Annotated in this window: 52 protein-coding genes (1 of these 52 only partly in view); 29 read left to right on the forward strand and 23 right to left on the reverse strand. The window is 63.6% G+C overall.

Annotated features, from left to right (window positions below; translation table 11 throughout):
- The 3 genes in view from ctaD to EV665_RS15455 are tightly spaced (at most 36 nt apart) and all read left to right on the forward strand, a layout consistent with a single transcriptional unit that may run on beyond the window.
- Positions 1 to 69, forward strand: partial view of a cytochrome c oxidase subunit I gene (gene ctaD / locus EV665_RS15445; RefSeq protein ID WP_133034745.1) — the 3' portion only. 2439 nt of this gene lie to the left of the window's left edge; 69 of the gene's 2508 nt are visible here — the last part of the coding sequence; its start codon lies beyond the left edge, outside the window; it ends in the stop codon at positions 67 to 69.
- Positions 66 to 383, forward strand: coding sequence for a hypothetical protein (locus EV665_RS15450; RefSeq protein WP_133034746.1), 318 nt, complete (start codon positions 66 to 68; stop codon positions 381 to 383). The genes ctaD and EV665_RS15450 overlap by 4 nt, the downstream gene beginning before the upstream one ends.
- 36 nt (positions 384 to 419) lie before the next feature.
- Complete coding sequence (locus tag EV665_RS15455; protein WP_133034747.1) at positions 420 to 779, forward strand: DUF6894 family protein; 360 nt, start codon at positions 420 to 422, stop codon at positions 777 to 779.
- Positions 780 to 884: 105 nt separating this feature from the next.
- Here EV665_RS15455 and EV665_RS15460 read toward each other — a convergent pair whose 3' ends face one another.
- From EV665_RS15460 to EV665_RS15475, 4 genes are all read right to left on the reverse strand, one after another.
- Positions 885 to 1958 carry a helix-turn-helix domain-containing protein gene (locus EV665_RS15460; RefSeq protein ID WP_162853070.1) on the reverse strand — a complete coding sequence of 358 codons (1074 nt, stop codon included), beginning with the start codon at positions 1956 to 1958 and terminating at the stop codon, positions 885 to 887.
- A 218-nt stretch (positions 1959 to 2176) separates the two neighbouring features.
- Positions 2177 to 3793, reverse strand: coding sequence for a GMC family oxidoreductase (locus tag EV665_RS15465; RefSeq protein ID WP_133034749.1), 1617 nt, complete (start codon positions 3791 to 3793; stop codon positions 2177 to 2179).
- Positions 3794 to 3810: 17 nt separating this feature from the next.
- A complete protein-coding gene (locus EV665_RS15470; protein ID WP_133034750.1) occupies positions 3811 to 4203 on the reverse strand; it encodes a hypothetical protein in 393 nt (130 codons plus the stop codon).
- A gap of 179 nt (positions 4204 to 4382) precedes the next feature.
- The gene (locus EV665_RS15475) at positions 4383 to 4853 is read right to left on the reverse strand and encodes a MarR family winged helix-turn-helix transcriptional regulator (RefSeq protein WP_064333417.1); all 471 of its coding nucleotides are present in this window, start codon (positions 4851 to 4853) and stop codon (positions 4383 to 4385) included.
- A gap of 167 nt (positions 4854 to 5020) precedes the next feature.
- Between EV665_RS15475 and EV665_RS15480 the strand changes: the two genes are divergently transcribed.
- Entirely contained in the window at positions 5021 to 5803 is a 783-nt protein-coding gene (locus EV665_RS15480) for an alpha/beta fold hydrolase (RefSeq protein ID WP_133034796.1), read from the forward strand.
- Positions 5804 to 5889: 86 nt separating this feature from the next.
- Here EV665_RS15480 and EV665_RS15485 read toward each other — a convergent pair whose 3' ends face one another.
- On the reverse strand, positions 5890 to 6366 hold the full coding sequence (locus EV665_RS15485) for an Lrp/AsnC family transcriptional regulator (RefSeq protein WP_133034751.1): 477 nt from the start codon (positions 6364 to 6366) through the stop codon (positions 5890 to 5892).
- Between the two features lie 154 nt (positions 6367 to 6520).
- Between EV665_RS15485 and EV665_RS15490 the strand changes: the two genes are divergently transcribed.
- Positions 6521 to 7540 carry a 1-aminocyclopropane-1-carboxylate deaminase gene (locus EV665_RS15490; protein ID WP_064333414.1) on the forward strand — a complete coding sequence of 340 codons (1020 nt, stop codon included), beginning with the start codon at positions 6521 to 6523 and terminating at the stop codon, positions 7538 to 7540.
- Between the two features lie 152 nt (positions 7541 to 7692).
- On the opposite strand, the gene EV665_RS15495 is transcribed toward EV665_RS15490, so the two are convergent.
- Together EV665_RS15495 and EV665_RS15500 are read right to left on the reverse strand one after the other, a co-directional pair.
- A complete protein-coding gene (locus EV665_RS15495) occupies positions 7693 to 8475 on the reverse strand; it encodes an SDR family oxidoreductase (RefSeq protein ID WP_133034752.1) in 783 nt (260 codons plus the stop codon).
- The gene (locus tag EV665_RS15500) at positions 8472 to 8801 is read right to left on the reverse strand and encodes a nuclear transport factor 2 family protein (protein ID WP_133034753.1); all 330 of its coding nucleotides are present in this window, start codon (positions 8799 to 8801) and stop codon (positions 8472 to 8474) included. Before EV665_RS15500 ends, EV665_RS15495 begins: the two co-directional genes overlap by 4 nt.
- A 198-nt stretch (positions 8802 to 8999) precedes the next feature.
- Between EV665_RS15500 and EV665_RS15505 the strand changes: the two genes are divergently transcribed.
- The 18 genes from EV665_RS15505 (at position 9000) to EV665_RS15590 (ending at position 29071) form a co-directional block, all read left to right on the forward strand.
- Positions 9000 to 9404, forward strand: a complete 405-nt coding sequence (locus EV665_RS15505) for a winged helix-turn-helix transcriptional regulator (protein WP_133034797.1) — start codon at positions 9000 to 9002, stop codon at positions 9402 to 9404.
- A 447-nt stretch (positions 9405 to 9851) separates the two neighbouring features.
- Positions 9852 to 10958, forward strand: a complete 1107-nt coding sequence (locus tag EV665_RS15510) for an ABC transporter substrate-binding protein (RefSeq protein WP_133034754.1) — start codon at positions 9852 to 9854, stop codon at positions 10956 to 10958.
- Between the two features lie 52 nt (positions 10959 to 11010).
- Positions 11011 to 12126 carry a FecCD family ABC transporter permease gene (locus tag EV665_RS15515; protein WP_133034755.1) on the forward strand — a complete coding sequence of 372 codons (1116 nt, stop codon included), beginning with the start codon at positions 11011 to 11013 and terminating at the stop codon, positions 12124 to 12126.
- Positions 12123 to 12974, forward strand: a complete 852-nt coding sequence (locus EV665_RS15520; RefSeq protein WP_133034756.1) for an ABC transporter ATP-binding protein — start codon at positions 12123 to 12125, stop codon at positions 12972 to 12974. The genes EV665_RS15515 and EV665_RS15520 overlap by 4 nt, the downstream gene beginning before the upstream one ends.
- Positions 12975 to 13005: 31 nt before the next feature.
- Entirely contained in the window at positions 13006 to 14325 is a 1320-nt protein-coding gene (locus tag EV665_RS15525) for an NtaA/DmoA family FMN-dependent monooxygenase (RefSeq protein WP_133034757.1), read from the forward strand.
- Positions 14326 to 14377: 52 nt separating this feature from the next.
- Entirely contained in the window at positions 14378 to 15406 is a 1029-nt protein-coding gene (locus EV665_RS15530) for a ketopantoate reductase family protein (protein WP_133034758.1), read from the forward strand.
- 93 nt (positions 15407 to 15499) lie between these two features.
- A complete protein-coding gene (locus EV665_RS15535; protein WP_133034759.1) occupies positions 15500 to 16102 on the forward strand; it encodes a 2-hydroxychromene-2-carboxylate isomerase in 603 nt (200 codons plus the stop codon).
- A gap of 75 nt (positions 16103 to 16177) precedes the next feature.
- On the forward strand, positions 16178 to 17557 hold the full coding sequence (locus tag EV665_RS15540; protein ID WP_133034760.1) for an FAD-binding oxidoreductase: 1380 nt from the start codon (positions 16178 to 16180) through the stop codon (positions 17555 to 17557).
- A gap of 146 nt (positions 17558 to 17703) precedes the next feature.
- Positions 17704 to 18276 carry a TetR/AcrR family transcriptional regulator gene (locus EV665_RS15545; RefSeq protein WP_133034761.1) on the forward strand — a complete coding sequence of 191 codons (573 nt, stop codon included), beginning with the start codon at positions 17704 to 17706 and terminating at the stop codon, positions 18274 to 18276.
- 296 nt (positions 18277 to 18572) lie between these two features.
- Positions 18573 to 20225 (forward strand): ABC transporter substrate-binding protein, encoded by a 1653-nt coding sequence (locus EV665_RS15550; protein ID WP_133034762.1) that lies wholly within the window; start codon positions 18573 to 18575, stop codon positions 20223 to 20225.
- Between the two features lie 35 nt (positions 20226 to 20260).
- Positions 20261 to 21268 carry an ABC transporter permease gene (locus tag EV665_RS15555; protein WP_133034763.1) on the forward strand — a complete coding sequence of 336 codons (1008 nt, stop codon included), beginning with the start codon at positions 20261 to 20263 and terminating at the stop codon, positions 21266 to 21268.
- Entirely contained in the window at positions 21265 to 22107 is an 843-nt protein-coding gene (locus tag EV665_RS15560) for an ABC transporter permease (RefSeq protein ID WP_133034764.1), read from the forward strand. Before EV665_RS15555 ends, EV665_RS15560 begins: the two co-directional genes overlap by 4 nt.
- Positions 22086 to 23807 carry a dipeptide ABC transporter ATP-binding protein gene (locus tag EV665_RS15565; RefSeq protein ID WP_133034765.1) on the forward strand — a complete coding sequence of 574 codons (1722 nt, stop codon included), beginning with the start codon at positions 22086 to 22088 and terminating at the stop codon, positions 23805 to 23807. Before EV665_RS15560 ends, EV665_RS15565 begins: the two co-directional genes overlap by 22 nt.
- The gene (locus tag EV665_RS15570; RefSeq protein WP_133034766.1) at positions 23804 to 24892 is read left to right on the forward strand and encodes an LLM class flavin-dependent oxidoreductase; all 1089 of its coding nucleotides are present in this window, start codon (positions 23804 to 23806) and stop codon (positions 24890 to 24892) included. The genes EV665_RS15565 and EV665_RS15570 overlap by 4 nt, the downstream gene beginning before the upstream one ends.
- A 141-nt stretch (positions 24893 to 25033) precedes the next feature.
- The gene (locus EV665_RS15575) at positions 25034 to 26137 is read left to right on the forward strand and encodes an LLM class flavin-dependent oxidoreductase (RefSeq protein WP_133034767.1); all 1104 of its coding nucleotides are present in this window, start codon (positions 25034 to 25036) and stop codon (positions 26135 to 26137) included.
- Positions 26137 to 27360: an acyl-CoA dehydrogenase family protein gene (locus tag EV665_RS15580; RefSeq protein ID WP_133034768.1), complete on the forward strand. Its 1224-nt coding sequence runs from the start codon at positions 26137 to 26139 to the stop codon at positions 27358 to 27360. The genes EV665_RS15575 and EV665_RS15580 overlap by 1 nt, the downstream gene beginning before the upstream one ends.
- Positions 27361 to 27415: 55 nt before the next feature.
- Entirely contained in the window at positions 27416 to 27976 is a 561-nt protein-coding gene (msuE, locus tag EV665_RS15585) for an FMN reductase (RefSeq protein WP_133034769.1), read from the forward strand.
- An 84-nt stretch (positions 27977 to 28060) separates the two neighbouring features.
- The gene (locus EV665_RS15590) at positions 28061 to 29071 is read left to right on the forward strand and encodes a C-terminal binding protein (protein ID WP_133034770.1); all 1011 of its coding nucleotides are present in this window, start codon (positions 28061 to 28063) and stop codon (positions 29069 to 29071) included.
- 45 nt (positions 29072 to 29116) lie between these two features.
- On the opposite strand, the gene EV665_RS15595 is transcribed toward EV665_RS15590, so the two are convergent.
- A complete protein-coding gene (locus EV665_RS15595) occupies positions 29117 to 30304 on the reverse strand; it encodes an alpha/beta hydrolase (protein WP_162853072.1) in 1188 nt (395 codons plus the stop codon).
- A 135-nt stretch (positions 30305 to 30439) separates the two neighbouring features.
- Here EV665_RS15595 and EV665_RS32340 point away from each other — a divergent pair, with 135 nt between their 5' ends.
- The 3 genes from EV665_RS32340 (at position 30440) to EV665_RS15605 (ending at position 32617) form a co-directional block, all read left to right on the forward strand.
- Positions 30440 to 30697 carry a hypothetical protein gene (locus EV665_RS32340; protein ID WP_162853073.1) on the forward strand — a complete coding sequence of 86 codons (258 nt, stop codon included), beginning with the start codon at positions 30440 to 30442 and terminating at the stop codon, positions 30695 to 30697.
- A gap of 216 nt (positions 30698 to 30913) precedes the next feature.
- Entirely contained in the window at positions 30914 to 31333 is a 420-nt protein-coding gene (locus EV665_RS15600) for a CopG family transcriptional regulator (RefSeq protein WP_133034772.1), read from the forward strand.
- Between the two features lie 30 nt (positions 31334 to 31363).
- Positions 31364 to 32617, forward strand: coding sequence for an extracellular catalytic domain type 1 short-chain-length polyhydroxyalkanoate depolymerase (locus tag EV665_RS15605; RefSeq protein ID WP_133034773.1), 1254 nt, complete (start codon positions 31364 to 31366; stop codon positions 32615 to 32617).
- Between the two features lie 108 nt (positions 32618 to 32725).
- Here the strand turns inward: EV665_RS15605 and EV665_RS15610 are convergent, their stop codons facing one another.
- Genes EV665_RS15610 through EV665_RS15650 form a run of 9 tightly spaced genes read right to left on the reverse strand, consistent with a single transcriptional unit; the run spans position 32726 to position 42203 of the window.
- Positions 32726 to 33085 carry a cupin domain-containing protein gene (locus EV665_RS15610; RefSeq protein ID WP_162853074.1) on the reverse strand — a complete coding sequence of 120 codons (360 nt, stop codon included), beginning with the start codon at positions 33083 to 33085 and terminating at the stop codon, positions 32726 to 32728.
- A gap of 11 nt (positions 33086 to 33096) precedes the next feature.
- A complete protein-coding gene (locus EV665_RS15615; RefSeq protein WP_210234641.1) occupies positions 33097 to 34479 on the reverse strand; it encodes an NAD(P)/FAD-dependent oxidoreductase in 1383 nt (460 codons plus the stop codon).
- A 26-nt stretch (positions 34480 to 34505) separates the two neighbouring features.
- A complete protein-coding gene (locus EV665_RS15620; protein ID WP_133034774.1) occupies positions 34506 to 35993 on the reverse strand; it encodes an aldehyde dehydrogenase family protein in 1488 nt (495 codons plus the stop codon).
- A complete protein-coding gene (locus tag EV665_RS15625; RefSeq protein WP_210234642.1) occupies positions 35986 to 37128 on the reverse strand; it encodes an arginase family protein in 1143 nt (380 codons plus the stop codon). The genes EV665_RS15620 and EV665_RS15625 overlap by 8 nt, the downstream gene beginning before the upstream one ends.
- 7 nt (positions 37129 to 37135) lie before the next feature.
- A complete protein-coding gene (locus tag EV665_RS15630) occupies positions 37136 to 38287 on the reverse strand; it encodes a M24 family metallopeptidase (protein WP_133034775.1) in 1152 nt (383 codons plus the stop codon).
- A 23-nt stretch (positions 38288 to 38310) separates the two neighbouring features.
- The gene (locus tag EV665_RS15635) at positions 38311 to 39078 is read right to left on the reverse strand and encodes an ABC transporter permease (RefSeq protein ID WP_133034776.1); all 768 of its coding nucleotides are present in this window, start codon (positions 39076 to 39078) and stop codon (positions 38311 to 38313) included.
- Positions 39075 to 39920, reverse strand: coding sequence for an ABC transporter permease (locus tag EV665_RS15640; protein ID WP_064333387.1), 846 nt, complete (start codon positions 39918 to 39920; stop codon positions 39075 to 39077). The genes EV665_RS15635 and EV665_RS15640 overlap by 4 nt, the downstream gene beginning before the upstream one ends.
- 52 nt (positions 39921 to 39972) lie before the next feature.
- Entirely contained in the window at positions 39973 to 41052 is a 1080-nt protein-coding gene (locus tag EV665_RS15645) for an ABC transporter substrate-binding protein (RefSeq protein ID WP_133034777.1), read from the reverse strand.
- 35 nt (positions 41053 to 41087) lie between these two features.
- Complete coding sequence (locus EV665_RS15650) at positions 41088 to 42203, reverse strand: ABC transporter ATP-binding protein (RefSeq protein ID WP_245507725.1); 1116 nt, start codon at positions 42201 to 42203, stop codon at positions 41088 to 41090.
- 122 nt (positions 42204 to 42325) lie between these two features.
- On the opposite strand from EV665_RS15650, the gene EV665_RS15655 reads away from it, so the two are divergent.
- Positions 42326 to 43198, forward strand: coding sequence for a LysR substrate-binding domain-containing protein (locus tag EV665_RS15655; protein WP_064333384.1), 873 nt, complete (start codon positions 42326 to 42328; stop codon positions 43196 to 43198).
- Positions 43199 to 43229: 31 nt separating this feature from the next.
- Here EV665_RS15655 and EV665_RS15660 read toward each other — a convergent pair whose 3' ends face one another.
- The gene (locus EV665_RS15660) at positions 43230 to 43493 is read right to left on the reverse strand and encodes a DUF2798 domain-containing protein (protein ID WP_133034778.1); all 264 of its coding nucleotides are present in this window, start codon (positions 43491 to 43493) and stop codon (positions 43230 to 43232) included.
- A gap of 4 nt (positions 43494 to 43497) precedes the next feature.
- On the reverse strand, positions 43498 to 44397 hold the full coding sequence (locus EV665_RS15665; protein ID WP_133034779.1) for an NmrA/HSCARG family protein: 900 nt from the start codon (positions 44395 to 44397) through the stop codon (positions 43498 to 43500).
- Between the two features lie 108 nt (positions 44398 to 44505).
- Here EV665_RS15665 and EV665_RS15670 point away from each other — a divergent pair, with 108 nt between their 5' ends.
- A complete protein-coding gene (locus tag EV665_RS15670) occupies positions 44506 to 45399 on the forward strand; it encodes a LysR family transcriptional regulator (RefSeq protein WP_133034780.1) in 894 nt (297 codons plus the stop codon).
- 81 nt (positions 45400 to 45480) lie between these two features.
- On the opposite strand, the gene EV665_RS15675 is transcribed toward EV665_RS15670, so the two are convergent.
- Entirely contained in the window at positions 45481 to 46350 is an 870-nt protein-coding gene (locus EV665_RS15675) for an NAD(P)-dependent oxidoreductase (RefSeq protein WP_133034781.1), read from the reverse strand.
- A gap of 1 nt (position 46351) precedes the next feature.
- Positions 46352 to 47971 (reverse strand): MFS transporter, encoded by a 1620-nt coding sequence (locus tag EV665_RS15680; RefSeq protein WP_245507726.1) that lies wholly within the window; start codon positions 47969 to 47971, stop codon positions 46352 to 46354.
- Between the two features lie 91 nt (positions 47972 to 48062).
- On the opposite strand from EV665_RS15680, the gene EV665_RS15685 reads away from it, so the two are divergent.
- Complete coding sequence (locus tag EV665_RS15685; protein WP_133034782.1) at positions 48063 to 48965, forward strand: LysR substrate-binding domain-containing protein; 903 nt, start codon at positions 48063 to 48065, stop codon at positions 48963 to 48965.
- Positions 48966 to 49048: 83 nt separating this feature from the next.
- On the opposite strand, the gene EV665_RS15690 is transcribed toward EV665_RS15685, so the two are convergent.
- Together EV665_RS15690 and EV665_RS15695 are read right to left on the reverse strand one after the other, a co-directional pair.
- Positions 49049 to 49495 (reverse strand): hypothetical protein, encoded by a 447-nt coding sequence (locus tag EV665_RS15690; protein WP_133034783.1) that lies wholly within the window; start codon positions 49493 to 49495, stop codon positions 49049 to 49051.
- A 16-nt stretch (positions 49496 to 49511) separates the two neighbouring features.
- Complete coding sequence (locus tag EV665_RS15695; RefSeq protein WP_133034784.1) at positions 49512 to 49739, reverse strand: MarR family winged helix-turn-helix transcriptional regulator; 228 nt, start codon at positions 49737 to 49739, stop codon at positions 49512 to 49514.
- Positions 49740 to 49990 lie beyond the last annotated feature (251 nt).

Genomic DNA, 49990 nt, shown 5'->3' on the forward strand with positions numbered 1-49990 from the left:
ATCACGGGCCTTGCCGCCATGGCCTTCCCGTTCATCCTCACACTCCTGGCCGGCGGAGCAGGCCCATGAGCGGAAATCCCCTGTTTGGTCTCTTCGCGGCCTGGATCGGCTGGGCCGGCGGCTTTCTCATCCTCTACGCCCTTCAAGCGACCGGCTGCCGGGCGGGTTGGGACAGCCACATGATAGGCGCGGTCTCCACGCTCCGCCTGCTGCTGGTCGCGACCGCCTTGACCATCGTCTTCGTCCTCCTCGGGCTTTCATGGAAGGCGAGGCGGAACGGGCCGGCATCGCCGCTGGCGAGGATCGGCGCCCTGGCAAACGGCGCAGCGATCCTCGCCACGCTGTGTTTCGCCGGCGTCCTGTGGCTGGGCATGTGCGCGTAACCTGGAAGAGACCCCCTGATAGGCAGGCATAATTTGATGCAGGCGGAACAAATTGTTCCTGTCGATGTTCCTGCGATACTGATTGCGTCGGGGTCCGTAGCAGCCGCTCGCACCGACCACGCTTGCCTCGACATTGGCTGTTTGAGCGGAGGCAAGGCGATGCCGAAATTCTATTTTCACGTAAGGACCGCTTTCACCTTCCACAGGGACCTGGAAGGCAGTGTCCTCGCCACCATGGACATGGCGAGGCAGCAAGCGGTCGCCGCCGCACGAGAGATCTTGTCCCACTCTGTCGCGCGTGGCCAGACGATAGACGGGCGCTCCTTCGAGATCGTCAACGAAGACGGCGTGATACTTGAGATCATATCCTTCATGTCGGCGATCCGGCGTGGCTGATTTCGCGGATGGGCTGGTCATTCGCAACCCCGGCGCCGGATGCAACAATGGTGCACTATCACGTTACAATGCGCATTCGGCCAGCAACGTGGTCAGCCTATCCTCCTATGCGCGAAAACCCGCTGCTTCTCGTTCAAGCACCATCAGATGAATCCGCTGGGAAGCTGCCTCGGCAATGGTGATGAGCGCTTCACGGTCTTCCTTGCCCAGCGTCCTGGGGACGACGTCGATGACACATATCGAACCCAGCGCAAAACCGAGCGGGTCGCGGACGGGCGCGCCGGCATAGAACCGAAAGCCATAGGGTTCGGCCAAGGTCGGATTCTGCGCGAATTTGTTCGCTTTCGTAAGATCCTCAATCACGGTCAGCTCGTTCGCGACGAGCGTTTCATTGCAGAAAGCCCAATCTCGCGGGGTATCGGAGCCCTCGAAACCAACCCGCGATTTGAACCACTGTTCGGCCTGCGTGATAAGCGTAAACATCGCGATAGGAGCACGGGTAGCGTGCGCCGCCAAGCGTACAAGCCGGTCGAAACCGGCATCCGGTGGAGAACCCACCAATCCCGACTGCCTCACCGCCTCCAGGCGTGCGCGCTCGCTCCACGGCTTCGGGAATGCCGCAGGCTCGCTCTCGTCCTGCTCGTGGGCGGAGAGATAGTCCACAATTGCGGCGCTCGTTGCGGCAACATCGGCCGCCATCCTGAACTGGGCATGCCGTGGCGCCAAAGCGACGGGACCAGCGGCGCCGGCCGCTTTCAGGCTGATGATGAGCGTCCGGTTGAAGCGCACGTCATTGCTGAGCGCGGCCACCAGCCTCTTCCGCTCCCCCTCATCGGCGTTCTCGACGACGACAAGCATGGGCGGAATGAAAGCGAGCCACGCCTTCACGATTTGAATTTCTTCGGCAACATCCACCAGCAGCCCCGATCCGGGAAGACCGGCAGTGCGCCACCGGGCGGCACGCCCTTCGCCCGCCAGTATCACGGCATGAGCCCGGACGGCCGATTGCTCGTGGGCAGAGTTGTCAATGAGATCGAGCACAGCCTGACGCGGTATCCGCCGGTGACCCCCGGGCGTTTTCCAGGAAGGCAACTGGCCGCTCTCCACCCAAAGCTGGGCAGTGCGTACCGATACGCCTAGTAGCTGGGCTGCCTTCGCAGTTGTAAGAACATCGTCCACGGCTTGATCCACGATTGTGGCGCAAGATATAGTAAAAAATGCTAAATATGCAATAAATGAAAGACGCCACCTTCCCGCGCGGCCTCGGCTGACGCCGGGAGAGACGCGGACTTGGAACGACGCCACCGACTGGCGGCATAAGTTCGAGAAAACCGGGCCGGACGTGGCGATGGATATCGCCACGTGCTGAACTGCCTGAAAGCAGCGACCGATGAACTTCAGCCGTGTTCGCTGTTTCGTGCGGGCGACAAGCCGTGCTGCAGCCTGATCATGTCGGCGGCCCGTTCTCCGATGACGACGCAGGGCGCCATCGTGTTTCCGACGGTAATTCGCGGCATGATCGAGGCATCGGCGATGCGAAGGCCTTCTATGCCGTAAACCTTGAGCCGGTTGTCGACCACCGACATCCAATCACGCCCCATCTTTGCCGTGCAGGACTGATGCCAATAGGTGACCGCGGACCTGCGAATGAAGTCGATCATTCCCGCCCGGTCCCGCATGCGCGGGGCCGTCTCCCCCTTGATCAGCGGGGTGAAAGCCTCGCTGTTTCCGACCTCGCGGCACAGTTCCACGGCCGCCAAGGCGGCAGCCATGTCTTCAGGCTCGCTCAGAGAGTTTGGCTCGATGAGGATAGGATCATCCGCAGCAGGCCCGGAGAGGCGCAGCCGACCACGGCTTTTCGGTTGTGCAAGCCCGGCAAACATCGTCCAGCCATGCTCCGGCGTCTCCACTTCCACCTCTGCCGGCGAAGGCACGGCGAATTCGAGTTGGCACTGAAGGATATCCGGCTGGCGGAGACGCGAATCGCTTTTCCAGTAGAGTGTCGCTTCGCAGCCACCGCCGCCGATGCCTTCAGGCTTGCGGTAGGCCCAGGTGCAGCCGAACGCGATATGATCCTGGTGATTGCGGCCGACGCCCGGGAGATGCTGGACAACAGGAATTCCGTGGGCCTGCAACTCTTCCTTGGGACCGATGCCAGACTGCATGAGGACTTTCGGCGTATGGACCGCGCCAAGGGACAGCACCGTCTCGCAGCGCGCGCGATACTGGCGGTGCTCGCCATCGAGCAGAACGTCGACCCCGATCACCGTCTTGCCATCGAGCACCAGCCGTGTCACCAGCGCATTCGTGAGCACAGTCAGGTTCGGCCGCGCCATCAACGGATAAACGTAGGAGCGGAACACAGATTCCCGCTTGCCGCCGCGGATTCGCAACTCCGCGATCGATGCGCCTCCCGCGCCTTCCATCATCTCTCCATTGGGGCTGTCAAACACCGGAATGCCCGCTAGGCCCGCGGCGTCGACCAGGGCCTGTGCGACCGGCTGGGGGCTATCAGGCTGCGCCACGTAGACCGGTCCTCCGGTTCCCCTTCGCAAGGGATCCGGTGCGCCGCGCCAGTCTTCGATCCGGCGATAGTAGCCCAGCACCGACTCATAACCCCAAGCCTCATCGCCCGCTTCGGCTGCGAAGTGGTTCCAGTCCTCCTTGTGGCCGCGCGCCCACACCATGACGTTGATGCTCGAGCCGCCGCCAAGCCCCTTGCCCATGCTCAAAGGAAGCCGCCGTCCATTAAGCCTGGGTGTGGGCTCTCCGGAGAAACCCCAATCCCGCTCGCTGCCGAGGTTCAGCGGCCACCGGGATGGATCGGAGACACTCTCGGCCGCGTCGTCCCCGCCCGCCTCGAGAAGCAGTACCCGCGCATTGCCGTCTTCCGCCAATCGGGCTGCGACGACCGATCCGCTGGAGCCGCCACCGCACACGATGAAATCGAAATCGTTGCCGGAATATTCGCGCAGCGCGTCCTGTTTCTCTGACCGGGCTTCGGCTTCGGTCATGAGCTCAACTGTCCTTTTCATGGGGTCGACCTTTCCTGAGGGTTTCCAGTGAAGAGGGTTGCTACATAACCTGAGCCATTTTCAAAAACAACAATTTTATCATTTATATCATTTTTTACGAATTCTATCATCCGTGAGGAGGACTGAGCAGGGCGTGCATCGGGGCAGCCGCGACCGAAGATCGCCGGCTCCGACGGGGAAAAATTGATGAGCAGCGATAGGACCGCATGCACCTGCCCCACCTTCCGATCCGGCCGAAGCGGCTTGCGCAGCAAACGCCCAATGGAAGGAAGGCGGGCATGGCTTGCCACCAGATCGGGATTTATCCGTTCAGTCCGTCCTGCCGGGCAGGGCCGGCGATCGACATGGTCGTTCACGGCCTGAACCAGGCCGCGCAATATGCCGATCATGTGATTGCGGTTGGGCGGCGGCATATTGGCGACAGGCAGTCCCGGCGCGTTGCTGCCCCGCCCTCGTTAAGGCGACCTCATCCAGTCGACGCGATGCAGGAACGCGCCTGACGGCACGCTGAATGTCCTTGGCCGAGACCACTGCGATATCGTGACCGCCGACAGGCATGCAGCCTGGATCACAACGGTGCCGACCATGACCCCGTGTGATCGTAGATCTGGTTGCGCAGCTCCCGGATACCCTTGTTCAGCGTGGCGAGATCGCCGGGCGTCTTTCCGGACGCGCTCAGGAGCGCGTCTCCGAGACAGCCCCCGCGGAGCCTGAGCGCCTTGCCCTCATCGGTCAGCGCGACCACGACCTGTCGTTCGTTTTCCGGGTTTCGTGACCGGTGTACCAGCCCGGACGTCTCAAGCCGCTTGAGCAGCGGCGTCAGCGTGCTCGATTCCAGGGCCAGCTTTTCGGCGATAGCGCCGACGGTCTGACTGTCATCGCGCCAGAGCACGTTGAGGACGAGATACTGGGGATAGGTCAGCCCCAGTTCATCGAGAACCGGCTTGTAAAGCCGCTGGATGGCGATGCCGGCCGTGTAGATGGCATAGCAGAGCTGGTCATCGAGTGGCACGGGGATATTGGCGGCTTCATCGGTCATGGCGGTTCCTCTTCGCCTTATATAGCGATGTGAATGGCGAAAATATATATCGCGATAAAAATTTCGCTGGACAAACCGAGCGCCCTCCTTTACGTCATTATTTATCGCGATAATATTTATCTTGATATGACAAATTCACCCCTGAAGGAGACAGAACGATGCCCTCGATGACCAAAGCCCTGCTCGCCGCCACCGCCGCCGCCGTCATTTCCGCCGGTTCCGCAGCGCATGCCGAAGACCGTATCCCGGCCGACCAGGCCGTCCGCAACGTCGTGCTGGTTCACGGCGCCTTCGCCGATGGATCCGGCTGGCGCGGCGTCTATGACAATCTCACCGCCCGCGGCTATCACGTCAGCATCGTGCAGAACCCGCTCACCTCGCTGGCGGACGACGTTGCGGCAACCAAGCGCGCCCTCGACCGCCAGGACGGCCCGGCGATCCTCGTCGGCCATTCCTGGGGCGGGGTCGTCATCACCGAGGCGGGCGATCATTCCAAGGTCGCGGGCCTGGTCTACGTTTCCGCTCTTTCGCCCGATGCCGGCGAAACGACCGCCCAGCAGTACGAAGGCTTTGCACCGACGCCCGACTTCGTCATCGATATCGGCGAGGATGGCTACGGCTTCGTGAATCCGGACAAGTTCAAGGCCGGCTTCGCGCACGATACCACCGATGCCGATGCCGCATTCCTGCGTGACTCGCAGGTGCCGATCAACATGTCCGTCTTCGGCACCAAGCTGACGAACGCGGCCTGGCGGACGAAGCCGAGCTGGGCTGTTATCGCCACCGAAGACAAGGCCTTCGACCAGGCCATGCTGATCCATATGGCCGAGCGCATCGGGGCGAAGATCACCAAGGTCTCCGCCAGCCATGCCCTCTTCATGACCCAGCCGACGGTGGTCGCAGACGCGATCGACAGTGCCGCACAAAGCGTTGCGGCCGAGCTAAAGTGATGGCCAGCGCTTGCGCTTGAGAAAAGCAAAGCGGGCGAAGCATCAGTCGCTTCGTCCGCTTCGCAATGCCAATCCACAGCTACGCCCTAGAACGGCAGGCGTGCATTGTCCTTGACGTTCTTCATGACGAAGAAGGTCCGCGTCTGCCGGACGCCGGGCAGCGCGATGAGTTTGTGACCATGCAGCTTGTTGAAATCCGCCATGTCTCGAACGCGGATCTTGAGAAGATAGTCGAAGTCACCGGCCACCAGGTTGCAGTCCAGCACCTCCTTCAGTTCGAGCACCGCCCCCTCGAATGCCGCAAAGCTCTCCGGGGTCGATCGATCCAGTACGACGCCGACCATGACCAGCGCCCCCAGCCCGACCGAGGCCGGCGCGATCTCGGCCCGAACACCGGTAATGTAGCCCGCTTCGAACAGGCGCTGGGTGCGCCGATGGCAGGTCGCCGGGCTGGCATTCACCCGGCTGGCCAGTTCCGCATTGGTGAGGCGCCCTTCGACCTGGAGCGTGCGCAGGATGCGCAGATCGGTACGGTCCAGAGGAGCCTTGGAAGAATCTTCCATATTCTTATCCATTATGGTTCATAAACCTCATTTCAGCGCCAGTCTATCACGACAACTACGTGAAGCCAGGCGAACTTCGGAAGCACCTTTCAGGAAAAGCGCACTATTCTGCGGATGACGTGCAAACACCAATCCACCGTTTCCGGAGCTCCCGATGTCCCTTCTCGAAAAGTTCGAACGCTACCCTCTTACATTCGGCCCGACCCCGATCGAGCACCTGCCCCGCCTGACCGAAGCGCTGGGCGGCAAGGTGCAGATCTACGCCAAGCGCGACGACTGCAATTCGGGCCTGGCCATGGGCGGCAACAAGCTGCGCAAGCTGGAATATATCGTGCCGGACGCAATCGCTTCGGGCGCCGACACGCTGGTCTCGATCGGCGGGGTGCAATCGAACCACACGCGCATGGTCGCCGCGACCGCCGCCAAGATCGGCATGAAATGCGTGGTGATCCAGGAAAAATGGGTGCCGCACTATGACGCCGTCTATGACCGCGTCGGCAACATCCTGATGACCCGCCTGATGGGCGCCGACAGCCGCCTCGTCGACGACGGCTTCGACATCGGCATCCGCAAGAGCTGGGAAGACGCGATCCAGTCGGTCAAGGACGCCGGCGGCAAGCCCTATCCGATCCCCGCCGGCGCCTCGGTGCACAAATATGGCGCCCTCGGCTATGTCGGCTTCGCCGAGGAGGTTGCCGAACAGGAAGAGGCGCTCGGTTTCACCTTCGACTACATCGTCGTCTGCGTCGTCACGGGCTCCACCCAGGCCGGCATGATCGTCGGCTTTGCCGCGCAGGATCGCGCCGACCGGGTGATCGGCATCGACGCCTCCGGAACGCTGGACCAGACGAGGGCGCAGGTGCGGTCCATCGTCGACAACACGTCCGAACTGGTCGGCCTTGGCCGCACGGTCCGCGAGGACGAGATCGTCATCAATCCCGACTATGCCTATCCGGCCTACGGCGTTCCCTCGGACGAGACCAACGACGCCATCCGCCTCGCCGCCCGCACCGAGGCGATGATCACCGACCCGGTCTACGAGGGCAAGTCGATGCAGGGAATGATCGACCTGACGCGCAAGGGTTTCTTCCCGGAAGGGTCGCGGGTGCTCTATGCGCATCTCGGCGGTGCGCCGGCGCTCAACGGCTACAGCTACTATTACAGGGAGGGCTGAGAGCTTATGCGCTCAACCGGTCCAGCCTTCTGCCCGCAGTTGACGGGCGACCTGCACCGCGACACCAAGACGGCTGTCCAACCTTGCGGGGCGGTGAGCGGGTGAAGGGCGGGAGGCCGGGCAAGAGGGTAGCCCGGCCTCCCGAAAGCCGCCTATGCCGTCGGTATAGTGCCGCCGTCGATCGTGTATTCGGTTCCCGAGATCGAACCGGCCCGCGGGGAGACAAGGAAGGTTATCAGATCCGCAACCTCCTGCGGCTTGGCAGGCCGCCCGAGCGGGATCCCGCCGAGGGCCTTCATGATGATCTGCCTGCCGCCCTCGACGTCGGTTCCGGCGTCGGCTGCCAAGCGCTCCGCCAATGCGACCGCCGCTTCGGTTTCGATCCAGCCCGGCGAGACGCGGACCACACGCACGCCCTTGGGCGTGACTTCCTTGGAAAGGCTCTTGCTGTAGGTCGAAAGCGCCGCCTTGGCCGCCGCGTAGCCGGTCGTGGCCTCCGGCAAGGGCAAGACATGCTGGATCGACGTGACGTGGATGACGACGCCCGATCCCTGCTCGATCATCGACGGCAACAGGGCCCGATCGAGGCGGACGGCTGACATCAGATTGAGGTTCAGCTCCTTGAACCACTCCTCATCGGTAAGGGCCGCAAAACCGCCGGGCGGCGCAGACGAGCCGCCCAGCACGTTGACGATGATGTCGACGCCGCCAAGGCGCTCGATGACGGCCCTGGCAACGACGGCGCAGCCTTCGGCGGTCGTCACGTCGGCGGCAACGTAGTGGACACCATCCGGGGACGTCTCAGGCACGGTCCGCGCCGTGGCAAGGACCGTCACTCCGGCCCCCGACAACGCCAGGACTACTGCCGCGCCGGTACCTTTGGTGCCTGCCGTCACCAGTGCACGACGGCCGGCAAGCTGAAGATCGAAGCTCATACGGCGATCTCCAGCTCTGCGATCTTGTTGCCTTCGAAAACGAAGACGTAGCGCAAGTCCACGGGGCTGCCGGGGAAATCTCCGGCCAGATGGCTTGTGACGACTGTCCTGCCGTCTTCGGCCGCGATCGCGAAAGGTTCGACGGTGTAGGTGTATTTCGTGGAGGAGCTTTCCTTCCAGTGCCGGATCGCCTCACGCCCGGCATAGGTGTTGCCCTCGTCCCGGACGATGGCGCCTTCGGTGAAGCACGCGGCGACATCCTCAGCGCTTCGTCCTTTGTCGGCGGCGAAATAGTCTGCAGCGGGTTGCGGTAGGTCGATAGACATCTTCATTTCCTTCCTGAGCGACACGGATAATGGCGTGATCGGGTCAGCAGAGATCGCCGGCGGCGGTCGTCTCCTCCCCCCGCACTGCACGTTCTCTCCTTCGCCCCGACCCGTCGGCTTCAACGGTGCGGCGTCGGCCGCAATGAATGCCGGCGCTATCGGGGTTGATCAAAGGAATAGATGCTGTATTCTGAAAAAATGACAAGTACAGACAAAAAAGTAAGGTACTTACCTAAAAGTGAGCAAGGCGCGTATACGCGTGAGACCGCGGCCGCAGGCGTCGAACAGGCGCTGAAGCTGCTTGAGGGACGCTGGAAGCTGGTGATACTTTTCCATCTGTTCGGCGGCCATGTGATGCGCTTCTCCGATCTCGAACGAGCAATTCCCGCGGTCTCGCAGAAGATGCTGATCCAGCAGTTGCGACAGATGGAGAAGGACGGAATCGTCCGCCGCATCGTCCATCACCAGGTTCCGCCGAAGGTCGAGTATGCGCTGACGGATTGGGGCCAGGCGCTGTGTCCGGCGCTAGATGCACTGCTTACATGGGCCGCCGACCGTCCCCCCTTGGAGACCTCCGCCGCCACAGACGAAACGGCGCAATAGTCGTCGAGACGTCATGAGCCGTCTCCGGGGCGGAGCGCTGCTCCCGCCTCGATCATGTGAACATGGTTTTGAACCTCTGTCCGCTGACGGCCGGCGACATGCTGGCCGCATGGCTCAGGGCAAACAGCGTCTCCGTCGTGCTGCTCGATGCCGCGCCCGGGCCAGCGCTCGCAAGCGCGTTGCGGGGCGGCGGGAAGGCCGTCTCACTTCTCTCGTTCAAACAGCCGAACCAGACCTCACCCTCAATCGGCGGCAAGCCCCTCCCAGACGCTACAGTTTCCGCCCGGTTCATCTCAGGGCATAATTTTCTACTATTTATATAGAAAAAGAACGACCTGTCTTTCTCAGGGGCGCGCCGCTCCGTACGTTCTAGGCATGCCACGACCGGATAGCAGGACGCTTCTCGAGTTCGGGCGTCCAACCAGGCTCAAACAGCAGGAACCGATCATGTCTCGTGCAGTCTTGAAATCCCGCCGCACCGCCGGAATAGGCGCAGCGTTTCTCCTGTCGGCCGCACTTGCCGTCGGCTTCTCGGCCCCCGCCAAGGCGGAGGATCGGCAGACGGTGACGATCACAGACGAACTCGGCCGCGAGGTGACGTTGCCCGTGCCGGTGAAGGCGGTCTATCCGGATCTCTGGTATCAGACGGAGATCGTCCGGGCGATCGGCGCCGGCAAGACGATCGTCGCCGTAGACCAGACCGCCGATCCGCGCAAGAACACCGCAAACAAGGACTATTTCTCGGAGTTCGCCGACGTACCGGATGCCGGCCATTTCGACGGCCCGAACTGGGAGACGATCGCGACCTCGGGCGCCGAGGTGTTCTTCGCGCGCCGCAACTCGCCCTGGCAGGATGCCGAGGAGAAGCTGAAGCCGTTCGGCATAGAGGTCGTGGTCGTCAGCACCTGGGATCCGAAGGTGCTGCGGGCGCAGCTGCCGAACATCGGCAAGATCTTCGGCGCGGAAAAGGGCGCTGCCGACCTCGCGCAGCTTTACGACGACATCGAAAAGGTCCTGACCGAGAAGCTGAAGGGTGTCGAGCCGAAGACGGTCTACTTCGAGAACAACGCCGATTTCGTCACGTCCCTTCCCGGCTCCGGCTGGCACGACACGATCGTCCTCGGCGGCGGCCAGAACATCTTCGGCGACATCAAGATCGCCAACACCGGGAGCGCGTCCGTCCATACCTATACGGTCGACCCCGTCGAAATCATCAACCGCAATCCCGACGTGATCATCCACAACGGTGTTGACGGCCTGGCCTCCGGCTACGAGCCCTGGGACCAGAAGCAGCTCGCCGATCAGTCCGACCGCATTGCCGGCCGCGCCGGCTGGAGCGCGATCAAGGCCGTTCAGGACAAGAACGTCTTCGTCTTCAGCAACTTCTTCTTTTCCGCGCTGGGCAAGCAGGTCGGCGCCCTTGCGGTCGCCAAATGGCTCTATCCCGACCGCCTGGCCGATGTCGATGTCGACGCCTACTTCGCCCGCTGGCTCGAAGCGCAGGGCGTGAAGCCGCGGCCGGTTTCCGACTACGCCTACAAGCTCGGCGGTTGAGCCCCCCCTTCGCCGACGCACCGCAGCGCGCAACCGATTAGCGAGGATTGCAATGAGTTCCATCGAGACAGGCCCCGATCTGGCCGGCGCTCCCGGCCGGGGCCGGGGTGCCGGGAAATCCCGGCGCTCCCGTGACCGCTATGCGTTCCAGAACGCCGCGATCGCTTTCGGACTGGTCGCAGTGCTGGTCACCGCGGTCATCGGGATCCAGATCGGCACGTCGGGGGCAACGCTCGGCGACGTCTTGCAGACGTTCTGGGCGAAGGTGACGGGCGCCGTGCCCGCGGACCGCGCAACGCTCCAGATCCAGACCGTCATCTGGGAACTGCGCGTGCCGCGCATCATGCTGGCTATCCTCGGCGGCGCCGCGCTGGCGGTCGCAGGCACGCTCTTCCAGGGGCTCTTGCGCAATCCGCTCGTGAGCCCCTATACGCTCGGCATCGCACCGGCGGCGGCCTTCGGTGCATCGCTCGCGATCGTCCTGTTCGGGGCGACCGCCGGCAGCGCCGCGCTCTCGCTCGTGTTCGGCGCCCTGCTGTTTTCCTTCCTCAACACCGCATTGGTGCTGTCGCTGGCCTCGACGCGGAACCTCAATCCCACCTCGCTCATCCTCGTCGGCATCGCCCTGTCGCAATTGTTCGGCGCTCTCACGGCCTGCATCCAATACTTCGCCGAGGATGAGATCCTCGCCGCCATCGTCCGCTGGACCTGGGGCTCGGTCAACAATTCCGCCTGGTATCAGGTGCTGGTGCTGTTCGCCCTGCTCGGCATCGCCTTCCCCTACATCCGCTACCGCAGCGGCGCCCTCAACGCCATTGCCTTTGCCGGCGACGATTCCGCCAAGAGCCTCGGCGTCGCGGTCTCCCGGGTGCGGCTGGAAACCATCGCCATCGCCGCCACACTGACCGCCGTCACCATCGCCTTTACCGGCATCATTGGCTTCGTCGGTCTGGTCGCGCCCCATATCGCGCGGCTGGTGGTCGGTTCCAACCACCGCTTCCTCACGACCTTCTCGGCCATCATCGGCGCGCTCTTGCTCGTCGTCTCCGATGCCGTCGGCAGGCTCGTCATTTCGCCGGGCGTCATTCCGGTCGGCATCATCGATGCCTTGGTCGGCGCGCCCATCTTCCTCTACCTCATCCTCACTCGGCAAAAGGCGATCGAATGACCCTCAGGATTGACTCCCTCGTCGTTGGCTACGGAAAGAGAGAGGTCGTCAAAGGCGCGACCCTCCAGGTCAGGAAAGGCGAACTGGTGGGGCTGCTCGGCTCCAACGGCTCCGGAAAATCCACCCTGATCAAGACCATTGCCGGCATCAACCGCCATACGCGCGGCTCGATCACCTGGAATGGCGGAACGGACCTCGCGGCGCTGCCGCGGCGGGAACTGGCGAAAATCGTCGCCTATGTGCCCCAGTCCATCGGCCTTTCCTTCGCCCTCGACATCAAGGAGGCGGTCCTCCTGGGGCGCACCCCCTATTTCGGCACCCGCCCGCGGGACGACGACTGGGATCATGTGGAAGCGGCGATGCGCCTGCTCGGCCTCGACGAACTCGGCGACCGCGCCGTGACCGAACTCTCGGGCGGCCAGGGCCAGCGCGTGCTGATCGCCCGCGCCCTGGCGCAGGATCCGGAAATCCTGCTGCTCGACGAGCCGACCAGCGCCCTCGACATCCGCTACCAGTGGCAGACGCTGAGCGTCGCGCGGGCGGTCACGCGGAAGAACAACGTCGCCGGCGTGATCGCCATCCACGACCTGAACCAGGCGGCCCGCTTCACCGACCGCGTCGTGTTCCTGCATGACGGCGAGGTCATCGCCGACGGTCCGCCGGCCGACGTCTATTCGCCGGAACTGATCAAGCGGGTCTACGGCGTCGATGTCGAGCTCTCCGCCTACAAGGGCTTCGTTCAGGTCCATCCGCTTTCGGAGCACGCCGAGCACCATCACCGGCCGGCGCCGTTCGCCCCGGCCTTCACGCCGCGGCCCGCCGAAGGACGGCTGGAACTCCAGGCCTGAAGACCGCCACCATTTCTTGAGGACGACCGCCATGACGAACAAATGGGGAGGCCGCACAAGCGAGCGCGGCCAGGGATTGGTCCTGGGCCTGCTCCTGGGCGGGACCGGACAGACGAAGAAGCCCGGAAGGGACGGGCCGACCGACAACCTGCTCGACATCGACGCCTATATCGAGCAGGCCCGGCAGGCCGAGCGCGGCAAGATCCACACGATCTTCCTCGCCGACGCCCTCGTCACCAGCGAGACGGCGCCGAAGCCCGGACTGGAGCCCGTCACCCTGCTGAGCGCCCTTGCCGCCCGCACGTCGCGGATCGGCCTCATCGGCTCCATCTCGACCTCGTTCACCGAGCCCTACAACCTTGCCCGCCAGGTCCTCTCGCTCGATCACATCTCGGGCGGACGGGCGGGCTGGAACCTCGTCACCTCCTCGGCCGGCGAGAAGAACTTCGGCAAGCCGCTGCCCGCCCATGACGACCGCTATGCCATCGCGGAGGAGTTCGCCGGCGTCGTCCAGGCGCTCTGGGAGAGCTGGGAGCGCGACGCCGTGACCTATGACGACAGCGGGCGGCAGCGTGTCGATGCCAGGAAGGTCCACCGGATCGACTGGAGCAGCCGGCATTTCTCCGTTCAGGGTCCGCTCAACGTCTCGCGCAGCCCGCAGGACAAGCCGATCCTCGCCCAGGCCGGCTCGTCGGCCGAGGGACGCCAGCTCGGCGCGCGGATCGCGGACGTCATCTTCACGACCGGCCTGACCGAAACCGAGCCGTCCATCGAGATCTACCGGGATTTCAAGCAGCGCGCGTCGGCTTTCGGCCGCTCGCCGGATGCCATCAAGATCCTGCCGGGCGTGGCCCCGGTCATCGGCTCGACGGACGAGGAGGCCAGGCGCTTCTGGCGAAATGTCATCGACGACATCGATTTCGAGGAAGGGCGCAAATCGCTCGCCAGCCAGTTCGGCGGCGTGGACTTCGAGGGGATCGACCTCGATGCGCCGATCCCCGTCGCCGAACTGCCCCAGACGGCGAAGGTGGAGGGCCGGCGGTCCCGGTTCGGCGTCTTCCGCGACCTGATCGAAAGCGGGAAGGTGCGCACGGTGCGCGATCTCATCATCTATCATTCCAGCGGCGCCGGGCACTGGTTCCCGATCGGCTCCGTGGAAAACATCGCCGATCAGTTGCAGGACCGCTACGAGCGCGGCGCAACCGACGGCTTCAACTTCCTCGCCTTCACGCTGAAATACGAGCTCGGCCTCAGCGCGCTGACGGAACATCTCATTCCGGAACTCCAGCGCCGCGGCATCTTCCACCACGACTACCAGCACGAAACCCTGAGACAGAACCTCGGGGTCTGAGCCGGCGCCGCTGCCCCGGCAGCAGCCGTCGCGTAACGGAGACAAGAAAGCGATGACCCGATATATCATCATCGGCGCGGGCGCCGTCGGCGCAAGCCTTGCGGCACAGTTCGAGCTTTCCGGCGTGGACTATGCGCTCGTCGGCAGAGGCGCCCAGATCCGCCATATCCTTGAGCATGGCCTCACCTATCGGCGTCCCTCCGGCACGCGCCAGCTCCGCCTGAAGGCCTCCGATACGGCGAGCCCGCCGCCCCTGCGCCGGGACGACATATTGCTCCTCACGGTCAAGGCACAGGATGCCGGGGGCGCCGTTTCCGATTGGGCCTGGCGTCCCCTCGACGGCACCGATGGCGAGACGGCGTCGAGCCTGCCGATCGTGACGTTCCAGAACGGGCTTGCCACGGAATCCATAGCGCTGCGTCGCTTCGCCAATGTCTACGGCGCCAGTATCCTCACCCCTGCCCGCTTTACCGAGACGGGCACGGTGGTCGTCGGCGGTCATCCGCAGGTCGCCGTCGTCACCGTCGGGCGCTACCCGCGTGGCACGGACGATATTGCCGCCCAGGTCGTCGCCGACCTCGCACGGTCCGAATACATCGCCGAGACCACTTCGGATATCCGCCGCTGGAAGGCAGCCAAATTGCTCCACAATGTGCGCAATGTGCTCGAACTGTTCGATGGCGCAAACGAGGAGCAGGCCCTGGTGTCCGAGGCTCTTGTCGAGGAAGCGCGCAAAGCGCTGACTGCTGCGGGCTACAGCCTGGCTTCCCCCTCGGAACGCACGATCAGCATTGCCCATTGGGTAACGGCTGAAAACAGCGGCATCGAACCGGGACAGCAATCGACCTGGCAAAGCTTCAGGCGCGGCGCATCGAGCGAGGTCGACTATCTCAATGGCGAGATCGTTCTGCTCGGGCGTCTTTCCGGCATCGCGACGCCCTATAACGAGGCTGCCCAGCAGCTTGCCGGCCGTGCCGCCGGGCAACCTGCCTTCGAGAGATTGCTGCCGCTGGAAAGGCTTCAGGCACATGCGAAGACCATCTCCGATGCAACGGGCGTCACCGCGCCGCATGCTGCCTGAAGGCGGCAGCGGCCACCACCGTTGCGCGCGATTGTGCGCTTGCCGTCTTCGACCTTGCCCCTGGCAAGTACCAACCTGCAAAGAGATGACACAATGACCCGCAGCATCGACTACTTCTTCGGCATCGGATCTCCGTGGGCCTATATCGGTCTCGACCCGTTTCTCGACCTCGCCCGGCGCTTCGGCGCAGAGGTCCGGCCCTATCTCATCCCGCTCATCGTCGAAAATGGCGGCATCTATTCACGCGACCGGCCGGATGCCCGCCGCGCCTATTGGCTGAAGGACCTTCAGCGCTGGGCGGCGCTGCGCGGCAAGGTCGTCGATTTCTCCAACCGGGCCGGACTTTCCGATCCGACACCGGCGGGTTTTCTCATTCTGGCCGCCCAGCTTGAGGGCGCGGACTGGATTGGCCTGACGCGAGCCTTGCAGGCGCCCTATTGGAGCCGCAAGGCCGATATCGGCGATATCGCGGTGCGCCGGCCGATCATCCAGGCCGCGGGGTTCGATGCGGACGCTCTGGAGACCCGGGCGGCGCAGGACGATGTCGCCGCCCTCTGGCAGTCGAACCGCGAGTTTGCAAAGGAGGCGGGTGTTTTCGGCCTGCCGACCTTCCGCTACCAGGGCGAACTCTATTGGGGCCAGGACAGCCTGCCCTTCCTGGAACGCCACCTCGAAGGCGCACGGCTCATCGCCTGACCGGATACCCGTGGAGACAGACATGCCCCTTGCACTGCCCGACGCCACCGGTCCCGCGAAGCTGGCCATCGGCATATGACCGCACTTCCTCAAGAACTCGTCGGGCAACTGAAGGCGCGCTTCGCCGAGCGCTTCACGACCAATGCAGCGGTGCTGGAGCAGCACGGCCGCGGTGAATCCCACCATGTGGCGGCCCTGCCGGATGGTGTCGTCTTCGCCGGGAGCACGCAGGAGGTTGCCGATGTCGTGACGCTTTGCGCGCAACACCGCGTTCCCGTCATTCCCTATGGCGCAGGCACGTCGCTGGAAGGGCATCTCACGGCCGTAAAGGGCGGCATCTCGCTCGACCTTTCGCATATGACCGAGATCCTGCGCATCAGCCAGGAAGACCTCGACTGCACCGTACAGGCCGGCGTCACCCGCGAGCAGCTGAACACCTGGCTGCGCGACAAGGGCCTGTTCTTCCCCATCGATCCCGGCGCGAATGCCTCGATCGGCGGCATGGTCTCTACCCGTGCTTCCGGCACCAATGCTGTCCGTTACGGCACGATGCGTGAAAACGTGCTGTCCCTGACGGTGGTTCTGCCGAACGGCGAGATCATCCAGACGGGTGGTCGAGCGCGAAAATCCTCCGCCGGGTATGACCTGACGCGGCTCTTCGTCGGCGCCGAAGGGACGCTTGGCGTCGTCACCGAGGTTACGCTGCGGCTCTACGGCATTCCGGAGCACACCGTTGCCGCGCTCTGCTCCTTCCCAAGCGTCCAACAGGCGATCGACACCGCGATCGCCGTCGTGCAGCTTGGCATTCCCGTCGCGCGCATGGAGTTCATGGACCGCGGGCTGATCGCCGCGGTCAACGCCTATTCGGGCCTGTCCCTGAAGCTGGAGGATACGCTGGCCTTCGAATTCCACGGCCCCGTCGGCGCCGTCAAGGAGCAGGTCGCGCTCGTCGCATCGCTGGTGCAGGAAAACGGCGGCAACGACTTCGAATGGGCGACATCGCCCGAGGAGAGAAACCGGCTGTGGAAGGCACGCCACAGCGCCTTCTACGCCGTCGTTTCGCAGCGACCGAATGCCAGGGGCTGGTCGTCCGACGTCTGCGTTCCGGTTTCAGAACTCGCCGGCTGCGTCCTGCACACCCGCGAATTGCTGAAGGGCTTTCCCGTCCCGGCCGCCATCCTCGGCCATGTCGGCGACGGCAACTACCACGTCGTCTTCGCCGTCGATCCTTCGAGCGAAAACGAGCTGGCCGCCGTCGCTGCCATCAACAAGAAGATGGTCGAAAAGGCACTCTCGGTCGGCGGAACGTCGACGGGCGAGCACGGCGTCGGCACGGGCAAGATCGCCTATCTCAGACAGGAACACGGCAAGGCCGTGGACCTCATGGCCGTCATCAAACACGCCCTCGATCCGCTCGGCATCATGAACCCCGGAAAGATCCTGCCGACGGCATGACGACGATCATCCACGGAAAGACTAAAAATAGGAACGACCTGTCTTTCTCTTCATCGCCGGATGGCCTAGAACCTTGCTCGCCTCATGCTGAACGGTCTCCGTCGTCTGAGGACCATAGGTGACGTACTCCAATCCGAAGCAATCCCATGAAAGAACCCATATCAGACCAGATCGTCACAGCCGCCGGAGCGCTTTTCTACGGCGAAGGCATTCGTGCTGTCGGCATAGATCGCATCATCGAGGAAGCGAACGTCGCAAAGGCGACGCTCTATCGACACTTCCCGTCGAAAGACCATCTCGTCGCGGCCTATCTTCAGGATCGCCACGAACGGGTTATCCGTTCCCTCCACGAAGCTTTGGAAGCCCAATCGGACCCGCGAAATCAGATCAAACTGATTTTCGAACGTCTGCACGAAAAGGCCGATACCCCTGAATTTCGCGGCTGCGCCTTTGCGCTTGCCGTTGCCGAACACGGCGATTCCGACCGGATCGTGTCCGTCGCCCGAACGCACAAGAAGATGGTCGGCGACATTTTCCGGGATATCATGTCGAAGGCCAACGTCGAGGGAAAGCAGGCAGGTGCACATCTTTGCCTGCTTTATGAAGGGGCGCTTGCAACCGTCGCCGTCGGACGCGATCCCCAGGCCGTTCTCGTCGCGCGCGACTGTGCGCTCGCCGTTTTCGACGCGGCCACCCTCTCCGCCAAAAGCCCGCGCTGAAGAGCACCTCTGTCCATCGATCGGCCGGAAACAGTCCAATGTTCCTATTCTCTTGGAGCACTGGGCAATATGGGGTCGGCGACGCACCCGCCGTGCGGGTGTTCGAGGAAATGCGGTTTGCGGCCGGGAACGGCGATGCCGGACAGGCTTCGGGAAATGCTGATCCACCCCGTCGCGGAAATCGAACAAAATAATCCATAGATTTAGTAGAAAAAGAATAACCAGTCTTTCTCTCTGCTGGTCTCCTGCCTACGCTGTGCACCATGATCCGCCCGGCAACAAACAGGACCCGCACCATGACTGACCGCTTCCTCCCGTTCTCCCTTTCCCGGCGCCGCCTGCTGACAGCCACCGCGGTGCTGGCATTCGCCACCCTGGTTGGCACGGCGAATTTCACGCCCGTTCAGGCAGAGGACAGCGACGCCAATGGCGGCGACATCACCTTCCTGATCGATTCCCTGGGAGACACCTGGATCCCCAACAACAGCGCGATCTCCAGCTTTCAGGGCCACATCTGGGGCCATGTCACCGACAAGCTTCTCTATGTCGATGCCGAGGGCAAGGTCAGCCCGTGGATTGCCGAACGCTGGGAGCAGAACGATGCTGCCACCGAGTTCACCCTGCATCTGAAGAGCGGCGTGACCTTCTCCGACGGCACTGCGCTCGATGCCGCGGCGGTCGTCGCCAATCTCGACATCTGGTATGCCGGCCGCAAGAGCGAGGGCATCAACCCGATCGGCCTCTTCCCGAAGACCTACGACCATGCCGAAGCTGTCGATGCGACGACGGTGAAGGTCTTCTTCAACAAGCCGACGCTCGGCTTCATCCCGACGCTCGGCTACCACGGCTCGATCCTCATCTCGCCGAAGACGCTCGCGCAGCCTGCCTCCGAGCAGGCGGACCTCAGCAAGACCTCGGGCAGCGGCCCTTATGTCGTCGACTCCTGGAAGGAAGGCGACTTCGTCAAACTGGTCAAGCGCCAGGACTACAACTGGGGACCGGCAGCCGTCGGCCATACCGGTCCGGCATTCCTGGACACGATCACCTACAAGCTCGTGTCCGAACCCTCGCTGCGCGTGGCTTCCGTCCAGTCGGGCCAGGCCGATGTTGCCTACAACGCCTCCCCTCAGGAGTTGAAGTCGCTCAAGGACGAGGGCTTCACGATTGCCACCCCGCGCTATCTCGGTTTCGTCAACGGATGGGCCGTCAACACGAAGCTGCCCCCCTATGACGACGTGAAGGTGCGCCAGGCCCTTCAGGCCGGCATCGATCGCCAGGAGATCATCGACACCGTCTACACCCCCGACTGGAAGCTCGCGACCTCCTTCATCCAGAGCAACGTGCCGGGCGCAACCGACCACAGCGACCTGCTGGCCTACAATCCCGAAAAGGCCGAAACGCTGCTCGACGAGGCGGGCTGGGTGAAGGGCGCCGACGGCATCCGCACCAAGGATGGCAAGCCGCTGTCGCTGACGCTCCACTCCAACCCCTATCTGGCGACGTCGAAGTCGGTCGACGAGCTCATCGCCCAGCAGCTCGGCAAGATCGGCTGGAAGGTCGATATCCGCGCCTATGACGTCGTGACCTTCGGCGAGAAGGTCAAGTATGGCGGACCGGCCATCCCGGCCTACGAGGTGACGCGCAGCTTCATCGACGCCGGCACCGTCGCCGGCATCCTCACCAATGCCAACAATGGCGAGAACTGGTTCGCCCTCGACGACCGCGATCCGAAGCTCAACGACCTGCGCGACAAGATCGCCGGCGCCGGCTCCACCGAGACCCGCAGCCCGCTCCTGGATGAGCTGCAGACCTACATTCTCGACCAGGGCTACTTCATCCCCCGCACGCAGATCGTCCAGCGCATCTACGTGCAGTCCCCGGCGGTCAAGGGCGAAGTCTATAACGGGGTTGCCTATGCCAGCTACTACACGGCCAAGAAAAGCGACTGATCCGCAATTCCACAAAGCAACGTGAGGTGACCGGCATGAGGAATGCCTACCTGACCTACGCCGCAAAGCGTCTTGCCCAGGCCCTGGTCGTCATCCTGCTGACCTACGTCTTCACCTTTGTCGTGGTCAGCATTCTGCCGGGTGACCCCATCACCAACGTCCTGAACAATCCGCAGAGCGGGTTCACGCAGGAGGAGATCAAGGAGATCATCGCCGCCCAGGGCCTGGACAGGCCGGTGCTTGTCCAGCTCTGGTCGTCGTTCTCCGGCTTCGTCACCGGCGATCTTGGCCTGTCCATGCGCTCCCATCGGCCGGTGGCGACCCTGATCGCCGAGGTGCTTCCGTCGACGCTGGTCCTCGCGGCGTCGGGCCTTGCGGTCGCGCTGGTCCTGGCCGCCACGGTCGCCTACGGCACCCAGTTCGTTCCCAAGAGGTACGGCCAGGGGCTGCTGCGCGGCTTCCCGTCGCTGTTCCTGTCCGTGCCGAATTTCGTCATCGGCCTGGTGCTGATCCATTTCTTCGGCTTCCAGCTCGGCGTCTTCCGCGTCATCGAACCGGACAGCGTCTGGGCAACCCTCTTTGCGGCGATCGCGCTCGGCATTCCGATTTCCGCCCAGATTGCCGAAGTGCTGATCGCAAACCTCGACAACGAGGCGGCGCAGGAATATGCGGCCGTCGCGCGCGGTCGCGGCCTGGGTCAGGCGCGCCTCTTCGCCAAGCACCTGCTCAAGCCTTCGTCACTTCCGGTCGTCACCGTCATCGCGCTCACCATCGGCGAATTGCTGGGCGGATCCCTCATCACCGAGACGGTGTTCGGGCGCACGGGCATCGGCAGTCTGGTGCAGCGGTCGGTCAGCACGCAGGACCTGCCCGTCCTGCAAGCGATCGTCTCGCTCGCGGCGGTGGTTTTCGTGCTCGTCAACCTGATCGCCGACCTGCTCTACCCGCTGCTCGACCCGCGCGTGACGCTTCTCGGCGGACCGAAATCCCGTGCCGATACCGAGGACGGCACGACCGGCGTTTCTCCGGCGGTGGCATCATGACCCTCACCTCCTATTCCACCACCCCCGGCATTTCCATCCGCAAAAGCCGTCTTCGCGTGCCGCCGACCGTCACGCTCTCCTTTGCGATCGTCGCGCTGGTGCTGGCCTGGTCACTCGCCCCGGCCCTCTTCACGAGCCTCAGCCCGGTCAACGGCTTTCCCGCCGACAAGCTGCTGGGGCCAAGCTTCACCCATTGGTTCGGCACCGACCATCTGGGCCGCGACGTCTACACCCGCGTCGTCTATGGCACCGCCTCCTCGGTTTCGAGCGCGCTCATCGCCGTCGTCATCGGCGTCGTCGCCGGCGGCATCATCGGTCTGCTCGCCGGTTTCTTCGGCGGCTGGGTGGATACGGTGCTTGCCCGCCTGGTCGATGTGCTGCTCGCCATCCCGAAATTCCTGCTGGCCGTCATCGTCGTGACGGCGATCGGTTTCGACACCATCAATGCGGCCATCGCCACCGGCGTTTCGGCAGTTGCCGTCTTTGCGCGCGTCATGCGCTCGGAAGTCATCAAGACCCGGCGCGCGACCTTCGTCGAAGCCTCGTTCCTCCTGGGAGGCACGCGCGCGCATATCCTGTGGCGGCATGTCCTGCCGAATGCGTCGCGCTCGGTGCTGCCGCTCGCGGTGCTCCATTTCGGGGACTCGATCCTCGTCATCGCCAGCCTTGCCTTCCTCGGATACGGCGACCCGCCGCCGGCCTCCGACTGGGGCCTGCTGATCTCGATCGGCAAGGATTACCTCAAATGGCCGTGGCTGGTTTACGCCCCCGCCTTTGTCACGATCGCGACCGTCCTCTCTGTGAACAGGATCAGCCGATGGCTACGCAAGACAGACTGACCACCCTTCCCTTCCGCAAGGATCTGACCGTGCCGGTATCGACGCCCCTGCTGCGCACCGAAGACCTGTCGGTTTCCTACGGCTCGCAACGGGTCGTCACCGGAGTCGGCTTCGAGCTTGCCCGCGGCAGGAGCCTCGCCCTTATCGGGGAATCCGGCTCGGGCAAATCGACCATCGCCCGCGCCGTGCTGCGGCTTCTCGCCGGCGGTGGGCGCGCGACGGGCCGAGTGGAATTCGACGGCGAGGAGGTGCTCGGGCTTTCGGAACGCCGCTTCCGCCCGCTGCGGGGTCGGGCCATGGGCTTCGTGCCGCAGGATCCCGGCAATTCGCTCAACCCGGTGCGGACGATCGGCGCCCAGGCGATGGAAGCGGCGGCGCTGCTCGACGAGCCGAACAAAGCCATTCGCAAGGCGCTCGTCCTGGAAACATTTTCGCAGGTCGGGCTCGACAACCCCCAGCGCGTCTACGATTCCTATCCGCACCAGCTCTCCGGCGGCATGCTGCAACGCGTGCTGATCGGCCTGGCCGTCCTCCCGCGGCCAAAGCTGCTGGTCGCGGACGAGCCGACCTCCGCGCTCGACGTCACCATCCAGAAGCGGATCCTCGATCTGCTTTCGCGCCTGCAAAGCGACCTCGACATCAGCCTCCTTCTCATCACGCACGACCTTGCGATCGCCGCCGAGCGTGCCGATTCCCTCGTGGTGCTCAAGGACGGCCTCATCCAGGAGGCCGGGAGCACCGCATCGGTCTTCGCCTCCCCGAAATCCGCCTATGCGCGAAAACTCCACGCCGACGTGCCCGCGCTCAATCCCGACCGCTACGCCGCGCTGCGCGATCCTGGCTTTCACCGCCTCAATGCCGGCGCAGAGAAAGAACCGAAGATCGCGGTGAATGCCGTCACCAAGACATTCGCCCTCGACGGCAAGCGGCTGACAGCCGTCAACGGCGTCTCCTTCTCCGTGCCCGCCGGCACGACCCACGCGCTGGTCGGCGAATCCGGTTCCGGCAAGACGACGACGATCCGCCTCCTGCTTGGCCTGGAGGAGCCCGACGCCGGTCAGATCTCCGTCGCCGGAGAACGGCTGGACGGCCGCTCGCATACATCGCTGCGCACGACCTGGCGTCATCTGCAGCTCGTCTACCAGAACCCCTTCACCTCGCTCGATCCGACGTGGAAGGTCGAGCAGCTGGTGCGCGAACCGCTCGACCGGTTCAGGATCGGCACCCGTGAGGAACGGGACGAGCGGGTTCGCGAGGCGCTGGCCAATGTCGGCCTCGGCGAGCATCTGCTCGCCCGCAAGCCGGACGCCTTGTCGGGTGGCCAGCGCCAGCGCGTGGCGATTGCCCGGGCGCTCGTTCTCAAGCCGGACGTGATCGTGCTCGACGAGCCCACCTCCGCGCTCGATGTCAGCGTCCAGGCCGATATCATCGAGGTCCTGTTGTCGTTGCAGGCCAGGCTGGGTCTGACCTATGTATTCGTCTCGCACGATCTCGCGCTGGTGCGCCAGCTCGCGCACACGGTTTCGGTGATGCAGCACGGCCGCATCGTCGAACATGGCACGGTCGCCGACATCTTCGACCATCCCAAGGCGCCTTATACCCGGTCGCTGCTGGACTCGATCCCGGCCGGTCTCGCCCGCCCCGCCCCCGTGGCGCGCCCGCAGACCCGGCAGATCCTCATCGCGGAAAAGATCGCATGACCATCGCCGCACCCGCCCATACCCTGCCCGCATCGTTCCGCCCGAAACAGCGGCTCGGCTTCAATACACGCGTCTCGTTCAATGACGATGCCGGTCCGGCACAGGGCCTGCGCGAGGGCATCGACCTGTTCAAGGCGGCCGAACAGCTGGGCTTCCAGTCCGGCTGGGCCTACCAGCGGCACTTCGACCACTATCTCTCCTCGCCGCTTCCGTTCTTCGCCGCCGCCGGCCAGCACACAAGCCGGATCACGCTCGGTTCGGCGGTCATCCCGATGCGCTATCAGGACCCGATCCTGCTCGCCGAAGCGGCCGGAACGACCGATCTTCTGATCGGCGGCCGGCTGGAACTGGCCATCGCCACCGGCGCCAATGGCGCCTTCGATGCCGTGTTCGGCGCCGTCGAGACGGATGCCCGCACGGAAGCAAAACGCCGCCAGGCCCGCTTTCTTGCCGCCATCTCCGGCGAGGTGCTTCACACCGTCGTGGAAGCCAGCCAGGGTGTGCCGGAAGGTGCCGAGCTGCGCGTGACCCCGCATAGTCCGGGCCTCCGCGCCCGGATCCGGCAGGGTTCGGCCAGCATCGATTCCGCCGTGCAGGCTGCTGAACTCGGCATCGGCCTCATTTCGGGAACCGTGCAGCACGGCCAGGCCGAGGGCGAGACCTTCGGCGCCTATCAGGCCCGCATCATCGAGGCCTATCGCTCCACCTGGCATAAGACTTGGGGCACTGCGCCGCCATCGGTCGCCGTCGCCGCCTCGATCCTCGTCGGCACCACGGCCGAACTCCGGGAGAAATACGCGGCCTATGACCTCGAACGCCGGACGCTCGGCATCGCCGCCTCCCGCCCGAAGGGTGCACTGGCGCCCGCCAGCCAGCCTGCGCCCGCAGGCGCCCAGATTTCCCCGGTCTTTCAGGGCACGCCCGATCAGGTGATCGAAGCCGTGTTCAAGGACCCCGGCCTTGCCGCGGCGGACGAGATCGTCCTCTTCCTGCCGCCCGCCTACGGGCTTGCCGAGAATATAAGGCTGCTGAGCGATCTGGCGGAAACGGTCGCGCCAGGGCTCGGCTGGTCGCCCGCACGATGACTGGCCTATCGCCGGATTCTCTCGGAGGTGATCCCGAGGGAATATTTTCTACCATTTCACTAGAAAGAGAAAGACCTGTCTTCCTCATCACGGCACATCGTCTTAACGTGCCCGCATTATCGGTAAAAGATTGGAGCTCCCATGGCCGCGGAATTCATCAGCGTTAGCTTCCCGAACGCCTCGAACGACCTGACCCCTCTTCCCGACGCGCCGGTGGATCCGCTTTTCCTGGAGCGCTATGCCCGCGCCCTCGACGATTACGGGTTCAACTATACCCTGCTGCCCTACTCCTCCTCGTCCTTCGATCCGTTCACGCTCGGCGCCACGGTTCTCGCCCACACCAGGAACATCAAGATCATCGTCGCGCTGCGCCCCAACACCGTCTATCCGACGGTTGCGGCCAAATCGCTTGCAACGCTCGATCAGCTGAGCGGCGGCCGGGTCGTCGTGCACTTCATTGCCGGCGGCAGCGACGAGGAGCAGGCCCGCGAGGGCGATTTCCTCAACAAGGAGGAGCGCTACGAGCGGCAGGAAGAATATATTCGCATCCTGCGCCTGGCCTGGACCTCGAAGGAGCCCTTCGATTTCGACGGCAAGTATTACCAGTTCAAGCAGTTCCGCAGCGCGGTGCGCCCGACGCAGGGGCTGATCCCGATTTCGCTCGGCGGCTCGTCGGATGCAGCCTACCGCATCGGCGGTTCGCTCTGCGACATCTTCGGCCTCTGGGGAGAGCCGCTGGCGGAGACGAAGCAGCAGATCGACCGGATCTATGCGGAAGCCGCCAAAGCCGGCCGGACCGATCGTCCGCGCATCTGGGTCACCTTCCGCCCGATCGTCGCCGAAACCGACGAACTCGCCTGGGAAAAGGCACACCGGGTTCTGGAGCGGCTGAACGACAACCGCCAGAAGGGCCTCGGACGTTCACCCCTTTCCGCTCCACGTCCTGCCAATGTCGGGTCCCAGCGTCTCCTCGAAATCGCGGCGCGCGGCGACGTGCATGACCGGGCCCTGTGGTATCCGACGGTCACCGCGACCAATGCCGGCGGCGCCACCACGGCGCTGGTGGGATCGCCGCGCACGATTGCCGATTCCATCCTCGACTACATCGATCTCGGCGCCGATCTCATCTCGATCCGTGGCTACGACAATTTCAACGACGCGGTCGATTACGGCCGCTATGTCCTGCCGCTCGTGCGCGAAGGCATCCGCCAGCGAGAAGATGCCAAGAAGACGGCCGCCGCCTGATGACGGCGCTGTTGCTGAACCAGCCGGAAAGCCCCGGCGGCACGCCCTATGACACGGACGTGCTGAACGCCACGACCCGCGCACTCGCTGAAGCGGCACCGGACGCCGACCGTACCGGTGCGTTCCCCTGGCCGGGCATCCATGCCGTTCACGAGAGCGGTCTCCTGGAAAGCACCGTCGCCATCCGTCATGGCGGACAAGGCGCTAGCCTCTACGATGCCGCCTACATTCTGGCGGCACTCGGCCGGGGCGACCCGTCGGTCGCCCTCATCAGCGCCATGACGATCTTCAACCATCTCGGTCAGGCGGGGAAGAACCACTGGCCGGAGGGTCTCTACACGCGCCTGCTGGCGGAGGCGAAGCACCGTCCGCTCCTCCTCAACGCCGCCCGCGTCGAGCCGGACCTCGGCTCGCCGGCGCGCGGCGGCCTGCCTGCAACGCTTGCCCGGCGCACGGCGACCGGCTGGTCGATCACCGGCCGCAAGCGCTTCGTGACCGGCGCGCACGGCCTCACGCATTTCCTGGTGTGGGCGCATACCGACGAGACGCCGGCGCGTGTCGGGACCTTCGTCGTGCCGAACGGCCTTCCCGGCATTCGGGTGATCGAAAACTGGAGCAGCCTCGGCATGCGCGCCACGGGTTCGCATGACGTCGAATACGCCGATGTCGAGATTCCAGCGGACGACGTTCTCGAACTCGTCGATCCGTCCGTCGCCCAGCAGGACAACCGCGCCCATGCGGGGATCACGCTGGCGCTGACCGCCATTTACCTCGGCGTGGCGGAAGCCGCACAGGCAGCCTTCATCCGCTTTGCCCATGAGCGCATCCCCACCAATCTCGGCCATCCCATCGCCCGCACGGAGCGGTTCGTAACGCTTTCGGGCGAAATCGACCTTCTCGTCTCCGGTGCCCGCCAGATCATCTTCGATGCGCTCGGGGCGCAGCAGAGCGAACCCGAACGGCTGATCAGAGCGCGTATTCTTGCCGGGCGGCACTTGCGCGAGGCCGTCCAGATCGCGGTGCGCGGCATCGGCAATCCGGGCCTCGGCGCCGATCTCGGACTTGAACGGCATTTCCGGGACATCCAGTCCGTGCTCGTCCATGCGCCGCAGGAAGATACGTCCATCGCGATACTGGGCCGCTCCGCCTTCGATGCGTGGAAGCAGACCGAGGCCGGCGGATCGAGCCATCCAACGAGAGCACCTGTTCTCAAGACGGCATGACGGGAAGGACTTCCGTCTCTCTGACAGCTTCACGCGAACCATTGAGGGAATTTGAATGAGCAACAATCTGATCGTCGGCTTCTCGGGAAACATCACCCGTCCGTCGAGCACGAGAGCTTTCGTGGAAAGCGTCACGGAAGCGCTCGCAAGAAAGGTTGGCCGGCAGCATGTGGTCTTCGACATCGAGGACCTCGGATCATCCTTGGCGGCGGCAAGGTCGGTGGCTGGCCTGGCCCCCGAAGCACGCAATGTGATCCGAACGATTGTCGAGGCTGACGCGCTCGTTATCGGATCTCCGACCTACAAGGGGAGCTATACGGGTCTCTTCAAGCACGTCATCGATCTGCTCGATCCCGCCGATTTACGCGGCAAGCCGATCGTGTTGACGGCAACCGGCGGCGGAGACAGGCATTCGCTCGTTGTCGAGCACCAGTTGCGACCGCTTTTTGCATTTTTCGAGGCCTTTGTTGCGCCGACCGCGATCTATGCCTCGGGTCGTGATTTCATCGACGGCACAGTGTCGCCCGTCATACTCGGTCGCGTGAATCAGGCAATCACGGAAGCTTCCCTGCTGATCGGCGCACAGCCGATTTCGGCGGCAGTCGCGGCGGAATAGGCTGCCGCCATGTTCCGCGCGATCCGCATTTGTCGCAGGCACCCGGATTTGCAGGCGATGCGAGCGCCGCGAGGATAGAGACCAATGATACCAGCAAAAAAACATGTAGTCGGAATTACCGACCACATGATCGGCGCGCCCGATCTCGAAGCCGGCGTGCTCGGTGACGATGTCGAGATAGACTTCTTCGCCAGCACGGACGAGGCGTCCTTCACCCCCGACCGGCTGGCGAGGCTCGATGCCCTGATGGTCTGGGGTGCGAGACTCGGGCCGAAAAGCATCGCCCACCTGACCCGTTGCAAGGGTGTCGTGCGCTATGGCGTCGGCTACGAGAAGATCGATCTTCATGCGCTCGCAGAGGCCGGCATCCCCTTCGCCAACAATCCGGACTATGGCACCGAGGAGGTCGCAGACCACGCCGTTGCGATGATCCTTTCCCTGCACCGACGGCTTTGGGAACATGACGCCCGCGCCCGCGGATACACATCCGGATGGCAGGTCCATAGCCTGAAGCCGCTTTCACGCTCCAACAGAGCCACGGTCGGCGTTGTCGGCGTCGGCCGGATCGGAACGGCGGTGATCAACCGGCTGAAGCCCTTCGGCTTCCGTCTTCTCGGTTATGATCCAAACCAGCCGCCAGGGCATGAAAAGGCCATCGGCTATGAACGGCCGGAGCGACTGGACGAACTCTTTTCCCAATCGGATATCGTCACGCTCCATTGTCCGGCAAACGACGAGACTCGCGGCATCCTGAATGCCGATGGCCTCGCGAAGCTGAAGCCCGGGGCCATCGTCGTTAACACCGCGCGCGGAGACCTGATCGAGGATCTCGATGCGCTCGAGGCCGCACTGCGGAGCGGGCATCTCGCTGCGGCCGCTATCGATACGCTGGTCAAGGAACCGCCCGGCGTTCATCCGCTGCTTACGGCGTGGCGCAACCGCGAGGACTGGATTGCAGGCCGATTGGTAATCACGCCGCACAATGCCTTCTACTCTGACCACGCGTCCGTCGAGATGCGTCGCAATGCGGCGAAGACGGTGAGAATTCTGCTCGATGAAGGCAAACTCAGAAACCGCGTCACGGAAAGATCGTGAGCAGCGGTGACATAGCGCCGATGGAGGTTCGCCGGACACAAACGGCTATCGTTTTGTGTCCGATCCGCGCACGAACGCTTCCAGGCGGTCGAAGAAGGTCCGCCAGGCGGCTTCCTGCGGGAGCGGGATATGATTGCGGCTCTCAAGAAGCACGAATTCCGCTCCGGCAATGCGGCTGGCCAGTTCCCGACCCTGGTCGAGCGGCTGGACGCTGTCTCCACGCGCGTGCACGACGAGGGTCGGAATGTCGATCTCTTCCACGATGGAGCTGACGTCGAACGTATCGACCGCCCGGTGCAGGGCGACGGCATTGTCCGGCGAGGTCGTGCGGCACTGAAGGCTCACGAGCGACTCGATCTGCTCGCGCGTGCCGTCGGGAATGAACATCGTCGCAAACGCATCGATGAAAGCACTTCCGGCTCGCCCCCAGCCGTGGCGCATCAGCGTCAGGATCGCCTCGGCCTGCTGCCGCTCGCCCTCGCGCATGCGGATCAGCCGGCCCTCGACAAAACCGCCATGCAGGACGAGATGGGACACCCGTTCGGGATGGCGGTGCGCATAGGCCAGGGCGATCGGCGCGCCCTGGGAGGTGCCGTAGAGGGCGAAGCGTTCGAAACCGGCCGCGTCGACGACCGCCGCGAGGTCGTCGACGAACCGGTCGAGCGAGAGGTCGCCGATATCCCAGTCGGAAAGACCGTTTCCGCGCTGGTCGTATCGCGCGACCCGAAAGGCGCTGTTCAGCCTGTCGAGGAACGGCCGCCAGATCGGACTGGTCCAGTCGTGATCGAGATGGGTCAGCCAATGCCCGGCCTTGACGAGCGGATAGCCCTCCCCGCTCGTGGCATAGGCGATCCGGGTCCCGTCACGTGAACGACAGAAGGCGATGTGCTGGTTGCCCGCCGCCGCAGGCGACCTGCCGGGCGCTTCCACCGCGACGTCTCCGACGAAGCGGAAACCCCGGCGGGGAAAGGTCCGTATCCATCGCTGCCGCTTGCCGTCGTCCTCGACCGCCGAACGCGCAGCGCTGATCCTCGCGCTGACCGCGGCCTCCGAGACGATCCGGCCACCCCAGATCGCCTCGACAAGATCGTCCGTGGTGACGACGCGATCGCGCGATTCGATCAGGTATAGCAGAAGGTCGAAGACCTGCGGTTCGACCGGGCGCGGTTGTCCCCGCGCGAGCAGTTCGCGCGTTTCCCGTACGAGCTCGAAATCGCCGAACCGATAACGCATGGGCAACAGTATAGACGGCCGGCATCCCGCCGGCAGGGAAAATTCAGGAAAAGACAAGACAATCGTGAACGTCTCCTCAAGCGGCGTGGCCGATCCCGTCCGACAATGGCACCGAACAGCCAGGGAGCGTCCACCATGCCGATCCAGCCGCCAGCCGACATCGTCCGCCGCAGCGACGGCTCCATCGATATCGATTTCTATGCCCGGCAGGGGGCAAGGCTGCGGGACAAGGCCAGGACGGAGGCCTTCGGGCGCATCGCCGCCACGGCCGCCCGCGCGCTGCGCTTTCTGGCAAGGCCGATGAAAGCGCACCGTCATGGCGACGCGCAGGCGCACCTGACGACCACGGAGCATCGCGCACGAGCCGCCGGGAAACGAGAGCAGGCTCCTTGACCGAGGGCCACCCCATCGTCCCGGCTCCTTTATGCCTCTTCCGCACGGCAGCATGTTTTCCAAACCCTATCGCCAAGGCGATCCGATCATTTCCATGGACGACCTTCTCGCGGTGTAAGCGCCAGGCCAGCCAATGGCAGGCAACGCTTTCCAATCGACAATCCTTGAAATCACGCATCAACCATCCATATACCATCCACACGGATGGAGAATGTCATGGCAAACAATGTGCACAAGCTTCGCGACAAGGGCGCGGACCTGGAGAAGATCACCATCAATCTCGGCTATGTCGACCTCGGTCGAATCGACCTCCTCGTGCAGGAAGGGTTCTACTCGAACCGCACCGATTTCATCCGTACGGCGATCCGCAACCAGCTTGGCGTCGATGGAGAGGCTGTCAAACGCTCGATCGTCCGCCACACCCTCGAACTGGGACTGCGCGACTACAGCAGGGCGGATCTGGAAACCGTGAAGGCAGCCGGCGAGAAACTGCATATCAAGGTGGTCGGCCTCGCCCGTATTGCGCCGGACGTCACCCCCGAGCTCGCCCTCGCGACCATCGAATCCATCACCGTGCTCGGCGCGCTTCAGGCCAGCGCGGAAGTAAAGGCCGCGCTCGCAGACCGCATCCGATAGGGCCTTGCGCCCCTAAACAAGGACGAGACCATGAACAATGAATTTGCCGCGGCCATGCGCCGGGCGACGCTCTCCACGTATGCCTTGAACCTTGCCGAGGCAACCCGCGTGATCCAAGACGCCCTTGCCAACCGAGCGGGCAGTATGGAGCCCGAACCGACAGCTTCCGACATAATACCTCCCGCGACGAAATCGCGCTCGAAACCCTTTTCCGTCGATCCGAACGCCGAGGTCATCGAGTCTTCGGCAAGACCGGAGCCCGCCAGCACCCGGACGGGATCGTCGCAGCCGCCACGGCGACGATCCCTGGCGGACACGTTGAGGATTTTGAGCGAGGGCCGTGCGTCGACCGGCACGCTCGGTTCGCTTTCGAGCGGCAGCCTGCCCGGTATCGCGAAACGCTGCCTTTCGCCCGTCATTCCCGAGGGCGCCGAATACTTGGCCCGCACCTTCTCCTGTGCGGCAGGCACACGAGGCTACAAGCTCTATGTTCCGGCTTCCGCGCCGGGCCGGCCACACGGCCTCATCGTCATGCTGCACGGGTGCAAGCAGGATTCCGACGACTTCGCGATTGGAACCGGCATGAACGCCGTCGCCGAAACGCAGGGCCTTCTGGTTGCCTATCCTGACCAGACCGGAGCGGACAATGCGTCGTCCTGCTGGAACTGGTTCCGGCCATCCGACCAGAGACGCGGCGCTGGCGAGCCTGCGATCATCGCAGGCATCACGGAAGAGATCATCCGTGAATTCAACCTCGATCGTAGCTTGATCTTTGTCGCGGGCCTGTCTGCCGGCGGTGCCATGGCCGCGGTGATGGGCGAGACCTATCCCGATCTCTACGCAGCCGTGGGCATACATTCCGGGTTGGCCTACGGATCGGCCCACGACGTCGTCTCGGCGTTCGCCGCGATGCGTGGGAATGCCGGTTCCGCCTCTCGCCCAAAGCCGCTCTCAGGTGCCGACCAGGCAGGCCGGGTCCGCACGATTGTCTTCCACGGCAACGCGGACCGGACGGTCCATCCCTGCAACGCAGATCGGATTGTCGCGGCAACAACACCGTCTAGACACGCTAGCCCGGTTCGCAATTCCGGCCGTTCTGCTGGCGGGCTCACCTATACGAGAACCCTTGTCGCGGACGAGACAGGACGCACGGCATTGGAATGCTGGCTGGTGGACGGAGCGGGCCATGCCTGGTTCGGCGGCCATACCCCTGGATCATATACCGATCCTCGGGGACCTGACGCCACGACAGAAATGGTGCGTTTTTTTCTTGATCAGCGGTAAGGCCGGTCATGATCCGAATGAAGGACATCAGCATTGCGCAGAGTCCCTTGGGGTTGGCCAGCGCACAAGCGCAACATGGCGGAAAATATTTCCGTCCCAAACGTAAGCTTAGCCAAGGATAAAGAAAACCTTCCTCACATACGTGAGGTTTTCCCAAGTGCCTTTGAAACCGGCCGCCACGACGAAGCTGTCGCCCGCTGCGAAGGTTCGGGCGACGCCTCCGGCGTCCGTCAGCCTCACCCTGCCCTCAAGGATATGACACAGTTCGTCATAATCGCAGTCGACGCGCTCAATATGCGGCTCGGCCTCCCAGATACCGGCAAGCGCACCCTTGTCGGTTCGTTCGAAATGCCGCCAGCTGCGGGCCCGGTAAGGCTGATCGACCACGACGGGATCGGAGGTTACGGTTTCTCTTGCGTCGATCGCGCCATCGTCAAAGGCGATGAGATGTCGGGGAGAAGGGTGCAACGTATGTCCTTTCAGGAATCGAAGCCGACGCCGAACGCGTCGAGGGTCTTGTTGAACAGCGAACGCCGGCCGGTTTCATCTTCACGGGCAAGGCCGTTCTGGGCAAGACGGATGCCGAGCCAGCGGAGCGGTTCCGGCGGGAACGGGAAGGGCGGGCGGCGGAGCATCGCCAGCCTGGTGCGCTCGGTATCGTGCCCTTGCAGAAGATCGAGCATGGTCAGGGCGGCGAACCTGCTTGCCGAGACCCCCTGTCCGGTAAATCCCATCGCATAGGCCACGCGACCGGCGTGTGCCGTGCCTGCGAAAAAGGTCGTGCGCGCCGAGGTGTCGATGATGCCGCCCCAGGCGTGGGTAATCGACACATTGGCGAGGGTGGGCAGCGCCCGGGCCAAATTGGCCGCAAGGCGGGCGAAGCTGTCGCTTTCGAGAAGGAAGGCCTCGTCCCGGCGAGAACCGAAGTGATAGATCGCGTCATAGCCGCCCCAGAGGATGCGATCGTCGGCGGTCTTGCGGACATAGTGGAACTGGTTGCCGCAATCGGCGACGCCGTGCCGGCCGGCCCAGCCGATCGACGCGAGTTCGCCATGGCTGAGCGGCCGGGTGACGATCGCATAGTCGAAGATCGGGATGGCTGCGCTGCGAAGGTGCCTGAGCAGCGGCGGCGCCGCATTGGTGGCGAGAACGACCCTGGCCGCGCGAATGACGCCGCCCCGCGTTACCAGTTCGACACCGTGCGGGGTGTCCCGCACCTCGGTGACGCCTGTGTTTTCATGGATATCGATCGATTTTGACAGCGCGACGCGCCGCAGCTCCGCCACCATCTTTCCCGGGTTGAGCAGTGCGTAATTCGGTTCATAAAGGCCGGCGGTGTAGACCGGCGAGTTGAAATTTTCCCGCAGCGCGTCTCCGGTCAGATACGTGCAGTCGATGCCGAACCGGCGGTAGTTTTCAGCTTGCGCCTTCAGGCCCTCGATCTGCCAGGGTTTCTCCGCAACCGTCAGCTTGCCCTTGCGTTCGAACTCGACCTCCATGCCGAACTCGGCAAGGTCGGCTTCGAACGCATCCAGATTGGCGCGTCCGAGACGCACCAGAGCCTCGGCCTCCGCCGGCCAGCGCTTCAATGCATTGCCGACGCCATGCGAAATCGATGGCGCGCAGAACCCGCCGTTGCGGCCCGACGCCGCGTTGCCGCAGCGCCCGCCATCCACGAGGACGATCCGCGCGTCCGGTTGGCGGCGTCGGGCTTCGAGCGCGGTCCACAGGCCCGTGAACCCGCCGCCCACGATGGCGAGATCGCAGCTGGTGTCGGCGGCAAGGGGCGGGCAGTCCGGTTGCGGCCCGACGGTGTCGTTCCAGAACGGTGCGCGAACGGCCTGGGCGGGGGTGTCGGACATGTCAGGCATCCTTGCGCTTGCGTTGCTCATTCCGGCGCATCGAGATACCAGCCCCAGCGTTCGCGGTGATCGAAACGGGTGATCTGCTTGGTCTCGCAACAGGCGTCGAAGCCCGCACGGCCAAGCTCGCGGCCGATGCCGGACATCTTGTAGCCGCCCCAGGGCACCTGCGTGAATGTCGGCTGCGAGCAGTTTATCCAGACGATGCCGGCCCGCAGCCTCGCAGCGACGCGTTCGCAGCGGTCGAGGTCGTCGGACATGACCGCCGCTGCAAGACCGTATTTGCTGTCGTTCGCGAGATCGAGCGCTTCTTGTTCCGTGTCGAACGCGTTGATGCAGACGACAGGGCCGAAGATTTCCTCCTGCCAGATCGCGGAATGGGTGGGGGCATCGGCAAAGATCGTCGGGCGCAGAAAATACCCGTGATCGAACCCCTCCGGACGGTCGCCACCGGTGACGAGCCGCGCTCCGGACCGCTTGCCGGCCTCTATGGCGTCGCGCACCTTGTCGTACTGGCCCTTGGAAACCAGCGGGCCGAGCTTGACGCCAGATGCTTCTCCCGAACCAATCTCGATCGTCTCCGTGGCGATCCGCAAGCGTTCGAGAAGCCGGTCGAAAATCCCGCGCTGCACCAGAACGCGCGAGGTTGCCGAGCAGACCTCGCCCTTGTTCCAGAAGATGCCGAACAGGATCCATTCGACGGCCTTGTCGATGTCGCAGTCGTCGAAGACGAGGAAGGGCGACTTGCCGCCGAGCTCGAGGGACACCGTGCGGATGCCGGCGCTGGCGGCCTGCATGACCTTGCGGCCGGTCGCGACCGAGCCGGTGAACGCCACCTTGTCGACCAGGGGGTGATCGGCAAGCGGCTGGCCGGCCTCCGGTCCGGTGCCGGTGACGAGGTTGAAGACGCCCGCCGGAACGCCGGCCGCATGGATAATCTCGGCGAGCACCTCGCAGGAGAGCGAGCAGAGCTCGGACGGCTTTAGTACCACCGTGCATCCGGCGGCAAGCGCCGGCGCGACCTTCCACACGGCCATCAGCAGCGGGAAGTTCCAGGGTGTGATGGCGCCGATGACACCCAGCGGCTCGCGCGAGATCGTCGCCTGGAAACGGGCGTCCCCGACATCGACGGTCTCCCGCGGACGCGCCGCATGCTCTTCGGCGAGATCGGCATAATAGTCGAAGCAGAAGGCGGCATCGGCCACGTCCCATTCCGCTTCGGGGACCGGCTTGCCGTTGTCGCGGACTTCGAGAAGCGCGATCTCCTTGAGCCGCGCGCGGATGCCTTCGGCAATGCGGCGAAGGATGCCGGCGCGCGCCCCGCCGTTCAGGCCCGGCCATTCGCCGGCATCGAATGCCCGGCGTGCCGCACGCACGGCCCGGTCGATATCGACCGCCTGTCCTGCCGCGACCTCCGCGAATGTTCCCTCGGTCGCGGGATTGATCGCCGGAAAGTACTGCTCGCCCTCGGGCGCGGTGAACATGCCGTCAATATAGAGGCGGGTCCTATGCATCGAATGCTCCTGTCTTCTGCGTGCGGCGTCCGCTCTCAATCCCGGCGAGAATGCCGGCCTTCAGCGCCGCGACGTCGCGTTCCGCCCGTTCGCGGGCTTGCGGCATGTAGCCAAGCGGATCCTTCAGGCTTTCCGGCAGGCCGGCAAAACCTTCGATCGCCGAATGCACACTAAAGGCTGCATAGGCAGGATTGTAGCCACCTTCCTGCACGACAAGAAGCCGTCCAGAACAAAGTTCATCGGCCAGGGCACGGGCGCGCGACGCCAGGGCATGGAAACCGGACATGGTGACGAGCTGCCGGCCGTTGGGATCGAACTGGCCGGCATCGACACCATTGGCCATGATCAGCAGGTCCGGCTTGAACGCGCGCACCTTCGGGACGACGATCTCGTCAAAGGCACCGAGATAGGTCGTGTCCGACGACCCCATGGGCAGGGGTATGTTGAGGTTGAAGCCGAGCCCAGCGCCCATACCTCTCTCATCGATGCCGCCCGTTTCCGGGTGGGTCGGTCCCCATGCGCCGTGGTCCATATGCATGGAGACGGTCAGCACGTCGGCGCGGTCGTAGAAACCCGATTGCGTGCCGTTGCCGTGATGGACATCCCAATCGATGATGGCCACGCGGCCGATGCCGTTTGCCAGCGCGTCCTCCGCCGCGATGCCGACATGGTTGAAGAAGCAGTAGCCGTCAGCCATCGCGCGGCCCGCATGGTGGCCGGGCGGGCGGACAAGCGCGAAGGCGGGCGCTCCCGTTTCCCGAACATGACGGCCGGCGTCGAGCGTCGTGCCCGCCGCCGCAAGCAGCCCCGGCCAGGCGCCAGGCCGGAGCAGTGTCGTCGACGAGAACCGCCGGCCCTCGTGGGCCGCACGCTTTATCTCGGCTACATAGGCTTCGTCGTGGAAGCGGACGATGTCCGCCTCCGACGCATGTGTTCCCCTATGCCAGCGCAGGCTCTGGGCGACTGGTCCGCGCTGCAGCACCGCCTTCATGTTGCGAATGCGGTCCGCGCTTTCCGGATGGACCATCTGGACCGAGAGAAGCGGGTTTTCCGGCGCTTCGAAAAAGCCGAATCCCGTGTCGTGGAACAGCACGTCGTCGTGCCAGAAGATATCCATGGCCGGTGCCTGCGTCATGATCGCCTCAATCCAGAATGGTCAGGGTCGGAGGCAGTTCGGAAAGGCTCTTAGAGCCGTTCGCCGAGCAGAGCACCGTATCGCCGAGCTTGAGGCCGAAGCCCTCATCGTAGAGCGACAGGTTCGGCTCCATCGAGAAGGACATGTTGGGCTCGAACACATGGTCATCCGCCTCGTCCAGCATCATCGCCTCCAGCCAGGTCGGCGGATAGGCGAGGCCGAGGCTGTAGCCGATGCGGTGCACGCGGGTCTTGGCCAGATCCAACCGGTTCAGGACTTTATTGCATGCCGTGTTGGAGCCGCCGACCGGCAGGCCGGGCTTGGCCGCGTCGATCGCCGCGTGGAAGGATTCCGTCAGGAGATCGGAGACTTCCTTCACACGGTCGGACGGACTGCCCACAACCACGCTGCGCATCAGGATGCTGTGGTAGCGGTTGCACACGCCGGCGAGCTCGATGATGACGACATCGCCGACGCTGACCACCTGGCGGTGCGGCATGGCGTGGGTCATCGTGCTGCGGCGGCCCGTCGCCACCATGGGCGAGATGGCGCTGTATTCGCTGCCGGCCTCGCCGAGCGCCATGGCGATCTCGCCGGCGATTTCCACTTCCGAGCGGCCCGGGCGGATCGCCTCGAACGCCCGCTTCATCGCATAGTCGGCCATGCGGGCGGCGGAGCGCTGATATTCGATTTCCTGCGGCGACTTGATGAGGCGCTCCTCGGCGACCGCCGTCGAGGCGTCGATGAGGGTCGCCTCCGGCAAGTATTTCTGCAGGCGCAGGAACTGGTCGGGCGAGAAGGTGAAGGCGTGCGTCTCGATGCCGATGCGGCCCTTGGCATGGCCCGCGTCGATCAACGCCTTGGCCACGAGTTCAAGCGGATCCTGGGTGGCGATGTTGTAGAAGACCGACTCCTCGATGGCCGAAAGCTCGTGCACGCAGGGCATTTCCGAAGTCCGCGTGAAGAACAATGCCGGCTGCACTTTCTCCGAAATGATCAGCGCCTGGTACCAGAGGAAGCCGAGGCTGTCGAAACCGGTCAGGTAGTTGATGTTGTCCGGAAAGTTCACGATCAGCGCATCGAGCTCCTTGCCCTTGATGCGCTTGAGCAACTTTTTCTGGCGGTCCCGGTAGGTGGCCAACGAAAATGCAGTCAACATGGCAGTTCTCTCCTTGGTATGGATCAGGATTTTGTTTTGCGCATCGCCTGAACGATCAGGACGATGGTCGTCAGAAGGATCATCACGACGGAAACGGAGGCGATGACGGGGTTGATGTCGAAGCGCAGGCCGTCCCAGATGCGCTTCGGCAGCGTCATCACGTTGAGGCCCGAGATGAACAGCGTGACGGCCACCTCGTCCCACGAGATGACGAAGGACAGGAACGCCGCACCGAAGATGCCGGACTTCACGTTTGGCAGCAGCACGCGCCACAGCGTCGTCCAGGTGCCGGCGCCGAGCGAGCGTGAGGCGCGCTCCAGCGAACGGCTGAGCCGCGAGAACGCAACCAGCATGGCGATGACGGCATAGGGCAGCGCGACGACGCAGTGGCCGACGACAAGGCCGACATAGCTGTCGAGGATGCCGAGCCTCGCCTCGAGATAATAAACGATCATCGCCGAGACGACCTGCGGCGCCACGATGGGAAGGAGCGCGATCGTGATGAAGACGGGCGCGAGGCGCGTGTTGGTCAGCCAGAGGCCGCTCGCCATCGCAACCGACAGAAGCGTGCAGACGACGGCGCTGAGGGTCGCGACGATCAGGCTATCGGCGGCAGAGCCGATCCATTTGGGATCGGTGAACAGGGCCTCGTAGTGCCGCAGGGAGAGGTCTCCCGTCGGGAACGACAGAAAGCTCGTCGGCGTGAGCGACAGCGGGATGATGACCACCAGCGGCAGCAGGAGGAATGTGACGGCGACGGCGATGCCCGTCCAACTCGCGACCTGCTTCATGACGCGGTATCCATCAGCCGGCGGATGCCCACGATCCTGATGAGCAGCAGCATCAGCGCGACGACGATGAGCATCAGGATGGCGCTGAGCGCCGCACCGAGCCCCCAGTTGGAGAGCTGGAACATCTGCAGGTAGATATATTCCGCCACCATGACCACGCGCCCGCCGCCGAGCACGGACGGCGTGACGAAGAAGCCGAGGCTGAAGACGAAGACGATGACGGTCGCCGCCAGCAGGCCGGAGCTGGAAAGCGGCAGGAGGATATCCTTGAAGCTTCTCCAGAAACTCGCCCCGAGACTGCGTGACGCCTGGAGGAGCCGGTCGTCGATATGCTGCAGCGACGAGAGGATCGGCAGCACCGCATAGGGCACCAGGAAATGGACCATGCCGATCATCACGCCGAGTTCGTTGCGTGCCAGCGCCAGCGGCTCTGAAATCGCACCCACGGATTGCAGGAACGTGTTTGCCAGACCATTCCCACGCAGGATCATCAGCCAGGCGAAAGCGCGGATGAGGGCGGAAAGCCAGAACGGGATCAGCACGCCGATCAGCAGGATCCGCTTCTTCAGAAGCGAGCCGAAGCGAAGATGATAGGCGAGGAAATAGGCGATCACGACGCTCACCAGCGTCACGACGGTACAGATCCGCAGCGTGCGCCAGAGGATGGAAAGGATGAGCGGGTCGGTCGCAATTTGCCGGTAGTGGCCGAAACCGATGCCAGCCGGCGTACTCACACTCCAGGCGAGCACGCCCGCGAGTGGCAGCAGGTAGGCCAGCACAAGCAATGTCGGCAACGGCAGGGCAAGCGAAAGCCCCAGCCAGTTCGCAGGATGTTTGAGCATCGATTCAAATCCGGAAAGGGGTGCCGGCGGGAGGCCCGCCGGCGGTTTGGGTTCAGCCGGAGATCAGGGCGGTGTATTTGTCGAGGGCCTGACCGTAGTTTTCGGCATACCACTGGTTCTGCATCGAGACCGAACGCTCGATATTCTCCGGCGCCGTCGGGCTGATCTTCTGAAGCTCGGGTGACAGGAGCGCGTTGGCCGCGGGGTTTACCGGCCCCATGCCGTAGACCTCCATGAGCTTCGCCTGGACCTCCGGCTCCTGCGTCATGCGAATGAAGCGCATGGCAGCATCGCGGCCAGCCGGGTTACCCTTCGGCACGAACCAGACCGACGGCGAGACTACGGCCTGATCGAACGTATAGTCGATCTGCCCCGACGTCTGCTTCTTCACCAGTTCCGCGCGTGTGTTCCAGACCTGGCCCATGACGATCTCGCCATCGCGCAGGAGCTGCTGGCTTTCCGCGCCGGTCTCCCAATGGGTGAGGATATGCGGTTTCAGCTCGGCGATCTTGGCGAGCGCCCGATCGAGGTCGAGCGGATAGAGTTCCTCCGGCTTGACGCCGTCGGCGAGCAAAGCGATCTCGAGGTTGGCGCTCATCCACTTGTAGAGCGCGCGCTTGCCCGGATATTTCTTCACGTCCCAGAAATCGGCCCAGCTCTTCGGCGGATCACCGCCGAACTTGGCAGCGTCGAAGGCGATAACATAGCTGTAGACATAGTTGGCAATGCCGAAATCGTGGACGTCGCCGAAGCCGACGAGGTTCTTGTCGATCACATTGAAGTCCAGCTTCTCGACAAGGTCCTCCTTGCCGAGGCGGTAGGACGAATACATCTCGCCGTCGCAGACGTCCCAGCGCACCGCGCCACTGTCCACCTGCGTCTTGATGGCACCTTCGCTCGGCCCGCCGCCATCGACGACGAGCTTGCCGCTGTTCAGCTTGCCCCACGGTTCGGCGAAGGCCTGTTCAAAGGCTGTTACGGCGTCGCCGCCCCAGTTGGCGACGACGAGCTGGTCGGCGGCGAAGACCGAGCGTGGCATAAAGGCGCCGGCCGCGGCTGCAGCGATGGCCGACAGGCCAAACTGGCGGCGTGTCATGGCCGGGAGGTTGCGATCCGGTTTCATCACAGTCATTTCATTCCCCTTCTTTGTTGTGCTGATGCGGTTGGTCATGCAGGAACGAGATAGCCGGTACCCTTGGGCCAGCTCAGCCAGTAGTCCCGGCCGTCTTGAAGGCCGGTATGGCGGGCCCGCGTCGTCGTGAGGCGCACGCTGAAGAGCTTGCCGGCGGAATCTTCGAGCAGCGCTTCCACCCATCCGCCGAAATAGACCGAGCGAAGCAGCCGGACTTTGATGGCGTTGAGATCGGCGCTTGCGGGTGCGGAAGCATGCAGTTCGGCCTCTTCGGCTCGCACGCTGAGCTTGCCCGACCCGGCGTGCGCCAGATGCTCCGGCCCCTTGCAGATGATTTCGACGTCTCCATAGCGGGCGCGATAGAGACCGTTGCCGTTGCCTGCCACGAGATCGGTGACGTCGAGAAGGTTCGTCTTGCCGACGAAGCCGGCGACGAATGTCGAGGCCGGCGCCTCGTAGATGTCGCTTGGCGATGCGACCTGCTCCATCTTCCCCTTGTTGAAGACGGCAATGCGGTCGGAGAGCGAAAGCGCCTCGTCTTGATCATGCGTCACGAAGACGAAGGCCGTGCCGAGTTCCTTGTGGATGCGCGCCAGCTCCGACTGCATCTCACCGCGCAGGCTGCGGTCGAGGGCGGAGAACGGCTCGTCCAGAAGCAGGAGCTTCGGCCCGAAGATCAGCGCACGCGCAAGGGCGACGCGCTGCTGCTGGCCGCCGGAAAGGCCCTGGATGCGCCGATCCTCATAGCCGCCAAGGCCGACGGTCGACAGCATGGCGCGGATGTTCGCGTCACGCTCGGCCTTTGGGACTTTCCGGACGACCAGCGGGTAACCGACATTTTCGGCGACCGTCATATGAGGAAAAAGCGCGTAGCCCTGGAAAACGACGCCGAGGCCACGCTTTTCGGGTGACAGGCGCGTGACGTCCTCGCCACGATAGAGGATGCGCCCGCGCGTCGGCGTCTCGAAGCCGGCAAGACACATGAGCGTGGTACTCTTGCCGGAACCGGAAGGTCCGAGGAGCGTGAGAAACTCTCCTTCGCGCACATCGATGCTGACGTCGCTCAAGGCCGTGAAGTTGCCGAATACCTTGTTGACGCCCTCCATGCGGATGAGAGCATCCCCGTCATCGGCAGCTGGTTGCTCGTGCATTCCCATGTTCGGTCGGATCTCGCGTCGTTGGTATGCCGCGAACCGTACATCCAATAATTAAATTGACGCAAATTAATAAATTTCGCATGTTACGTTAAATCAATTGACGCTTTGAGACCCGAATGAACCCAGAACTCTTGTATCTTACGTCGTTGCGGGCGTTCGTTTCCGTAGCAAAACTGGGCGGCGTCCCTTTGGCCGCCAACGACCTCAACGTCACTCCCGGCGCGATCAGGCATCATCTGCGCGTGCTGGAAAAAGAGCTTGGAACGCAGCTCGTCGTCAGGAGCCGCAAGGAATTCAGCCTCACCCCATCCGGAGCAGCGCTCTTCGCGAAACTCAGTCGCTCCTTCGAGGAAATCCAGAGCGCCTGCCGGACCGCGGCAAGCGAGAGCTTCGAGGGAGAGCTGCGCGTCTCATGCGCACCTGCTCTTGCCGCCTTGCGCCTGATGCGGATCCTCGACAGGTTCGCCGAGCGGTTTCCCCTCGTCACGGTCCGGCTTTTCCCCATCGAGCAGGCCAGCGAGGCGATGGATGTGGTCATCTCCTACGGAGAGCGGCCAATCCATGGATCGCGCTACGCCATCCTCAAGAACGAACGGTATTTTGCAGTCTGCAGCCCGGACCTGTTTTATCGAAACGCCCTGCGGTCCGAGGCAGACCTGCAGAACCATGTCCTCCTGCACTCCGACAACGGAGAGGACTGGCAGCGGCTGATCAGCACCAGCACGGTGAGCCAGGCCGTCCCTCGTCAGCACATGTATTTTCCGAACGCCTTCCTTACTTTGCAAGGCGCGCGGGAGGGTTGCGGTTTGGCGGTGGGCAGTTCGATCCTCTGCGCCGACGATCTACGCCGGGGCTCGCTGATCAAGGTGCTGGACCTCGAGATCCCCGCGCCCTACCCCTACTTCGTGATCCATCCCAGCGAGACCAAGCGCGCGGTCGCCGAGGTGTTTTCGGCGATCTTGATCGAGCAGCTGGAGAACTCCGGCTAGCAGGGCGAATGACGTTCGGGCGTAAAGAGGCTCACGTTGACTGCTCGACGAACATGGCGACGATCCGGCGAACGATCGGCAATGCGAAAAGCAGCGTTGGGAACGCGACTATCCAGGAGGCTCCCCAAGCCTCTGGCCAGGTTGCGGCAAAGCTGATTCCCGGCCCGATGCTTGTAGAGGTCGCCACCGCCGACACGATTGCCGACATAAAGATCGACAGGATCAGTGGCATCAATATCCGGGCGGAGCTCGGCGGGAGTTTTCTCAGTCCCGATCGTTTTTGATTTATTTGCATATTCCTACTCCATGACGGAATTGCTGGATTCGATGTCCTGCCGACGAGCCAGTTCGCGGACATACTGGCGCAGCGAACGCGGTTCGCGCCCCAACGCAGCGGTCAGTGAGAGGCTGTTTCCTCCCAATCCGTATTTCCGGTAGTGATCGTGGACCTTCGAGAGAAGGTGAAGCTGTTGGTCGCTATAGGGCAGCCGGGCGCTATGCGCCCATTCGCTGAAGCTGGGCTCGAAGGCTTCTATCGGACGCCCGAGCTCGTCCGAGATGGCCGCAACAATGTCGTTGCGGCTGAACATCCCTGCCGACAACTCCAGTGTGGCGAACGCCAGCCTATCCTCCGTAAGAGCAATAGCTGCGGTCTCGGCAACGTCGCGGTAGTCGACGCGAGCGATCCTTATGTCCTTGGGGAAGGGCTCCCCGAAACCGCCGTCACGAAGGATCGATGGCCAGGCCATCCCGATGTTCTGCATGAAGTTCGCCGGATGCAGGATCGTGTATTCGAGCCGGGACGAGTAAAGCGCCTCCTCGACCGGAATCTTGCTCGCGTGGTTTTTCAGGCGCGTGTTCGTCGGCTGGATCACCGACGAGAAGGCGAACTTTTTGACGTCGTTTCGCTCCGCGGCCTCGACGAGGGCGACACCCATTGCCGCTTCGTCGGGAGTGAATGCCGGGCCGATATGGAAGACGCCGGCCACGTTCCGGGTAGCCTCGGCAAGACTATCCCTGTTGCGGAGGTCTCCAATGACGGTCTCGGCCACGCCCCGCGAGCGAGCAAGGTCGGCGCGTGCATCGTCGCGCACAAGCGCGCGGACGACAGCATTCCGCCGCCGCAATTCGGGAACGACCAGACGTGCGAATTTGCCCGTGGCTCCCACGACCAGAATGATGGGTTGGGTGGATCCCATGACCATTTCCTTTGTGCAGATAAATTGAACTGGGAGCACTCTAATTTCTCACGGTAAATGCAACAATCTTTGCTATAAGTGATTCTCAATCACTATCTGCGAGATAATATGAGCCGCCTTGAGGACCTTGAAGCATTCGTTCATATCGCCGACACGGGGAGCCTTACGGCGGCTGCGCGTCGTCTCGATCGCTCTTTGCAGGCGGTGAGCCGCTCTCTGGCATCACTTGAAGAGGGCCTTGGCGTTCAGCTTGTCCACCGAACCACACGGCGTTCCGCGCTCAGCGACGCCGGTCAGGCGTTCTATCGGCGCGTGAAGCCGGCGGTCCTGGAAATCAACGAGGCGCGGCTGGAAGTCGCGGATCGCCGGACGGAGCCATCGGGCATTTTGCGGGTGGGCGCGCCAATGCTGTTCGGCCCCGATTTCCTTGTTCCGATTATCGCGGAATACATGGAAAGCTATCCGCAGGTCGAGGTCGATCTTCAGCTGACGGATAGCTTCGTGGACCTTGCAAGCGAAGGGCTCGATCTGGCGGTGCGCATCGCCGATCTGCCGGATTCCGGCTTGCAGGGAAAAAGGCTGGGCGCGCTACGGCGCGTGGTGTTCGGTGCGCCGTCCTATTTCGCCCGGCATGGTCGGCCGGCCCATCCCATGGACTTGCGCGAGCACGCCTGCATCGTGAGAACCGTCGATAGCCGGCCGGGTCAGTGGGCCTTTCAGATTGGCGGGAAGAGGCGCATGGTGGGCGTCCGCGGTGCGTTTCGATCGAACACGATGGCAGCGATCTACTCGGCCGTGAGTGCCGGACTCGGCCTGGGGTACTCGCCGCTGTGGCAGATCAGGCACCTCGTGGAGGCCGGTGACGTGGAGATCGTCCTGAACGAATTCGAACCCAGGCCAGTGCCGATCCACGCACTGTGGCAAGAAAGCAGACTTCCACCCGCCAAAGTTCGGGTCTTTGTCGATCTTCTGGCGAGGCGGCTCAGGCTGGATGGCCTGTGATGCGAGGGCATCCGATAAGACCTTGATGGCCGGGCAGAGCCTTATTGAAGCCGGTGCCGGGGGATTTGCCGGCGCCCCAAGCTAAACTGCAGGCGCGTCAAGCAACTCTACGACAACGCCCGAAATATCCTCGCGGCCATGGCCCTTGTCCACCCGAGCAGCCACGAGCTGCTGCATCGGCACCATCAGCGCAGGGCCGACCCCCAAGTCTCTGCTGGCCGCGACAATGTTGTTCAGGGCGATCGCCTGCATGGCCAGATTGGAGACGACGCCTGTGACGTGGTCGCCGCTGTCGACCTGCGCGGCCATCTCGTCCAGCGTCTCGATCATCGCGCCAAGCCATTGTTTGAGCAGCGGCGCCAGTTCGCCAGCAGGCCTGCCGCTGGCTCGGAACATGGCAAAGGCATGAGCCGCGCCGGAGAACACGCCATACATGCCGGCCAGCAATGCCAGGTCATTCAGCGGCGCAAGGCGCAGATCGTCTCCCATGAACTGGGCCGACCCCAGCGCCATGAGTGTCGGCAGGTGGTCCTCATAAGCGTGTTGGTCGCCGCTATAGAGGATCAAGGCGTCGCTGGTGCCCATGATTGGCGGCACGGCCATGATGCCGCCGCTCAGCAATCGTGCGTTTTTCCGATCGAGACGCCTGGCAAACCCGATCGCCTCATCGGGCGTTCCATTGGTCAGGTTGACAACCACCTTGCCGGACATGTCGGGAAAGTCGCCCGCGATCTGACCGGCGGCCGTCTGATCGAGCACGCACACGATGACAAGCTCTGCGGGCGCGATGGTCCTTGCGACGGTTGGACTTGCCACGATCCTGTCCGATGCCAGTGCCTGTGCCTTGGCATGCGTTCGGTTCCACACGGTCAGGCTATGCCCATTCCGGCTTAGCGCGAGGGCGATTGAACGGCCCATGGCGCCCAAGCCGAGGACTGCGATCTTTGTCATGTCAAACTCCATTCTGATTCAAGCGTGTTGCCCTGCTCTTCATGGCGAGCGAAGCCAGTGCGGCGAGGAGGGCCAGGGCAGCACAGGCGGCGCTTTGGGCAGCGAAACCGATATTGAAAGCCGATGTGGCAGCAGCCCGCAAAGTCTCCTGCGCAGGCTGGCCGAGGCCGCCTATTGCTGCGTGAAGCGTGCCCAGACTGTCGGCGGCCGCCACCCGCACCGTTTCGGGCAGACTTGCATCGAGCGCCGGCCCGATGGCACCGCGATAAACCGATATCGCCATGCTCCCCATAACCCCGATGCCGAGGGCGCCGCCCAATTCTGAACTGGTTTCGGCAATGGCAGCGGCAGAACCGGCACGCGCGACCGGAACGGCTCCCACGATGAGGTCAGTCGAAAGCGTCAGGACGGGTCCGACGCCCAGCGCCATGAGAAAAGCCGCGGCCAGAACGGCTGGAAACAGCCCTGCCATAACGCTCCACGAGAGCATGGCAAACCCGGCGCTCGCAACCAGCAGACTGATCGGGATGACCCTCGTCGGGCCTGCGCGTTCGGCGAATGCGGGAGCGCTCAACGAACCGATGAGAAACCCGGCTGCGGAGAACAAGGTCCACAACCCCGCTTCGAAGGGCGGCATTTCCAGGGCCAGTTGCAGATATTGGGCAAAGAGCAGGAGCGTGCCGAAGGACAGGAACAGCCCGGTGAAATAGATGCCGACGGGGATGGCGAACGAAGCCTGCGCGAACAGGCGGAAGTCGATCATCGGCCGGCCGGCGGCCAGCTGCCCGCGCACGAGCAAGGTGCCGAGCACGATGCCCGTGGCCAGCGCGACCATACCGGCAGGATCGAAACTCCCGATCAGGACCCGCTTGGCACCATAGACCAGGGCCAGCATGGCCGCGATCGAGAGGAGCGCGGTCCCCACCTCGACCCGCGCACGATCGGAGTCCTTGAATTCGGGCAGCAGGCGCGGAGCCGCAACCAGCAATAAGACCATCACCGGGACAGCGATCAGGAAGACGGAGCCCCACCAGAAATGTTCGAGCAGCGCTCCCCCGACGAGCGGTCCGATGGCGCCGCCGAGCGAAAAGCTCGCCATCCAGATGCCGATCGCCAGGCTGCGCTGCCCGGGGTCACGAAACATGGTGGAAATCAGCGATAGCGTGGATGGCGCCAACGTTGCGGCCGCCAGGCCGAGCAAGGCGCGGGCGACGATCAACAGCTCTGCCGTGGGTGAGAAGGCCGCAAGGATCGACGCGCTGCCGAAAGCAGCCGCGCCCCACATCAACAGCTTGCGCCGACCAATCCGATCGCCCAGCGCACCCATCGTTATCAGCGCGCCAGCGAGGACAAAGCCATAAATGTCCACGATCCAAAGCAACTGCGGACCACTCGGCTGCAGATCCGCGGTCAGGCTGGGAACGGCCAGATTGAGAACCGTCAGGTCCATCGAATAGAGGAGACAGGGCAGCGCGAGAATGGCCAGGCCCCACCAGTCACGTCTGCTGGCCCGCGCCGACAGTGCGGGTCGCTCCTGAAATGAGGACATCGTCATGGCCAGAACCGGCCGGCGGGTACGGAGGGAGACTTTGCTGGGCAATTCATGGCAGTCCTCGATCAATTCATCTGTTCTGATTGAACCTTGCTAAAATGATGGACAAACCATCTCAAGCAGGTGAAATTGCACCCCTGCGTCCACATTTGGAGACGATATGCTCAACCTCAACGACTTGCAGATGTTCGCGCGTGTCGTCGAAAGCGGCGGCTTCACAGCCGCCTCACGGCTCCTGGGCATACCCAAGCAGACCCTCAGCAAGCGTATTGCCGAGCTTGAGCGTGTAACGGGAGTGCGGTTGATCCAACGGAGTTCGCGCCGCTTTGTCATCACCGATATCGGGCAGGAAATCTACGCACACGCTTCGGCAATCGTGATCGAGGCCGACACGGTGCTAACGGTGATTGCGGGTCGCTTGGCCGAGCCGACCGGGCTGGTCCGCATTACGGCTTCCGTGCCCACCGCCCAGCACCTGCTTGCCGATCTCCTGCCGCAGATCGCGCTATCCTACCCGCGCTTGCGCATCGCGCTCGACGCTTCCGATCGCTTCGTCGATGTCGTCGGGGAGGGTTACGACATCGCATTGCGCGACCACGTCCTCCCCCTGCCGGATTCCGACCTGATACAACGGACGCTGGGCGTCGACGAATTCTGGTTGGTCGCATCGCCGTATTATCTCGGCCCGGGCGGCACACCGGAAACCCCGGAAGATCTGCGCGGTCACAAAGGCATCGATTCCGGCCTGGGTGGAACCACCCTGGCATTGCGGCATCTTGACGGGCGTGAGGTGACTTGCGTGCTCGAAACCTGTTTTCACGCCAACGAAAGCACCACCCTGGTTGCGGCGGCCTGTGCCGGCTTGGGCATTGTACGGCTACCCAGATCCATTTGTCTCCAGCCTGTTGCTACCGGTTCTCTCGTGCGTGTCTTGCCCGACTGGACTGCGGGCCTTGTCCGGACGTCGCTCCTCATGCCTCATCGGCGCGGTCAGTTGCCCTCAGTCCGGACGGTCGCCGACATGATAGGACGACACTTCGCCACAGTGCTGATGCCAGCCTGATGCATGAGGGCGTGGAACACGCTTACCCGCTGAGTTTGCTCACGTCTTTAACGCCGCGGTCGACGAACCCCGCTCTTCATCCATCAAGATAACTGTGGTGTGGCGGCGACTTCTGCGGTGAGCAATTCGGTCGCGCGGCGAGTCAGGACTTCCAGGACTCGGCGGGTTGCCGCCAGGTCTTCGCTGGGCATTTCGGCGACAAGGCGGATGGTGATGTCACGCACACGGTCGCGAAGTGGGAGGAACACTCCGAACCCCAGTTCCGTCATGGAGAGTTCAGTTCCGCGCTCTACAATTCCCTTCTCGACCAACTCGTTCACGACATTCAGCTCTTCACCCGCAGCAACGACTCGGGCATCGACAATGGCCGTGGCAAGTCTTGTGGAGCTGAGTGGGCCGCCAGACAGAACGGTCAGCGCAACCCATTGAGCAAAGGTCAATCCAGCCTGTTGGAGCTGGTGCTGCAACAGTGCCTGCAACGTGCGCTCCGTTTCGCCAATGAACCGGGTAATCGGCGGGGAATTCGTCATCTCGTTCTCCGTGGAATCATGGTTGGGACTGGTCGAGCAAATCGCGCAGTGCTGCGGCAAGGAGAAGCGTGCGCTCCCCGGATGGCCCGCCGAGCGGTTGGGTGAGGCGTTCATCGAGGGCTTTGACAACGGCGCGCGCCTCGACAATGACTTTGAAGCCTGTGGCGCTCAGCGCGAGGGCCACAGCGCGGGAATCGTCTCGATGCGTTTCGCGCACCAGATATCCAGCCGCTTCAAACGACATCGCGTTGGACGGTGCTCCTGAGAGCATAAAACCTCTGCTGCGAGCCGGTTTTCCATACGATGGAGAATAACGGCTGAGGCACTCGCAATAATGTCTTGGATTGCCGGGTAGGACGAAGCACAATTCGCACGTCCATTGAAACATCATATCACAAAATGAGAGCGGCGGTGCAAAAGTCGGCCACGGTAGCGGCGGCATAATGCTGCTGCGGGCGGAGTAAAATCCGGCCACCTATTTCCTTTCTGCAACGA

The sequence above is a fragment of the Shinella granuli genome (assembly GCF_004341885.1).
Taxonomy (GTDB): domain Bacteria; phylum Pseudomonadota; class Alphaproteobacteria; order Rhizobiales; family Rhizobiaceae; genus Shinella; species Shinella granuli.

Excerpts from the sequence above, each read along its gene's own strand:
- EV665_RS15605 (WP_133034773.1), top strand. The coding sequence starts at position 31,364 with ATGAACAATGAATTTGCCGCGGCCATGCGCCGGGCGACGCTCTCCACG.
- EV665_RS15485 (WP_133034751.1), bottom strand. The coding sequence starts at position 6,366 with ATGGAAGATTCTTCCAAGGCTCCTCTGGACCGTACCGATCTGCGCATC.
- EV665_RS15590 (WP_133034770.1), top strand. The coding sequence starts at position 28,061 with ATGATACCAGCAAAAAAACATGTAGTCGGAATTACCGACCACATGATC.
- EV665_RS15510 (WP_133034754.1), top strand. The coding sequence starts at position 9,852 with ATGTCTCGTGCAGTCTTGAAATCCCGCCGCACCGCCGGAATAGGCGCA.
- EV665_RS15455 (WP_133034747.1), top strand. The coding sequence starts at position 420 with ATGCAGGCGGAACAAATTGTTCCTGTCGATGTTCCTGCGATACTGATT.
- EV665_RS15655 (WP_064333384.1), top strand. The coding sequence starts at position 42,326 with ATGAACCCAGAACTCTTGTATCTTACGTCGTTGCGGGCGTTCGTTTCC.
- EV665_RS15550 (WP_133034762.1), top strand. The coding sequence starts at position 18,573 with ATGACTGACCGCTTCCTCCCGTTCTCCCTTTCCCGGCGCCGCCTGCTG.
- EV665_RS15640 (WP_064333387.1), bottom strand. The coding sequence starts at position 39,920 with ATGCTCAAACATCCTGCGAACTGGCTGGGGCTTTCGCTTGCCCTGCCG.
- EV665_RS15565 (WP_133034765.1), top strand. The coding sequence starts at position 22,086 with ATGGCTACGCAAGACAGACTGACCACCCTTCCCTTCCGCAAGGATCTG.
- EV665_RS15570 (WP_133034766.1), top strand. The coding sequence starts at position 23,804 with ATGACCATCGCCGCACCCGCCCATACCCTGCCCGCATCGTTCCGCCCG.
- EV665_RS15475 (WP_064333417.1), bottom strand. The coding sequence starts at position 4,853 with ATGACCGATGAAGCCGCCAATATCCCCGTGCCACTCGATGACCAGCTC.
- EV665_RS15535 (WP_133034759.1), top strand. The coding sequence starts at position 15,500 with ATGACCCGCAGCATCGACTACTTCTTCGGCATCGGATCTCCGTGGGCC.
- EV665_RS15540 (WP_133034760.1), top strand. The coding sequence starts at position 16,178 with ATGACCGCACTTCCTCAAGAACTCGTCGGGCAACTGAAGGCGCGCTTC.
- EV665_RS15545 (WP_133034761.1), top strand. The coding sequence starts at position 17,704 with ATGAAAGAACCCATATCAGACCAGATCGTCACAGCCGCCGGAGCGCTT.
- EV665_RS15625 (WP_210234642.1), bottom strand. The coding sequence starts at position 37,128 with ATGACGCAGGCACCGGCCATGGATATCTTCTGGCACGACGACGTGCTG.
- EV665_RS15685 (WP_133034782.1), top strand. The coding sequence starts at position 48,063 with ATGCTCAACCTCAACGACTTGCAGATGTTCGCGCGTGTCGTCGAAAGC.
- EV665_RS15595 (WP_162853072.1), bottom strand. The coding sequence starts at position 30,304 with ATGCGTTATCGGTTCGGCGATTTCGAGCTCGTACGGGAAACGCGCGAA.
- EV665_RS15580 (WP_133034768.1), top strand. The coding sequence starts at position 26,137 with ATGACGGCGCTGTTGCTGAACCAGCCGGAAAGCCCCGGCGGCACGCCC.
- msuE (WP_133034769.1), top strand. The coding sequence starts at position 27,416 with ATGAGCAACAATCTGATCGTCGGCTTCTCGGGAAACATCACCCGTCCG.
- EV665_RS15670 (WP_133034780.1), top strand. The coding sequence starts at position 44,506 with ATGAGCCGCCTTGAGGACCTTGAAGCATTCGTTCATATCGCCGACACG.
- EV665_RS15495 (WP_133034752.1), bottom strand. The coding sequence starts at position 8,475 with ATGAGCTTCGATCTTCAGCTTGCCGGCCGTCGTGCACTGGTGACGGCA.
- EV665_RS15450 (WP_133034746.1), top strand. The coding sequence starts at position 66 with ATGAGCGGAAATCCCCTGTTTGGTCTCTTCGCGGCCTGGATCGGCTGG.
- EV665_RS15615 (WP_210234641.1), bottom strand. The coding sequence starts at position 34,479 with ATGTCCGACACCCCCGCCCAGGCCGTTCGCGCACCGTTCTGGAACGAC.
- EV665_RS15555 (WP_133034763.1), top strand. The coding sequence starts at position 20,261 with ATGAGGAATGCCTACCTGACCTACGCCGCAAAGCGTCTTGCCCAGGCC.
- EV665_RS15660 (WP_133034778.1), bottom strand. The coding sequence starts at position 43,493 with ATGCAAATAAATCAAAAACGATCGGGACTGAGAAAACTCCCGCCGAGC.
- EV665_RS15630 (WP_133034775.1), bottom strand. The coding sequence starts at position 38,287 with ATGTTGACTGCATTTTCGTTGGCCACCTACCGGGACCGCCAGAAAAAG.
- EV665_RS15520 (WP_133034756.1), top strand. The coding sequence starts at position 12,123 with ATGACCCTCAGGATTGACTCCCTCGTCGTTGGCTACGGAAAGAGAGAG.
- EV665_RS15465 (WP_133034749.1), bottom strand. The coding sequence starts at position 3,793 with ATGACCGAAGCCGAAGCCCGGTCAGAGAAACAGGACGCGCTGCGCGAA.
- EV665_RS15515 (WP_133034755.1), top strand. The coding sequence starts at position 11,011 with ATGAGTTCCATCGAGACAGGCCCCGATCTGGCCGGCGCTCCCGGCCGG.
- EV665_RS15650 (WP_245507725.1), bottom strand. The coding sequence starts at position 42,203 with ATGCACGAGCAACCAGCTGCCGATGACGGGGATGCTCTCATCCGCATG.
- EV665_RS15500 (WP_133034753.1), bottom strand. The coding sequence starts at position 8,801 with ATGTCTATCGACCTACCGCAACCCGCTGCAGACTATTTCGCCGCCGAC.
- EV665_RS15530 (WP_133034758.1), top strand. The coding sequence starts at position 14,378 with ATGACCCGATATATCATCATCGGCGCGGGCGCCGTCGGCGCAAGCCTT.
- EV665_RS15645 (WP_133034777.1), bottom strand. The coding sequence starts at position 41,052 with ATGACTGTGATGAAACCGGATCGCAACCTCCCGGCCATGACACGCCGC.
- EV665_RS15620 (WP_133034774.1), bottom strand. The coding sequence starts at position 35,993 with ATGCATAGGACCCGCCTCTATATTGACGGCATGTTCACCGCGCCCGAG.
- EV665_RS15575 (WP_133034767.1), top strand. The coding sequence starts at position 25,034 with ATGGCCGCGGAATTCATCAGCGTTAGCTTCCCGAACGCCTCGAACGAC.
- EV665_RS15480 (WP_133034796.1), top strand. The coding sequence starts at position 5,021 with ATGACCAAAGCCCTGCTCGCCGCCACCGCCGCCGCCGTCATTTCCGCC.
- EV665_RS15490 (WP_064333414.1), top strand. The coding sequence starts at position 6,521 with ATGTCCCTTCTCGAAAAGTTCGAACGCTACCCTCTTACATTCGGCCCG.
- EV665_RS15635 (WP_133034776.1), bottom strand. The coding sequence starts at position 39,078 with ATGAAGCAGGTCGCGAGTTGGACGGGCATCGCCGTCGCCGTCACATTC.
- EV665_RS15665 (WP_133034779.1), bottom strand. The coding sequence starts at position 44,397 with ATGGGATCCACCCAACCCATCATTCTGGTCGTGGGAGCCACGGGCAAA.
- EV665_RS15675 (WP_133034781.1), bottom strand. The coding sequence starts at position 46,350 with ATGACAAAGATCGCAGTCCTCGGCTTGGGCGCCATGGGCCGTTCAATC.
- EV665_RS32340 (WP_162853073.1), top strand. The coding sequence starts at position 30,440 with ATGCCGATCCAGCCGCCAGCCGACATCGTCCGCCGCAGCGACGGCTCC.
- EV665_RS15525 (WP_133034757.1), top strand. The coding sequence starts at position 13,006 with ATGACGAACAAATGGGGAGGCCGCACAAGCGAGCGCGGCCAGGGATTG.
- EV665_RS15695 (WP_133034784.1), bottom strand. The coding sequence starts at position 49,739 with ATGTCGTTTGAAGCGGCTGGATATCTGGTGCGCGAAACGCATCGAGAC.
- EV665_RS15690 (WP_133034783.1), bottom strand. The coding sequence starts at position 49,495 with ATGACGAATTCCCCGCCGATTACCCGGTTCATTGGCGAAACGGAGCGC.
- EV665_RS15470 (WP_133034750.1), bottom strand. The coding sequence starts at position 4,203 with ATGATCGGCATATTGCGCGGCCTGGTTCAGGCCGTGAACGACCATGTC.
- EV665_RS15600 (WP_133034772.1), top strand. The coding sequence starts at position 30,914 with ATGGCAAACAATGTGCACAAGCTTCGCGACAAGGGCGCGGACCTGGAG.
- EV665_RS15560 (WP_133034764.1), top strand. The coding sequence starts at position 21,265 with ATGACCCTCACCTCCTATTCCACCACCCCCGGCATTTCCATCCGCAAA.
- EV665_RS15505 (WP_133034797.1), top strand. The coding sequence starts at position 9,000 with ATGACAAGTACAGACAAAAAAGTAAGGTACTTACCTAAAAGTGAGCAA.